The 47,897-nt window shown below is 62.6% G+C and carries 49 protein-coding genes and 2 pseudogenes (1 of these 51 only partly in view); 20 read left to right on the forward strand and 31 right to left on the reverse strand.

All coding sequences use genetic code 11. The features are described from left to right. From BH682_RS33815 to BH682_RS33830, 4 genes are all read right to left on the reverse strand, one after another. Window positions 1-691 carry the 5' end (the start) of a heavy metal translocating P-type ATPase gene (locus BH682_RS33815; RefSeq protein ID WP_047270630.1) on the reverse strand. Its footprint begins 1,613 nt before the window's first position, so the window shows 691 of its 2,304 coding nt (coding positions 1-691); its start codon is at window positions 689-691; its stop codon lies off the left edge, out of view. A 48-nt stretch (window positions 692-739) separates the two neighbouring features. Continuing rightward, entirely contained in the window at window positions 740-967 is a 228-nt protein-coding gene (locus tag BH682_RS33820; RefSeq protein ID WP_030537788.1) for a heavy-metal-associated domain-containing protein, read from the reverse strand. Window positions 968-1,481: 514 nt separating this feature from the next. Further along, the gene (locus BH682_RS33825) at window positions 1,482-3,065 is read right to left on the reverse strand and encodes a multicopper oxidase family protein (protein ID WP_075836368.1); all 1,584 of its coding nucleotides are present in this window, start codon (window positions 3,063-3,065) and stop codon (window positions 1,482-1,484) included. 78 nt (window positions 3,066-3,143) lie between these two features. After that, a complete protein-coding gene (locus BH682_RS33830) occupies window positions 3,144-3,413 on the reverse strand; it encodes an SHOCT domain-containing protein (protein ID WP_075836370.1) in 270 nt (89 codons plus the stop codon). Window positions 3,414-3,553: 140 nt separating this feature from the next. Here BH682_RS33830 and BH682_RS33835 point away from each other — a divergent pair, with 140 nt between their 5' ends. Next, entirely contained in the window at window positions 3,554-4,312 is a 759-nt protein-coding gene (locus tag BH682_RS33835; RefSeq protein WP_075836373.1) for a response regulator transcription factor, read from the forward strand. Next, a complete protein-coding gene (locus BH682_RS33840; protein WP_075836375.1) occupies window positions 4,309-5,490 on the forward strand; it encodes a HAMP domain-containing sensor histidine kinase in 1,182 nt (393 codons plus the stop codon). The genes BH682_RS33835 and BH682_RS33840 overlap by 4 nt, the downstream gene beginning before the upstream one ends. Before the next feature lie 149 nt (window positions 5,491-5,639). On the opposite strand, the gene BH682_RS33845 is transcribed toward BH682_RS33840, so the two are convergent. Then, entirely contained in the window at window positions 5,640-6,404 is a 765-nt protein-coding gene (locus BH682_RS33845) for an acyl-[acyl-carrier-protein] thioesterase (RefSeq protein WP_019747374.1), read from the reverse strand. A 587-nt stretch (window positions 6,405-6,991) separates the two neighbouring features. Between BH682_RS33845 and BH682_RS33850 the strand changes: the two genes are divergently transcribed. Next, window positions 6,992-8,254 carry a prolipoprotein diacylglyceryl transferase family protein gene (locus tag BH682_RS33850; RefSeq protein WP_232354276.1) on the forward strand — a complete coding sequence of 421 codons (1,263 nt, stop codon included), beginning with the start codon at window positions 6,992-6,994 and terminating at the stop codon, window positions 8,252-8,254. A gap of 239 nt (window positions 8,255-8,493) precedes the next feature. Here the strand turns inward: BH682_RS33850 and BH682_RS33855 are convergent, their stop codons facing one another. The 6 genes from BH682_RS33855 to BH682_RS33885 form a co-directional block, all read right to left on the reverse strand. Continuing rightward, window positions 8,494-9,441 carry a M56 family metallopeptidase gene (locus tag BH682_RS33855; RefSeq protein WP_019747376.1) on the reverse strand — a complete coding sequence of 316 codons (948 nt, stop codon included), beginning with the start codon at window positions 9,439-9,441 and terminating at the stop codon, window positions 8,494-8,496. Then, window positions 9,438-9,797 (reverse strand): BlaI/MecI/CopY family transcriptional regulator, encoded by a 360-nt coding sequence (locus BH682_RS33860; RefSeq protein WP_019747377.1) that lies wholly within the window; start codon window positions 9,795-9,797, stop codon window positions 9,438-9,440. Before BH682_RS33860 ends, BH682_RS33855 begins: the two co-directional genes overlap by 4 nt. A gap of 399 nt (window positions 9,798-10,196) precedes the next feature. After that, window positions 10,197-11,423, reverse strand: coding sequence for a L,D-transpeptidase (locus tag BH682_RS33865; RefSeq protein ID WP_037127158.1), 1,227 nt, complete (start codon window positions 11,421-11,423; stop codon window positions 10,197-10,199). A 143-nt stretch (window positions 11,424-11,566) separates the two neighbouring features. Continuing rightward, window positions 11,567-12,145 carry a DUF305 domain-containing protein gene (locus BH682_RS33870; protein WP_019747379.1) on the reverse strand — a complete coding sequence of 193 codons (579 nt, stop codon included), beginning with the start codon at window positions 12,143-12,145 and terminating at the stop codon, window positions 11,567-11,569. A gap of 612 nt (window positions 12,146-12,757) precedes the next feature. Next, window positions 12,758-14,683 (reverse strand): copper resistance CopC/CopD family protein, encoded by a 1,926-nt coding sequence (locus BH682_RS33880; RefSeq protein ID WP_030537779.1) that lies wholly within the window; start codon window positions 14,681-14,683, stop codon window positions 12,758-12,760. Between the two features lie 7 nt (window positions 14,684-14,690). Then, the gene (locus BH682_RS33885) at window positions 14,691-15,533 is read right to left on the reverse strand and encodes a F510_1955 family glycosylhydrolase (protein ID WP_030537778.1); all 843 of its coding nucleotides are present in this window, start codon (window positions 15,531-15,533) and stop codon (window positions 14,691-14,693) included. Window positions 15,534-16,054: 521 nt separating this feature from the next. Here BH682_RS33885 and BH682_RS33890 point away from each other — a divergent pair. Further along, window positions 16,055-16,381, forward strand: coding sequence for a metal-sensitive transcriptional regulator (locus tag BH682_RS33890; RefSeq protein ID WP_051720984.1), 327 nt, complete (start codon window positions 16,055-16,057; stop codon window positions 16,379-16,381). A gap of 294 nt (window positions 16,382-16,675) precedes the next feature. On the opposite strand, the gene BH682_RS37245 is transcribed toward BH682_RS33890, so the two are convergent. The 8 genes and pseudogenes from BH682_RS37245 to BH682_RS33930 form a co-directional block, all read right to left on the reverse strand. Next, window positions 16,676-17,104 (reverse strand): PASTA domain-containing protein, encoded by a 429-nt coding sequence (locus BH682_RS37245; protein ID WP_080712824.1) that lies wholly within the window; start codon window positions 17,102-17,104, stop codon window positions 16,676-16,678. A gap of 6 nt (window positions 17,105-17,110) precedes the next feature. After that, window positions 17,111-18,619: an apolipoprotein N-acyltransferase gene (lnt, locus tag BH682_RS33900; protein WP_231917504.1), complete on the reverse strand. Its 1,509-nt coding sequence runs from the start codon at window positions 18,617-18,619 to the stop codon at window positions 17,111-17,113. Window positions 18,620-18,708: 89 nt separating this feature from the next. After that, window positions 18,709-20,289 (reverse strand): cytochrome c biogenesis protein ResB, encoded by a 1,581-nt coding sequence (gene resB, locus BH682_RS33905; RefSeq protein WP_155277976.1) that lies wholly within the window; start codon window positions 20,287-20,289, stop codon window positions 18,709-18,711. 47 nt (window positions 20,290-20,336) lie between these two features. Next, window positions 20,337-21,143, reverse strand: a complete 807-nt coding sequence (locus BH682_RS33910) for a cytochrome c biogenesis CcdA family protein (RefSeq protein WP_011133458.1) — start codon at window positions 21,141-21,143, stop codon at window positions 20,337-20,339. Continuing rightward, window positions 21,140-21,784 (reverse strand): TlpA disulfide reductase family protein, encoded by a 645-nt coding sequence (locus BH682_RS33915; RefSeq protein WP_011133459.1) that lies wholly within the window; start codon window positions 21,782-21,784, stop codon window positions 21,140-21,142. Before BH682_RS33915 ends, BH682_RS33910 begins: the two co-directional genes overlap by 4 nt. Window positions 21,785-21,930: 146 nt before the next feature. Further along, a complete protein-coding gene (gene istB, locus BH682_RS33920; protein WP_003944771.1) occupies window positions 21,931-22,722 on the reverse strand; it encodes an IS21-like element IS1415 family helper ATPase IstB in 792 nt (263 codons plus the stop codon). Further along, window positions 22,722-24,261 (reverse strand): annotated as a pseudogene (gene istA, locus BH682_RS33925) (IS21-like element IS1415 family transposase). The gene istB and the pseudogene istA overlap by 1 nt, the downstream one beginning before the upstream one ends. Before the next feature lie 115 nt (window positions 24,262-24,376). After that, window positions 24,377-25,003 (reverse strand): TlpA family protein disulfide reductase, encoded by a 627-nt coding sequence (locus BH682_RS33930; RefSeq protein ID WP_030538068.1) that lies wholly within the window; start codon window positions 25,001-25,003, stop codon window positions 24,377-24,379. Between the two features lie 128 nt (window positions 25,004-25,131). On the opposite strand from BH682_RS33930, the gene BH682_RS33935 reads away from it, so the two are divergent. Beyond that, the gene (locus BH682_RS33935; RefSeq protein WP_019747393.1) at window positions 25,132-25,497 is read left to right on the forward strand and encodes a DUF4229 domain-containing protein; all 366 of its coding nucleotides are present in this window, start codon (window positions 25,132-25,134) and stop codon (window positions 25,495-25,497) included. Window positions 25,498-25,861: 364 nt separating this feature from the next. Here BH682_RS33935 and BH682_RS33940 read toward each other — a convergent pair whose 3' ends face one another. The 3 genes and pseudogenes from BH682_RS33940 to BH682_RS36970 all read right to left on the reverse strand — a co-directional run. Continuing rightward, the gene (locus tag BH682_RS33940; protein ID WP_003944633.1) at window positions 25,862-26,200 is read right to left on the reverse strand and encodes a hypothetical protein; all 339 of its coding nucleotides are present in this window, start codon (window positions 26,198-26,200) and stop codon (window positions 25,862-25,864) included. Further along, window positions 26,187-26,612, reverse strand: coding sequence for a DUF3703 domain-containing protein (locus tag BH682_RS36965; protein ID WP_087503898.1), 426 nt, complete (start codon window positions 26,610-26,612; stop codon window positions 26,187-26,189). Before BH682_RS36965 ends, BH682_RS33940 begins: the two co-directional genes overlap by 14 nt. 56 nt (window positions 26,613-26,668) lie before the next feature. Continuing rightward, window positions 26,669-27,055: pseudogene (locus BH682_RS36970) on the reverse strand (HAD-IC family P-type ATPase); the annotation flags it as partial. A 544-nt stretch (window positions 27,056-27,599) separates the two neighbouring features. Between BH682_RS36970 and BH682_RS33950 the strand changes: the two are divergent. From BH682_RS33950 to BH682_RS33975, 6 genes are all read left to right on the forward strand, one after another. Continuing rightward, entirely contained in the window at window positions 27,600-29,756 is a 2,157-nt protein-coding gene (locus tag BH682_RS33950; RefSeq protein ID WP_030538075.1) for an MMPL family transporter, read from the forward strand. Window positions 29,757-29,782: 26 nt separating this feature from the next. Then, window positions 29,783-30,034, forward strand: coding sequence for a YgaP-like transmembrane domain (locus BH682_RS33955; protein WP_003944652.1), 252 nt, complete (start codon window positions 29,783-29,785; stop codon window positions 30,032-30,034). A gap of 44 nt (window positions 30,035-30,078) precedes the next feature. Then, a complete protein-coding gene (locus tag BH682_RS33960; protein WP_011133463.1) occupies window positions 30,079-30,495 on the forward strand; it encodes a DUF302 domain-containing protein in 417 nt (138 codons plus the stop codon). Continuing rightward, window positions 30,495-31,268, forward strand: a complete 774-nt coding sequence (locus tag BH682_RS33965; protein WP_190287674.1) for a sulfite exporter TauE/SafE family protein — start codon at window positions 30,495-30,497, stop codon at window positions 31,266-31,268. The genes BH682_RS33960 and BH682_RS33965 overlap by 1 nt, the downstream gene beginning before the upstream one ends. 78 nt (window positions 31,269-31,346) lie before the next feature. Next, on the forward strand, window positions 31,347-31,616 hold the full coding sequence (locus tag BH682_RS33970; protein WP_003944639.1) for a metal-sensitive transcriptional regulator: 270 nt from the start codon (window positions 31,347-31,349) through the stop codon (window positions 31,614-31,616). Window positions 31,617-31,669: 53 nt separating this feature from the next. Then, the gene (locus tag BH682_RS33975) at window positions 31,670-33,037 is read left to right on the forward strand and encodes an MBL fold metallo-hydrolase (RefSeq protein ID WP_003944677.1); all 1,368 of its coding nucleotides are present in this window, start codon (window positions 31,670-31,672) and stop codon (window positions 33,035-33,037) included. A 362-nt stretch (window positions 33,038-33,399) separates the two neighbouring features. On the opposite strand, the gene BH682_RS33980 is transcribed toward BH682_RS33975, so the two are convergent. The 4 genes from BH682_RS33980 to BH682_RS33995 are packed head-to-tail and all read right to left on the reverse strand — an operon-like array spanning window position 33,400 to window position 36,898. Further along, window positions 33,400-34,002, reverse strand: coding sequence for a cadmium resistance transporter (locus BH682_RS33980; RefSeq protein ID WP_030538076.1), 603 nt, complete (start codon window positions 34,000-34,002; stop codon window positions 33,400-33,402). A 49-nt stretch (window positions 34,003-34,051) separates the two neighbouring features. Next, window positions 34,052-34,576, reverse strand: a complete 525-nt coding sequence (lspA, locus tag BH682_RS33985; RefSeq protein WP_011133466.1) for a signal peptidase II — start codon at window positions 34,574-34,576, stop codon at window positions 34,052-34,054. Continuing rightward, the gene (locus BH682_RS33990; protein WP_075836382.1) at window positions 34,573-36,525 is read right to left on the reverse strand and encodes a heavy metal translocating P-type ATPase; all 1,953 of its coding nucleotides are present in this window, start codon (window positions 36,523-36,525) and stop codon (window positions 34,573-34,575) included. The genes lspA and BH682_RS33990 overlap by 4 nt, the downstream gene beginning before the upstream one ends. Beyond that, the gene (locus BH682_RS33995) at window positions 36,518-36,898 is read right to left on the reverse strand and encodes an ArsR/SmtB family transcription factor (protein ID WP_011133468.1); all 381 of its coding nucleotides are present in this window, start codon (window positions 36,896-36,898) and stop codon (window positions 36,518-36,520) included. Before BH682_RS33995 ends, BH682_RS33990 begins: the two co-directional genes overlap by 8 nt. 305 nt (window positions 36,899-37,203) lie before the next feature. Here BH682_RS33995 and BH682_RS34000 point away from each other — a divergent pair, with 305 nt between their 5' ends. Then, window positions 37,204-37,662, forward strand: coding sequence for a heavy metal-responsive transcriptional regulator (locus tag BH682_RS34000; RefSeq protein WP_011133469.1), 459 nt, complete (start codon window positions 37,204-37,206; stop codon window positions 37,660-37,662). Between the two features lie 102 nt (window positions 37,663-37,764). Here the strand turns inward: BH682_RS34000 and BH682_RS34005 are convergent, their stop codons facing one another. Both BH682_RS34005 and BH682_RS34010 read right to left on the reverse strand, forming a co-directional pair. Beyond that, window positions 37,765-38,103 carry a hypothetical protein gene (locus tag BH682_RS34005; RefSeq protein WP_019747399.1) on the reverse strand — a complete coding sequence of 113 codons (339 nt, stop codon included), beginning with the start codon at window positions 38,101-38,103 and terminating at the stop codon, window positions 37,765-37,767. Next, the gene (locus BH682_RS34010; RefSeq protein ID WP_011133470.1) at window positions 38,100-38,504 is read right to left on the reverse strand and encodes a MerR family transcriptional regulator; all 405 of its coding nucleotides are present in this window, start codon (window positions 38,502-38,504) and stop codon (window positions 38,100-38,102) included. Before BH682_RS34010 ends, BH682_RS34005 begins: the two co-directional genes overlap by 4 nt. A 109-nt stretch (window positions 38,505-38,613) precedes the next feature. On the opposite strand from BH682_RS34010, the gene BH682_RS34015 reads away from it, so the two are divergent. Genes BH682_RS34015 through arsA form a run of 8 tightly spaced genes read left to right on the forward strand, consistent with a single transcriptional unit; the run spans window position 38,614 to window position 44,952 of the window. Next, a complete protein-coding gene (locus BH682_RS34015) occupies window positions 38,614-39,000 on the forward strand; it encodes an ArsR/SmtB family transcription factor (protein ID WP_020971547.1) in 387 nt (128 codons plus the stop codon). Beyond that, window positions 38,997-40,094 carry an ACR3 family arsenite efflux transporter gene (arsB, locus tag BH682_RS34020; protein ID WP_011133472.1) on the forward strand — a complete coding sequence of 366 codons (1,098 nt, stop codon included), beginning with the start codon at window positions 38,997-38,999 and terminating at the stop codon, window positions 40,092-40,094. Before BH682_RS34015 ends, arsB begins: the two co-directional genes overlap by 4 nt. A 24-nt stretch (window positions 40,095-40,118) precedes the next feature. Next, a complete protein-coding gene (locus BH682_RS34025) occupies window positions 40,119-40,775 on the forward strand; it encodes an arsenate reductase ArsC (RefSeq protein WP_370627677.1) in 657 nt (218 codons plus the stop codon). Between the two features lie 52 nt (window positions 40,776-40,827). After that, entirely contained in the window at window positions 40,828-41,244 is a 417-nt protein-coding gene (locus BH682_RS34030) for an arsenate reductase ArsC (protein ID WP_030538125.1), read from the forward strand. A gap of 41 nt (window positions 41,245-41,285) precedes the next feature. Further along, window positions 41,286-42,272 (forward strand): thioredoxin-disulfide reductase, encoded by a 987-nt coding sequence (gene trxB, locus BH682_RS34035; protein ID WP_075836384.1) that lies wholly within the window; start codon window positions 41,286-41,288, stop codon window positions 42,270-42,272. Between the two features lie 27 nt (window positions 42,273-42,299). After that, window positions 42,300-42,710, forward strand: a complete 411-nt coding sequence (locus BH682_RS34040) for an arsenate-mycothiol transferase ArsC (RefSeq protein ID WP_030538083.1) — start codon at window positions 42,300-42,302, stop codon at window positions 42,708-42,710. A 60-nt stretch (window positions 42,711-42,770) separates the two neighbouring features. Beyond that, window positions 42,771-43,178: an arsenite efflux transporter metallochaperone ArsD gene (gene arsD, locus BH682_RS34045; protein ID WP_030538084.1), complete on the forward strand. Its 408-nt coding sequence runs from the start codon at window positions 42,771-42,773 to the stop codon at window positions 43,176-43,178. Window positions 43,179-43,194: 16 nt separating this feature from the next. Continuing rightward, a complete protein-coding gene (gene arsA, locus BH682_RS34050) occupies window positions 43,195-44,952 on the forward strand; it encodes an arsenical pump-driving ATPase (protein WP_030538085.1) in 1,758 nt (585 codons plus the stop codon). Window positions 44,953-45,141: 189 nt separating this feature from the next. Here arsA and BH682_RS34055 read toward each other — a convergent pair whose 3' ends face one another. The 3 genes from BH682_RS34055 to BH682_RS34065 all read right to left on the reverse strand — a co-directional run bounded on the left by BH682_RS34055 (window position 45,142) and on the right by BH682_RS34065 (window position 47,309). Further along, on the reverse strand, window positions 45,142-45,675 hold the full coding sequence (locus tag BH682_RS34055; protein WP_019747405.1) for a potassium channel family protein: 534 nt from the start codon (window positions 45,673-45,675) through the stop codon (window positions 45,142-45,144). Window positions 45,676-46,270: 595 nt separating this feature from the next. Then, a complete protein-coding gene (locus tag BH682_RS34060) occupies window positions 46,271-46,939 on the reverse strand; it encodes a hypothetical protein (RefSeq protein WP_030538086.1) in 669 nt (222 codons plus the stop codon). 145 nt (window positions 46,940-47,084) lie between these two features. After that, window positions 47,085-47,309, reverse strand: coding sequence for a hypothetical protein (locus tag BH682_RS34065; RefSeq protein WP_143173176.1), 225 nt, complete (start codon window positions 47,307-47,309; stop codon window positions 47,085-47,087). Between the last annotated feature and the right edge of the window lie 588 nt (window positions 47,310-47,897).

The following is a 47,897-nucleotide window of genomic DNA, read 5'->3' on the forward strand; positions in this document are numbered from 1 at the left end:
GCCCCGCCAGTATGAAGACGGTGACCGCAGCAGCGACTTCCAGATAGATGTGGTCCGCTCCGCCCTCCTGCTGTGGGAACAGGCTGAACTCCATCTTCATGCCGGCCATTCCGGCATGACCGAAGAACAACGCCCACAGTGACCACAGGTAGGCCGCCGACACCCCCACCGAGATCAGAGTGTCCATTGTTGCCGCGCCGTGTCGGGCATTCGTCAGTGCAGCGCGGTGGAAGGGGAGTGCGCCCCAGACGACGACGGGAGATGCGAGCGTCAAGGCCAGCCACTGCCAGTTCGTGAACTGCAATGGCGGGATCATCGACAATGCGACCACAGGCACAGTCAATGCGAGCGAGACGAGCAGTCGGGTCCGCAGTTGCGAAGCCTCGTCCTGGATTCGGGCGTCCACCCCGTCGGTAGTGCCGACCTCTCCGGACGAGCCCTTGGGGGCAGGCAAGGTGGCGGTGTATCCCGTTGCCTCGACGGTGGAGATCAAGTCTTCAGGTGCTACCGCACCCGTGAAATCGACCTTCGCCTTTTCGGTCGCGTAGTTCACTGTCGCGGTGACGCCGTCGATCTTGTTGAGCTTCTTTTCGATTCGCGCGGCGCAGGAGGCGCAGGTCATGCCGCCGATGACCAGTTCGACACTGTGTGCGGACTCGGCAGCGACGGTCGTGTTGTCCAGGGTGCTCATCAGATGTACCTCTCCTGACCTGCCTACGCTGGCGGTGTGGGCGCCCGGTCAGATGTTCGCGAGATGATAGTTGCCGGCTTCGTCGAGCGCGGCAGTTACTTGTTCCTCGGTCAGTGGCGCTGAAGCTGTGACGGTCACGGTGGAGACTCCTCCGGCGACGAGATCGATCTCGACCTCGCTCACTCCGGGGAGGGCGCGCAGCTCGTCCGTGACGGCGCCGACGCAATGCCCGCAGGTGAGGCCGGTGACCGCGAACGTGTTGTTGGTTGCAGACATGATGTCCTCCGTAGGGGTGGGCGCGGATGTCGTGGGTGATTTCTTCGTCGAGTTGCATCCACAGCCGCGTTGCGTCTTATCGAGTAGATTCGGCTGCGAGTTAGTCTGACCGCTCATGATTCCCTTCCCGTCTGGTACCCCAGGGGGGTACCTGTTTCTACTATACTCGCGTTAGGAGAAGGTGAGTCAAGGCTGCGCCTCGACTACTTCCGTCGGACATTTGGTCGGATTCTCCCTCGTGTATTCGCCCGCGCAGAGAACGTCGAATTTCGAGCGCCCGTGGAGTGTCGCCAGGTGTACACCGGAGTCATGGGCAGTTGCGCCGTTCGCGGGATTTCGATCCCAGTCCAGCGGCAGGGCAGAGGCCGGGGATTCCGGGACGCTGACCCGATGCCGGGGCGGCCACAATCTCACCTCGCCGAACGGGGTAGGAAGAGGCATCGAATGAGATGCCGGCCCAATCAGGTCGCGCCTCCCGTGCTGGTGTGATCGTGTGTTCGGACGTCTCCACGTGTCAGACGATGTAGCCCAAGCGGGTCATCATACCCGACTCCTGGTGATATCCGTTGTGGCAGTGGAGCATCCAGTCGCCCGGGTTGTCGGCGATGAGATCGACAGCGACAGATTCCATCGGACGAACGATGACTGTGTCCTTACGAGGGCCGACACCGCCGTCACCTTTGACCACTTGGAACGTATGCCCGTGCAGATGCATGGGATGCCACATCATCGTCATGTTGGTGAACGTGAGCCGGGCTCGGTCCCCTTCTTTGACGGTCAGAGGTTCGGTTTGGTCGTAGTTCCGACCGTTGATCGTCCATTGGTAGCTCATCATGTCTCCCCCGAGGTCTGCCACGAGATCGACACCGGTGCCATCGCTTCGCGGCAGAACGACACTTTCGGCTGCAGTGAACGTCTCGACCGTGCCCACTCGACCTGCCAATTCCCGAGGGAGGAACGACGCGTCGGGCGCAGCGCCCGAGCCTGTACGCAGCAGCGTCCGAGCCTGAGCGTTCTTACCCTCGGCCGCGGCGACGAGCGGGAATACACCGTCCTTGACCGTGACGATCACGTCGTAGCGCTCACCCATGCCGAGGAGAAGCGCATCGACTTCTGTCGGTACGACCGGAAAGCCGTCCGTATGGGTCACGGACATCACGTGATCGGCAAGGGCGACTCGAAAAGCGGTATCCGCACCCGCGTTGATGATGCGAATTCGCACACGCTGACCGGGAGCGGCCGAGAATGTTGTCGGTGCGGAAGCTATCCGCCCGTTGATCAGATAGTAGGGGTAGCTGACGTCACCCGCGTCCCCGCCGAGCAGAGCGCTGGATGCTGCTGAGCTCGGGCCACCCGAGGTGGGGGGCGGCGTGGTTTCGTTCGACCCGTGGTTCATTCCACCCATGCCGGGCATGTTGCCCATTCCGGATCCGCCCATCGAACCCATGCCGTTTCCGGACTGGAGGTCGGAGAGGATCTGTTGCGGGCTCGTGCCGATTCCATCCGTCCAGTCGTCGAGAACGACGATCCATTCGGCGTCGTAGTCGGCGGGCTCGCGGGGGTCGTCGACGATGATGGGGAGGTAGAGGCCGTAGTCGGTGTCGAGACCGACATGGGGGTGAGCCCAGTACGTTCCCGAATGAGGTACGGAGAAACGGTATGTGAAGTTCTGCCCCGATTCGATGTTCGGGCTTGCCGGCATGGCGCCGTCCATGTCGTTGCGAAGCGCGATGCCGTGCCAATGCACCGATGTCTGATGATCGAGTCTGTTGTTGACGGTGATTGCGAGCTCGTCACCGACATTCGCGCGAATCAAGGGACCGGGAATACTGTCGCCGTATGCCAGGGTGCGCACCGTGATGCCGCCGAGATCGATATCGGCGCCCTGCGGATTGAGCGTGTAGTCCACGGTGCGACCGGTATGCGGGCGCGCTGCCTCAGCGGTCGTGATGGCATTCTTGTCGAACGGCGGGGGGGTCGGGTTGGACGATCCGCTGGTGGTGCATGCGGTCAACGCCAGGCCTCCCGCCCCCGCCGCCGTGGCGGCGAGAAACGTACGTCGACTGAAAGCCGATCCTGTGGACGGCGCAATAGCCATGATTGTGATTGTCCTTGTCTAGTCGTTGTGGAGAAGCGGAACTGATACGCCACCGGGCCCGGGGCGGGCGTCCCAGAGTCAACGACTCTCGTGTCGACGAGAGGATCGATCCAAAGCTTCTCTGCGGGAGCGATACTCGTCATCGTCGATCTCGCCGCGGGCGTAGCGCTCATCCAACAGGTGCTGCGCATTCGTACCACGGAGTTCGCTGCGGTCACTGCGTCTGGGACGAAACAATGCAAGTAGGGCCGCAATGACCAATCCCCAAAATGCGATCATCGCCAGCGCCATCAGAATCCAGCTGACCCAACCCATTCCATAACCCGAATTCTCGCTCCACCACATCATGTCCGTTCACTCTCCTCACCTTCGACAGTGCTCGCCGAACCCTCTGGGATTGGTGTGCTTTCTATGAAGATTCGCTGAAGAGGTGACCGCATACCGTGTATCGCGTGCGCAGCGGCGGCTGAGGAGTCCACGATGGTTGCATGGACAGTACGTCAACACGGTCAACCGACGGTTACGCAGGTTTTCGGGCACTGGTCGTCGATGACGAACGCCCACTGGCCTCGATCATCTCGAGTTACCTCGAACGAGAGTCATTCGAGGTGAGTGTGGCCTACAACGGTTTCGACGCTCTCGCCCTTGCACGTGAGGTCGATCCTGATGTGGTGGTTCTCGATCTCGGGCTCCCCGGTATCGACGGTATCGAGGTGTGCCGGGAACTTCGTACGTTTTCGGATGCATACGTGGTGATGCTGACTGCTCGCAGCGAGGAAGTGGACACCATCGTCGGGCTTTCTGTCGGTGCAGACGATTACATGAGCAAGCCGTTCAGCCCCCGAGAGTTGGTAGCGAGGATCCGCGCGATGATGCGTAGACCCCGCAGCGGAGCCGCGCACAGTACAACCGCGGGAGCGGTAACCCGAGGGGAAGAGAGTCCGCCGATGACGTTCGGGGTGCTCAGGATCGACGTTGCCGGGCGAGAGGTGTGGGTCGACGAGAAACCGGTTCTGCTGACTCGGACGGAGTTCGACGTGTTGGCGGTACTAGCTGCTCGGCCGGGCATGGCATTCAGCCGTCGGCAACTGATCGAAGCGGTATGGGGCCCTGCGTGGACAGGGAATGATCATCTGGTCGATGTTCATATCGGTCATCTGCGCCGCAAACTCGGCGATGATCCCGCCTCGCCCTCGTACGTCAATACCGTGCGCGGCATCGGGTACCGAATGGGTTCCGGAAAATGACTACCCTGGAAGAACTTTCGTCTCATCAGGGGCGTACCCGCCGAGGACTCGGCGTCGGAGTGCGTTTGCTGATGGCCCAAACGCTCGTTGTGGTGGCAGGAGCGGCCACCTCATGGGTCGTTGCAGTCACTGTCGGTCCGAGTTTGTTCCGCGAGCATCTGCGCCGCGCGGGCGTGCCTCCGATGTCTGAGGAGCAAATGCACGCCGAGCAGGCATATCGCTCGGCAACTGCGGTCTCGTTGTCCGTGGCGATCGGCGCAGCTGCGTTGTGCGCGCTGGCTGTGACCTGGTATCTCAGTCGTCGGCTGCAGCGGTCGGTGACTGCGGTGTCAACTGCCGCCACGGCAGTCTCGGCGGGAAACTACGCGGCCAGAGTCCCGCCGCCGCAGCTCGGTGACGACTTCGACGCACTTGCGACGGCCTTCAACGAAATGGCCGTTCGACTCGAGTCTGCCGAGTCGATGCGTCGACGGTTGCTGGCAGATCTCGCGCACGAGATCCGGACGCCGGTAGCTGTTCTCGAAGCATTCATGGAAGCGCTCGAAGACGGAGTGGAAGCTCTCGATGATCACACCATTGCGATGCTCAGAGATCAGACCCGACGTCTGGCACGGTTTTCCGGCGACGTCTCGGCGCTGTCCGATGCCGAGACGAATCGAGCTGCAATCGAACCGACATGGACCAGACCTGAGGTACTGGTGAGCTCAGCGGTAGCGGCGCACGAAGAACGATACGACACGAAAGCAGTCATTCTGAGCGTGGACGTCCCCGGAAATCTGCCGTCGGTGTGGCTGGACCCGGAGCGCATAGGGCAAGTGTTGAGCAATCTGCTCGACAACGCACTGCGCCACAGTCGATCACAGAGCACAGTGAAGGTGCGGGGACGGGTGAAAGGGGATCGGTTCATCCTCACACTCACCGACGAAGGCGATGGAGTCGCCGCCGAGCACCTCCCCTATCTGTTCGAGCGTTTCTATCGCGCCGACGCAGCACGCGATCGTGCTCACGGAGGGGCAGGGATCGGACTGTCCATCGCGAAAGCACTCGTCGAAGCACACGGTGGACAGATCACCGCCGCGAGTGACGGAGCCGGGCAAGGCACCACCTTCGTTATCGCGTTGCCAGTACATCGTCCGAAAGGGCGGCACATCGACTGCCGGGGAACTGTCGATGCGTGACATTCGACGCGACATTCGAGGTAATGGAAACGCTCCGGGAACACCCACTCACCCCGCCGCTACCGGCACACCTGGTCAAGAACTCGTGAGGTGAACCGATCAATGACGATTCAAGAGACCAGAGCGCAGAGGTGACCCGGCCCGGGGACTTACACTTCGATCGCTGTGACGTAGGCACTCGCGCACACCGAACCCGAGACCAGGAACCAACTACTCAGGCTCTCCCCTGAACTGTGATACCGCACGGTCACGTCGTTTCCCGCGGTGATGGGAGAGCGATATTCGAGAATCGCTCGGTAGGGGAGTGGATTTCGGGGTCCGGCCCAATCTCTGATCAGGTCTTCGACAGGCTGCCAATACGTGGCGTTGTTGACGTGGTTGAACGGATCGATATCGCTCGATCGTAAGACGAATGTCGTTTCCTCCCCATCGCCCGGACGAGCGGTGTGCCAGGGTTTCCACTTCAATCGGTGATCGTTGGCGGTCGAACCGAGTCCGGCCATGAAACTCTCTTCGATCCTGGAAGGCATCCCGTTGACCGGATTGAGATTTATCCAGAATCCTTCGGTCTCGATCAAGCCGCCGCCGTCGGATTCGATGCGGACACGCATCGTGCACCACCTGCTCGACAACCCCGAGCACCATCTGCGCATGCGCACACGAGCCGGCCAGCTGACCGGACGAATGACATCGATGACTGTGCGGCGCACGACCCACACCGGGTGGGCAGCCGCTGCGCCGCTCGCATCGAGATCGTCGAAACCGATGTCCTGCAGATAACGTGCAACGCCATCGAGTCGCACCGTCCCGGAGACGTCGATATCTCCCGTCCGTACCGGCCGAGAGGTTTCGAACACCGCGCCATTGGTCGGCAAATCCACCAGGCGGTGGTTGCGCATCGCGTCAGCTTCCATTTTGCAGATCCCTTAGATGTGATTGTTCGCTTCGATACTTTGCACACCCTTGCTGCAACGTAGTGCGATCCCTACGCCCAGTCCCGCATCAGCCGCCGGGTCTGCCGCAGTCGTACCCAGTAGTCCGTGCCCGGTCTCCGAACATGGTGAACAAGGAGCCTATCCAGTCTCGCAAACTACTACACTGTCCGCGCGATTGCCGGTTGACGTTCGATGTCCTTTCCAGGGCTCTTCGTGAGTGTGCCCAAGATCGTTGCGGCACCATGGAATTCCCATATTCCTCGGCTCGGCCTCGAAGCGCCTCGTCTCGCCGCAGTGCCCACCCGCGCGTTCGCGCTCGACCTCTACCTACTATCCAGGTTCGTAGTTCAGCTACTATCGACCTTAGTAGTTCGGTGGGCATCCGCGCCAACCGAGAGATTGGGGCGACGGTGAGCAAAAAATCAACCAAAACCCGCGCGAAACAGCGGTCTACGACGCAGAGTCGAGCCCGACGCGCCACGTCACCGAAGCGGAACCCCACTTCACGACCGCACGACGAAGTCGGCACAACACCCCGTGCTAGGCCCAGTCCGGCCGGTAGTGCCGTGGAAGAACTGGCCGCAGCGGCCGCAGCGGCGTATCTGAGTAAAGCAGCGCCGACACCAGCCCCTGCCTTGGCTCAAGCAGCGCCGACACCAGCCCCTGCCTTGGCTCAAGCAGCGCCGGCGCCGGCCATCGCCGAAAAGGCGATGCCCGCCAAGCCATCGGGCACTGAACGCGTTGTCCAGCCATTGGGTGACGACGAGTCGACCGCTGCAACGGAACTCGCTGCGCCCGGCGGTGGGTGCGCTGAAGCGTTCACGCAGATAGAACCACAGGGGCTCGCAGCAACGTACTGGGGAGAATCGCCCGAGGTTACTTCCGATCTGTCGATTCTGTTCCGAGGAGCCCGCAACAGCCCGGGCAGCGAACCGGAACGTTTCGAGAGGGTCACCCACGTCAACGGTGTTCCAGCGGGGGGGCGCTTCGCGGTGACTGCGAGAATCCGCGGAATCGCCACTGGTAGTTGGACTGTCAGTGCCGAGCGCATCGAAACTCCGGACGATACCACCGGGCAGTTCGACATCGCAGCTCCGCAGACCGCCACGGCCTGGACTACCGCAGCGCCATTGGTGCACGGGCCCGGCGTGCGACTCTGGACGTGGCCGCTGTTGGTCGGTTTGGGTGCAGTGTTCGCCATCGTCATGCAGGCACTGCTCTTGACCCGTATGAGCGAGAACGCCACTGCGGCAGTTCTCATTTCGATCCTCGGCTGCCTTCTCGGCTACGTGGGTGCGAAGCTCTGGTACTTGGCACTTCACCGCCAGAGCCTTCGAAAATTCGTCTCTGCCGGCGCATGCATACAAGGATTTTTGGTGGTGTCGCTCGCGGTATTGGTGCTCGGCGGAGCAGCCTTCGGTCTGGGCGTCGGTGTGTTACTGGACATGACAACGCCCGGGTTGTTTCTCGGGATTGCGATCGGGCGCCCGGGATGCTTTTTGACAGGATGCTGTTCGGGTCGACCTACCAGGTCGAGATGGGGAATGTGGGCTTCGGACCGGACTCTCGCGGTGCGCCGAATCCCCGTGCAACTGATCGAAGCGTTCGCAGGCTTGATCATCGGCCTCGCGACACTGATTTTCGTCCTCTACGGCACCGAAACGCCCTATGACGGAGCAGTATTCGTTGTCGCCGCGGCTATCTACACGTGGGTCCGTCAAGGGTTGTTCCCCTATCGTGCGGACCCTCATACACGGCGCGGGCGGCTTCTGACCAGCGCGGCATGCGGAATTGTCATCGTCGCGACGATTCTGCTGGGCGTGGTGTGATCGTGACCCAGAGTAGTAGCCTTTTGCGCTTTTCTGCCGATGCCACGTGCGCAGAAGGTGAGTCTCACGAAAATTGGGATGGCCACGAATCAAGTTTCGCGCGGGATCTGGCCAATTCGATTGGCGCCGCGTTCGGTGCATGAGGCCGGTTCAGTTCGAGGAGGGGGTGAACCGGCCTTGAGCACTGGCCCCCTGCGGGCCGGACTCCTTGTTCGTCCACGACCCGGTTTCGCACTGTTTCAAGCACCTGCTGCGCATGAAGCCATCGCCATCGCACCCAGTAGCGCCAGAAGAGGCGCCGCAGGTAGGACGATCGCCGTTCCGCAGGCAGCAAGGGTGCGGAGGTAGCGAATGGGCGCCGGGTGGTGGGTGCGGTGGGAGGACAGACGATCAAGTCGCAACGCCAGGCAATCCTGCGCTATTCCCAGAGCCGCCACGGGCACCTCGTGAGGTGTCATACTGCAGAGTGCGCGGTGCACGGATTCGCGCCCATGCTGACGAACGGCTCGGGAGTCGGCTTCGATTTCCACCAACGCACGGACCAATGGGGGCGAAGATCGCATGATCGGAAGCCACGGAAACGCGTAGGCGAGCGTTTGAGCTGCGCTGACGAGCAGATGGTGCCGCCCCGTGATGTGTGCTCGTTCATGTGCGAGTACTGCAGCAAGAGCCTCGGTGTCGAGTTGATCTCTCAATCCGTCGCTCGCAACTACAAGCGCGGGGCGCCCAGCGATACTGTAGGCGAAGGGCACAGAAACCGGGAGCCAGAGCAGTGACGAGGACCGTGCACCCCCCAGAATGCGCAGCAACCCGAGGTGCTGCTGGTGTAGCTCGCGGCGAGTGCGGGAGAAGCTGAACAGATGGACGGTGCCTCGCACCGCCCCGATGACCAGGGCTGACCCACCGAGTACACCCACCGCCGTCTCGAGCCTGGCCGGCGCGTCGTCGTGAAGGGCGAGCCAACAGCTGTGGGCGAATTCGATCAGCGACGAGACACCACCGTGACTGGGTAAAAGGCTCAAGATCACCGGGACACTGATACTCACTACAGTTCCGAGTGCCAGAGCGCCCCACAAGACGAGGACGACATGCGGATCAACGCCGCGACGCATCATCGATCCGAGGAACAGCGGGGAGAGTGCGGCAACGAGAAGGCCACCGACCGCCCACGCGAGGACGGCTGTCACTTCTTGCCTCGTTCACGCAATCCACGCGCCAGGATCTTCGATTCGACGTCGGATGTCCCGCGAACAAAATGCAACAGGACCCCGGTCGGGTCTCCGGTGGATTCGAGAAGTGCGCGCAACCCGTCAGCTGCCGCTTCCTCGCGGCTTCGCGTGGCTTCGTACCAGTACGCGCGCCCGTTTCGCTGACGATGCACCCAACCTTTGCGATGAAGATTGTCCATGACGGTCATCACCGTCGTGTACGCCGGTTCACGGTCGTCATCGAGGCCGTCGATGACGTCGCGCACACGGACCGGTTCGGTGGAGCGCCACAGCACATCCATCACCAGCGCCTCGAGCTCTCCCAGACCTTGCATTTTTCCTCCTCGTAGAGCTGCATTCGTCACCGCACCGTGCGAGTGCCCAACCTGCAACCTCCGTCGCTTTCGTACGGGGCCCAACCAGCGCTGTCGGTGATTCGTCGGTCACAGTGATGTGGGACCGCTCGATGAGGGTGTCGTGTCGACTCTGCACGCTGGAGGTTGCCGAGACGGCGAACCGAAGCCCTGTAGAAATACTATCTGTTCTGCTTCCCGTCGCCGCCCCGATACGGCGGCGGTGTCTGGCGACCTCCTCCCGTGACGATCTGCCGAACCCCTGTCAGCTCTGACAGTGTCAAAAGGTTTATCCAGCACTTTCGCGTCGACTACGGGAGAACGTCTCGCGCGGAGCTTCTGTTTGCGATTCAGCATCGTTTGCCGGCAGGGCGACAGGTCTTACAGCGCGCTGCCTTCCGACCATCGGTCCCACGGCACACTCCAGTCGCCGTTCTGCCACAATTCGAGAGGGGCGCCGCCGGTATTGCGTATCTCCACGACATCTCCGGGAAGCGAAAAATCATAGAACCATTGAGCATTGGCGCGACTGAGGTTCAAGCAGCCGTGTGAAACATTGGTATTGCCTTGCGCCCAGACTGTGTCTTCGAGTTCGTGAAGGTAAATTCCGTCGGTGCTTATTCGGGTGGCGTAGTTGATTTTTTCCTTGTACCCCAGCCGGGAATTGACGGGAAGTCCGTAGGTCGACGAGTCCATGATCACGGGGTTGGCCTGATCGAGGACGGTGTAAATGCCTGGTTGGGTCCAGAAGGAGATCGTTTGGCCGTTGACGAGCTCGGTTCCTCCCATGCCCATCGATGTCGGCATAGTGCGCACAGTTTTGCCGTTGCTCGTGACCGTCACTTGCTTGGTCGTATCGTCGGCGACGGCGATATGCGAGTCGCCGATGGTGAATGCAGTCGTGGCGTCTTCCTGTCCGAACAGTCCGCCACCGAGCGGGACGCCGAAGACCGCAGCCCGGACCGTGACCTCGGTGCCGGGGGGATAGTACGCACGAGGTCGCCAGTGAACATTCTGGTCATCCACCCAGTACCACGAGCCTTCGAGCGGCACCGACGTTTGCACAGTCAGGCTTTTCTCCGCCGCTGCACGATCGAGGATCGGCTCGTCGAAATGCGTGACAATAACGATCCCTACCCCGAAAGTGCCACCATCTGTGAGGAGGTTACCCCCGGCCGTCACGAAGGATGGTTTGGTCAGGTTCCGCGGCTTGACTGTGGAGAAGGTGCTGGACTGATCGAGACGTGAGCCATCGTTTTGGGTGGCTGACGCTGTCATCGTGTAGGTCTTCCCGTAGTCCAAGGACGCGCCGGGTTTCCACACCTGCCGGTCAGGGGTGAAGATGCCATCGACCACAGCCCCGCCCACTTCGGTGAGCACTACCGAGTCGAGCCTCCCGCCAACAGATTCCACCGTGACCGGATCAAGGGGGTTGACGGTATCTGTCCCCCCGGAAGGAGTCATCACCAGCGCGGAGACAGGAGAGTCGTTCTCGGCGGGCGCACCCGTGTCACTCGGTGCGGACTGCGGTGCTGTGGAGGTGCATCCTGTCAGCGTTGCGACCATAAGGACAAGGACGACTAACCCTGTATGCCGTGTTGAGGCCATAATTGTTCCTTCACGTCAGTGGGTGGGGAGCGCCGACGAAGACAGTGATTCGCAAGGGACGCAAGTAATCAGATGGAAGATCAGAGCGGACAACGAGAAGAGAGGCTTCGACGGACAGGCCTAGCCACTCGCCAGTTTCCGGATCAGTTCTGTTGCAAAAGTGCTTGCATCGCGGTGATCTCGGACTGCTGTGCGGCGATGATATCGGTAGCCAATTGCTTGGCGTCGGCGTTGTCGCCATCGGATAGTTCCGATTGGGCCGTCGCGATCGCGCCGGAGTGATGTTCGATCATCATCTTCAGCCACGCGGTGTCGAAGTCCCCATCGCGCAGCCCCTCCAATTGAGCGATCTGCTGCTGGGACATCATTCCTGAATCAACCCCGCCGTGGTCCATTCCATCCATGGAGTCCACAGGGGAGGTGGCGTCGGACGTAGGTTGACCCCATTGTTCGATGAGCGCTGCAATCTGATCCATTTCGGGCCCGCGAGCGGTTTGGATCGAAGCGGCGAGTTCGAGTATTCGAGGATTGGTGGTGCGACTGTCAACCATCTTTGCAATCTCGACGGCCTGTGCGTGATGTGGATACATCATCGCGACGAACTGCATATCCGCGCTGTTGGCGCCGTTGGGCTGCGAGGCCGCGGAGGAGTTGGACATGTTTCCGCTGTCGTTGCTCGACATTTGGCTCATGTCATGGCCGCCGCAGCCGGCGATCAGCATCAGACCGGCGGCAGACCCCGCTGAGACTGCGATACGTGTGGAAACAGCACGTGTAAGCATCATATTTTTCTCCTGGAATGTGTTGTTGTGCAAAAAATTCTTCTGGGGAGGGGCCGTCGACTCGGATGGTCAGTAGTTCCGCTATGAGCGTCTGTCGTATCCGCAGCGCCGACAGTTGGTTGTGTAGGGGCAAGGTGTCGTGCACGATGCACGTCTGCGGCAACAGGGGAACGTGCAACCCTCCACTCACGCGTGCCGGTATGATCCTTGTCTTCGCGCTCGATGACGACTGTCGCGGTGATCAGCGTGGTGTCGTGCGCGCCGGGCAGGACCAGCGAGGTGACGGTGGAACCTGCAATCAGAAGGTTGCGGTGATCAAGACAAGCGACAGCAGGGGATGAGTGGTTGAACAGACTGCAGGCCAGAGCCACCGCTACCGGTTCGTCACCCTGCGTATGCCGTAGGAATTTCGAAGGCCTGGGCGCGGCCAGTGCGCGGGTGCGACAGAACTGGCAGGGGTGAATGAACGAGTAAGGGGAGATCATCGCAGCTTCCGTTCCTATTGCACGGTGACAGTTCACTGGACGTGAATATCTCGTCAGTTCTCCCCCATCAGTTCACTTCGGGGTAGACGAAGGTGCGGGTGATGAGATGTTTTGCATCGCTTAGTGTTTCGGAAACTATTCGTCCAGTTTGGTCGAGGTCGAGCAGTACGTTCATACCCGCAGCCGGATAGCCCAATGCCAGACGGAGTTGCCGTCCGGCGCTGGGTAAGCGCACCGCGATGGGCGCAGTCCCGTCCGCATACGGCTCCTGGGCGAGGAAGAACTCGCTGGACAGACTTAGTTGCTGAGGTTCGGGTCCGACGTTTGCGGCATCACTGGTCACCGATTCGTAAAAGGTCAGATTCTTCTGAGTGCGGGTGATATCTACGGCTCGAGCGAGATCGGTGTCCCCGGACTGAACAGGCCATGGAATTAACATGCTGACCGTCCCGCCCAGCCACCCTGTCGCCGCGGCCTCGAGCGTGAGCATGCTTTCACCCAGTGGCCAATCGGCTTGCGCCACGAAGCATCCGGATCCGCACCCGCGCAAGGGAAGGGAAGTGTTCTGCCCGCTCGCCCGCAGTGCGCCGATCAAGGTGTATTCCTGGTCCGGTTCCTGAGCGTAGTAGTCGACGCGGCGCGGAGTCGACAGTCGAACCACCAGCTGCCCTTCGCTGGCGGCGACGCTCACCCCAATCTGTCCAGCCAATGTTCCCAGCGGCAGAACCGGACCGATGGCTGCAGGTGGTCCCGGCTGGGCGGGTGAATTGGCAGGCGCCGTCGAGACTAATGCAGCACTGATGGCGAGCACGGAGATCAGGAGGATGCTCTCGATACGAATCTGATTGCGCAGTTTGCCCACTTGTTCAGTTCTGCGCATCGTCCGCCGTGCAGATATCGCCACACCCGAGGCGGCGATGACGAAGAGTAGTTTGACCGTCAGAAGTTGCCCGTACGGGGTGGAAAACATTGCGGCAACGGGGATCAGCAACAATGCCGAGATCGTACCGGTGGTCACGACGACGATGAAGGTCCACAGCGCAAGTCGTGTGTAACCGGCCACGACCCACCGAACCGGGGCATGCTGACCCCGCCACGCGAATGCAGTGCGAACCGTGTGGAGCAAAGCGCCGACCCAGATTGCCGCTGCCGCGAGATGAACGGCGGTGAGAAACGCGCCCCATCCGGGAGCGACGACGTTTGCGTGCGAGCGCAGCCCTTCGGCGGCAATGACCAGCAGAAGGGCTGCGCTCGCAAGTCTGGGGCTCCCCGCGGCTTTCAGCGCCAAGGCCAACATGAGCCCACACGTCTCTACGAGCAAGATGATGCCCGCACGTTCTTGCCATAGCGCAGCAACGCTGGACGAAGCGGCGAGCGAAACCATAAGGCCTGCAACACCTACCAAAGCAATACAAGCGCCGGCCGGAAACCAGGTGCGCAACTTCTTCAACGAAGGGTTCTCGGCGTGCGGTACAGACGACAATCTCTCCGCGACAAGTGTCCCGAGCGCGAGGGCGAACCCGACGAACAGCAGCCACCGGAGCACGGTTTCCGTCCACGAGGTCGAGGCGCTGTCGTCGCCACCGCCACCGCCGCTGTCGGTCAAAGCGAGGCCGACGGCAAACCGAAAGTCTTCCTCGACGAGGTCACCATCTGCGCCGATCACTTGCCACCGGACGGTGTAGGTGCCCGGCGACGGAGCATCCGAGAGCCGGGAAGTGATTGCACGGCCACCTTTGGACGACTCTGCTGCCTCCATCGGGCTCTCACGGCCTGCGCCGTCCAGGACTTTGATCGCATCGGTCCCGGCGGTGACTTGTTCGTTGAAGATCAGGGTGATGGCTTGCGGAGGCTCGGAAACGGCAGTCTCCGAGCCAGGTTCGGTAAAGAGCAGCGTGGGGTGAGCGTTGGCGATGCCGGCGCCCAGAACCACAAGGACTCCCGCAACGAGCACAAGTGTGATGCTCTGGAACATTCGAACGAACAACGACATGTTCAGGTCAGTTCAAGGCATACAGAGACTGAGAAGTCGCCGCGTACGCGCTGTCGTAACTCGCCGCAGTCAACGCTTCGACTGCTCCGACATTAGCGCGCTTCTCCCAGCCTTTTCCCTCCCTGCTCCGCCAGGCGAATCCATCTTGATCGACCCCCCACAGTGCATCCGAGGAGCCCGCGATCAGCACCATGGACGGCGCTCCAGCGAACTTTGTGAAGGTGCGCCCGTCGTCGCTGCTGTACTGCAGCCCTGACGAGGTGACAGCCCATGTCCCACTCTCGGTGAGAGCGAGGGACGCCACACCCAGGGCACCGCCGGATTCCCACGACTTTCCCTGATCCTTCGACACCGTGACACCTCTGGCCCCGTCGAAGCCGACGAGTGTCGTGCCATCTGTAACCAGAGAATGAAAGTCGACCTGTCCCGCGAGCGAGCTATCCGTCCAGGTTCGGCCGCCGTCGTTGCTGGTGCGTAGGCCAAGTGGGTTGGCTGCGGTACTGGACGGTCCCGGGTGCCCTGAGGAAAAGAGCGTGTCACTGCCCGCCACGCCCGCCAACCCCATCAAATCGTCGTCGGAATCACCCACTCGCACTGTGTCGCCCGAATCTCCGATCGCGAACAGTCCGCGATGCGTACCCGCCAAGATGGTGCCATCGGCGTTGATATGCAACCCGTGCAGATGGTCAAGTTCGGGTGTGAGCTCCACCCCTGGTATGGGCGGGACGATGGACTGGCCGGCCTTGTCGTCGTTTCCCTGCGTCGAACAAGCCGCAAGAGAAACGGCGATGAGAGCGGCGCCGACGAGCCCCACGATTGGGGACGTTCGCGCACGACGACTATTGGGCATCTGGGTGTCTCGTCCTGTATTCGAAGGGATGGCAACATTTCCGGGCGACTGGTACCTTATCTACTAAGATGCATAGTAGATGAGGGTGTTGGCTGGCTGCGAATTCACCCCCTGCAATGGTCTAGTGCAAGGGAAATGCTCGCCGTCGAAGCCCCTGATCTGATACGGCAGGGAGGTGCAATTGGTCTGGTCCCACGCACGGGTCGACGGGATGACGGCGCATCGCGTCATTGGTGGCGCAACCGGCGGTGGGCAGGAAGTTTGAACACAGGGCGGGTGCAGCGGTACTGCCTAGCCCTGGTGGCAGGAATGATTGAGAGTTCTTCTCGTGTGGTCACTTACCCGGAGATCTTGCAGTTGGCGAAGCGCCCATACAGACGGGATGCTGCTCAACGTGCCTTCGTGTGTGCCACTGCTGCACTACACCGTAGCCAGGGCAGGTCCAATCGATTGTCGCCCACCATGGAGACGACGTGATTTCGCGTCTGGCCCACTACGGGCGACGAGACCAGGGGAATCTCGTGGGCACAACTAATCCGGTTGGTCCAGGCCGTCGTGACTATGCGACCCACGGATACATCAGCGCAAAGGACTTGTACCTCAAACGCCTCAAGCGTATTGAGGGTCAGTCGCGAGGGCTGCAGCGAATGGTTGAAGAAGAAAGGTGCTGCATTGACATCCTTACCCAAATATCGGCGATGAAAAAAGCGCTGCATGCAGTAGCTATGGAATTGCTCGAAGACCATCTCAGTCATTGTGTCGTCGATGCCGCCGCAAGAGGGGGCGCCGAATCCGACGCCAAGATCAGGGAGGCCGCCGAGGCGATCAGACGGCTCGTGAATTCGTGAGGACCCTCCCATCTGATGTCCGAAACGATCTACTAGTCGGTGGGGCGGAATTTCGATGCCGTTTTATCGAAAGTCATTTACTTAGAATGTAGTTACGATCGAATCATGTTTTTTGAATGCGGGAGCGGGCGGCACATAGGGAAGCACTCCGCATGTTCCGTATTCCGGAGCGATTTCTGCTCGCCACAACCGGGATCCGAGGTCCTCGACGGGAATCGAGTTCATGATGAGCGCGTGCGGTGGCAGTCCCCACCGGGTGGGGATCGCCGAAGCATCATGGTGGCGCACCCGGGCTTATCGTGGGCCTGGGGTATCTGACGGTGATGGGCTCGTCGTGGTGGTGCTCGGTGTCGAGGATCCGTCACTTATGTACAGGGTGATGGTGGAGCCCGGAAGTGCCGCTCCCGACGGAGCTGTCGCGGTTGCTGTCCCTCTCGCGCTCGGACTTGACGTGAGGGAGACCGTCACTTTGAACCCGGCGTTCTGCAACAGAGATGTTGCGGCGGACTCGGTCATCCCGACCACGTCGGGTACCTGATCCCCGGCCGAACCGCGAACATATTTCTGGTCCAGCGGGGGTAGCGTGATGGGTCCGAAGTTGCTCGCGATCGGTCCCATCGCGTTGTACCACGTTCGGGCAGGTTCATTGCCGCCGTACAAATCGTCATTGGTGAACTCGTTTCGCTTGTGCACTGGCACCGACACTGAATTACTATCATGCATAGTAATTCATGTTCTCGTTCTTTCACCCCGCCGAACCCGGTACATGCCTCTGAAGAGTGCCGAAGCGGCGAGAGAAAGCACGATCGCAGACAACGCGAGTTCCGGAATCGAACCCACACGTGTTGCCAACGTGAGATCGGAGCGAACGGCGATCTCGTCGGTCAATGCTTGTGCTGTGAAGATCTCGCTCTGTTGACGCACCACACCCGCTGGCGTGATGATTGCGCTGACACCGCTGGTTGCTGCGATCAGCACACTGCGGCCGTGTTCGACCGCCCGCACCCGCGACATGGCCAGCTGCTGAAAGGTCATCTCGGTCCGGCCGAAGGTCGCGTTGTTGGTGGGAACCGCGATGACGGTGGCTCCTGCCTTGACGGACTCGGTCACCAGATCGTCGAAGGCCACCTCGTAACACGTGGCAACAGCTACCTGAATTCCGTTGAGGTCGACGACGCCGTTCCCGTTCCCGGCAACGAAATTGCCCGCAGAATCGGCATATGACGACACCGCACTAACGATCGATCGGAGCGGCAGGTACTCCCCGAAGGGCACAAGCTGCCGCTTGATGTGTTGCTGCCCAGGGCCGTCCGTCGGATCCCAGACCATGGCACTGTTGATCGATGTTCCTGGCTCGCCCTGCAGGACCGTACCGACCAGGATCGGGGCGCCGATAGAACGGGCTGCTCGGTCCAGTCGATCCGCCGCATCCCGATTCGTCAAAGGATCTATATCCGAAGCGTTTTCGGGCCAGATGACAAGTCGTGGCCGGGCTGCTCGGCCCGCTGTGACCTCAGCTGCGAGTTGTTCGGTGCGGGCAACATGATTGTCGAGCACCGCTCGGCGTTGGGCGTTGAAATCGAGGCCGAGTCGCGGCACGTTGCCCTGAACGACGGTCGCAGTGACGACCTCGTCAGGGGCGGCACCGGGAGAACCGGTCACCAATGCACTCACAAAGATGAGGACGATGCAAGCGCCACCTTTCGCCAATGCTTGCCATCGAACATTCAAGGGCCCAGCCAGTGACCAGGCGATGAGTGTTCCGATCAGTGCAGTCACGAAGGAAAGACCTGGCGCCCCCGCGATCGAAGCCAACGGCAGCAGCGGGCCGTCTGCCTGCCCGAAGGCCAAACGCCCCCACGGGAAACCGCCGAACGGAACTCGGCTACGAAGTGCTTCTGCGGTGACCCATGCACCCGCAATCCACACCGGGGAAAGCGGAGCGTGGCCGACGGCCACCGCCAGTACGCCGAACACTCCGAACGCGAGCGCTTCAATCGCCGCCAACGCCAACCAAGGCGTTGCACCCACGTACGCTCCGACCCATGGCAGCAAGGGAACGAAGAATCCCAGTCCCGCGGCATAGCCGAATCCGAAACCCGCACGGAGACTGCGCCCCTGGAGAACGACGGTCAGCAGGGCGATGGCTACAGGGGCGAGAAACCACAGCGTGCGCGGCGGAAAGCTGAGAAACAGCAGCCACCCAGCGCCCACCGAAAGAGCGAGACGCAAAGCGATCCCACCGTGGTGCCGTTTGGGGCGACCACTCTTCAGGCATGCATCTAATTCACTGTCGGCAGTGATCGCACGGTCGACCGAAAGGACCCTCACAGGCCCGCTCTCGTAGAAGGAGAACTGCGCTGGTCAGTCAACAATTTCTCACAGAGATCGTCGAATTCGCCGCCCCAGCCGGCATGATCGGTCCGCGCGAGTCCACCGAGTTCGAGATCAGCCTGCTCCGGTCCCGTCCCCGGGCGTAGGCGGATCCACACTCGCCGCCTCCTGATCACGAGCGAGATCAGAAGTCCGAGCATCATCGTGATCGCAAAGACGAGAACCCACTGTTGCGCAGGGTCGTACGACACCTGCAGATTGGCGAATTCCTTGGCGCCGTCGAACCGAACCTGTGTTCCATCGGTGAGAGTCCGCGTCTCTCCAGGGCGGAGGTTCACACGATCTTGTTTGACCAGCCTTCCTTGGTTGATCATTTCCTTGTTCAACGAGAAGATCGATTGCGGGATGCCGGTGTCCAGACCCGTATCGCCCTTGTAGATGTCGATCGCGACCGCAGGGTCACGCGCATCGGGAAACGACGAAGTCAGAAGCGTCCCGCTGAAGGAAGCGGTCGGCGCGAAGAGTCCCTCGATGGCGATCTGATTCTTCCGGCGCTCGTCCGGATTCGGAAACGATCCACCTGGCGGATCGAACCGCAACGCCCCACTGCTCAGGAACGTGACCGCATCGTCCGGTTGAAACTGCATCGTCTCGGTACGGGACTGTCCGTCGGGAAAAGTGACGGTGAACTGCGGCGCGTACCCATGGCCGGTCAGATAAACACGGGCACCGTCGGTACGCAGCGGTTCGTTGACCCGAAGACGATAGTCTTTCCAGGTATTGGTCGCGATATCCTGCCCGCTCTGATACGAAATGTTGGAGGTGAACATTTCGGCCTGACCGGTATCGAGATAATCTGCGGAAAAGTCGTTGACCTTGATGCAAAAGGGCGCGAGACCCGTGCCGTCAGTAGCACTTCCCGCGCGGAACGAGTCGTACACGGCAGGTGACGTATTACAGAAACCGGGGCCGCCGTCGGCAATGACGATCACCGAACCCTCGTACCCCACCAACTTGCCGATCGCGACGGTGACGAGCAACCCGATCAGCGAGAAGTGGAACACCAGATTCCCGGCCTCACGCAGATACCCCTTCTCCGCGGAAACCGCTACCTCGGAATCCTTTTCGGACCTGACCGCTACCCGCCAGCCCTTGAGCGACTGCCGCACTCTGGTGAGGGCCTCGTCATGCGAGATGTCAACTACGCCGCGAAAATGGTGAGGCAACCTGGACAGATTTCGAGGCGCTCGCACAGGTTGGCTCCGAAGCGCGCCGAGATGCGCCTGCAAGCGTGGAACCAGACAGCCGATGAGAGAGAGAAACAGCAGGACATAGATCGCAGTGAACCAGAAGCTGGAAAAGACGTCGAACAACTCCAGCTTGTCGAATAGCGGGCCGAGGGTTGGCTGCGCCGCGATGTACTGGGAAACTTTCTGTACGTTGAGATTTCGCTGAGGCAACATAGCACCGGGAAGTGCTGCGAGCGCCAAGAGGAACAGGAGCACGAGCGCGGTACTCATCGACGTCAACCTGCGCCAATTCTGGCGCAGTAGCCGAACGCTTTCTCGGATCATCAGTCTCGGGAGGCGACGGATGCGACCTCCCGCGGTGGCGCTATCTGTCATATCGGCAACACGACCGAACTGACGAATTCGTTGCGCAACCAGCCGACGAACATGCCCCACACGCCGGTGACCAGTGCGAGCCCGACAGCGACGAGCATTATTCCGCCGACGATCTGAATCGTCCGTGAATGGCGTTTGAGCCACCCGACGCCGCGGAGCGCCTTCGCCGACCCGAACGCCAGCACGATAAACGGAAGTCCCAATCCCAGACAGTAGGCGACAATCAGTATCACGCCCCGCGCTGCTGTCGTGCCTTCAGTTCCGGCCGCAACCGAAATAACCCCAGCGAGGGTGGGGCCGAGACACGGTGTCCAACCCAACGCGAACACGCCCCCCAACAAGGGAGCGCCGGCAAGGGATGAGATACGCCGCGGGGCGAACCGTGCGTCTTTCTGCAAGGCAGGAATCAAGCCGATGAACGTCAACCCCATCACGATGGTGATCACACCACCCACCCGTTGGAGCAGGTCTTCGTTGATACGAAGGGTGCCGATCACCCCGAACACCGACGCGGTGGCGAGAACGAACACCACGGTGAATCCGGCAACGAACATCGTTGCCGCGCCGGTAACCCGCCATCTGCCTGCAGGTTCCGAGGTCTCGTCGCCACGGGTCACCGCTGGAGAATCAGCTCCGGAAATGCCGGCCAGATACGACAGATATCCGGGAACGAGCGGCACCACACACGGCGATGCGAACGACACCAGACCGGCCAGAATGCACGCTGCTACGGCGAGCAGTAACGGGCCGCTCGCGGCGGCTGTCTGGAAGCTGGACCCGACACCTTGGGCGAGTTCGTTCACCGCTCGGCCGCCACACGCTCGATGACCGGTTGCAGATCCTCGGTGAGAAGTGCGCGAAGAAACACAGCGGCGACGCGCTGTCTGCGATCCAACACCAAGGTGGAGGGAATCACGCTTGTCGGATAGTTTCCGCCGAGCGCTGTCAAAGTTCTCATCGACGGGTCGTAGATCGAGGGGTAGCTCACGCTGTTGTCGACGACGAAGTCCTGGGCCTTGTCTCGTTGAGGATCCCGAACATTGATCCCGAGAAACTGAACACCGAGACTTTCGGTTGCTTCGTACGCGCGCTCGAGATCGTCGGCCTCGGACCGGCACGGGGCGCACCATTGCCCCCACAGATTGATCACGACGACCTGACCGGCGTAATCAGTGAGTGAAATATCGCTACCGTCGGCCATGAGGTCAGGTCCGGCCAATACACCGATCATGTTTCGCGATTCGGGCGGGTCGTACAAGATATCGGTTTGTCCTCCCGGTGACACGAAATCGAAATTCGCACCCGAAGCGACTGCATCGGTGCCGGTTGCACATCCACTCGCGGCGACGACGATCGCAGTGAGAATAGCGACCAGTGGGAGGATGCGGGTCGGTTTTCCGAGTACGCGTTGTCTCGATTTGCGAGGGAGTGCGGGGGCATTCATTTCATCAACTCACTTACAGCGGAGCGTATTTGTGTCAATGGCCACGAAGTTCTCCCCGTAGGCGGCCAGTAGTTCTCCCCGCTGGTGGCCACGGGTTCTCCCCGGTGGCGGCCAGTTGTTTTTCCCCACCCGCTTTCTGATTTGGGTTAGCTGAAGGGCTTCACCCCCTTGCCGGTGGTGGCTTCGGTGAGGCGGAAGGAGTCGCCGTCGGTGACGACGACGTGCGCATGGTGCAGGAGCCGGTCAACGGTGGCGGTGGCCAATGTTTTGGGCATGATCTCGTCGAAGCCGGAGGGGTGCAGGTTGCTCGAGACGGCAATCGCTCGGCGTTCGTAGGCAGCGTCGACGAGGCGATAGAATCCTTCGGCGGCGTCTTCAGAGACCGGGAGCAGACCGATGTCGTCGACGATGATCAGGTCGGAGCGGATGATCCTCGTCAGGGCTCGGGCGATGGAGTCGTCGGCACGGTGCCGGCGGACCAGGGCACCGAGGTCTTCGATGGTGAACCAAGACACCGCCAGCCCAGCTTCGACTGCGGCCTGCCCGAGTGCCTCGGTGAAGTGAGACTTGCCAGTTCCCGAAGGCCCACAGACGCAGAAACATTCACGCCGCCCGACCCACTCCAGGGTGCGGAGCGCGTCCTGGGTGGCGCGGGGAATCGACGATTTCGTTTCGTCCCAGTCGCCGAAGGTCTTGCCGGTAGGGAAACCCGCGCGTTTGCGGCGAGTGTGCAGGTTCGCCCGGTCCCGGCCGGCGGCTTCCTCAGCGAGGAGAACCCGCACGACTTCGGCGGGGTCCCAGCGTTGGGCTTTCGCGGTCGGGATGATATCGCTCAAGGACCTGCGGATATGGGGCAGTTTCAGGCGTTTAGTCAGGTCGATCGCCTCGGCCAACGGGTCGCCGTTAGCGCTGGTAACAGTGCGCAAAGGGGTGCTCATCAGGCGTCATCGCTTTCATCGTCAGTAGTGGCTGGGCTGGCCGGCGCTGGTGTCTGGCCGAAGGTGGACCAGGCGGCGGTGCCCGGTTGCAGAGTGTGGTTCCGCTGCGACGGACCGGATCAGCGTGTTCGTGGGTGACTTGGTAGTCGAGGATCGAGATCAGGTCCCGATCGGCGAACCGGCCGGTCATCGCCGCCGTCCCCAACGCTCTGTCGACTGCGTCCGGGGAGTGCAGCTTCGAAAGGTCCACGGCCTCGGCCATCTTCGCCTGATGCGGCGCGCTCCCGCGGCGGCAGCCTCGACCAGCCAGCTGTTGGCACCCTGGCCCAACTGTAGGAAGGCGAGCTGGGCGGCGGTACGAGGCTTGGGCACCCGGTCGGCGGCGTCGCGGTCTGGGCGGGGTGGGTAGTGGTCGTTGTCGAGGACCGGTGAACCGGGTTGGCCGCGGCGGTGCCGCGCGACTTCGACTGCACCGCCATCATTGTCGACGGCGGTCACGATCAGCTCCTCACCATGGAAGCGGGCCCAGACCCGAGTGTCGATCAACGTGTGCGGCACCGAATACCGCACCCCTTCCACCGAGATCGTCGACTCCCAGTTCACCCGCCGGGTAGTGCCGAACACCGCGGTGAACGGAGATTTCGGCAGCGGATGCAGCCGCTGCAACTCTTCGGCCAGCCGCTCGACCGGCCGCCGCCGAGTAGAGCTGTGGACGCGGGTGTTGACGTCGGTGCAGAACTGCCGGCAAGCCGACTCGAGCTCACCGAAAGAGTGATACTGCTCGCGCAGGTTCACCTCCTTCGGCAACAGGTCGGCTTTGGCGATCCGCACCGTCGCCTCACTTCCTCCCTTCGACTCCGGATCAGCAGGTAAACACGTCCGCAGCGTCGTGCCGTAATGCCGTGCCACCTCCACGATCTCCGGATTGCGGACCGCGATCCCGGCCACGTGATCGATCGTCGCGGTCTTCTCGTTGTCGGTGAGGACATAGACCGGAACCCCGCCCAAGCGGCGGAATGTCGCATCCAAACACGCCGCCACCGTCGGCAATGTCTTGTCCCAGATCGGGATCACCACCCGAAATCGCGACCACGCCAACCATGCGCAGAACAACGTCGTCTTCCGGCCGGAAATCGTTGGCCCGTCACCGAAGTCGTACTGTAACCACAGCCCAGGTTCGGTTACCCACGGCCGATACACTCGCCGCCGACCAGCCCGAAACTGGGCCTTCGCCTCCGCGACCGTCCGGCGCGTGGTCCGCTCACCGCCGGTGAACCCCAGCGCGACGATCCGTTCGTGGATGACATCCGCGCGGACCTTGCCCTGCGAGCGGACCACCAACTCCTCGATCTTCGGCAGAAAGTCGTCGATCGCCCGCGCTCGATGCCGCCGGCGGTCCGGCGGCTGCCCCGCAGCGCGCATCTGCACATACCGGGCCACCGTGTGGTGATCACACCCAGCCAGCTCCGCCGCCGCCCGATAACTACCCGTGAGGTCGTACGCCTCCAAAATTTCCATGATCTCCCTGCTCGATTTCATCCACCCAGCGTTGCCGGGACCGAATCTGACTCACAGCAGGTGGGGAACTATCTGGCCGTACGCGGGGAGAAACCATGGCCACAAAATGCGCCATAAATGGCCGCCAGTGGGGAGCTTACGATGGCCGTCGACATATTTGGTCAGTGTTTTCGAAAACCATGGGGGTTGTAATCTGTTCGACGGACCCGTCTTGTTGGACGAGAAAGCTCAGCGGCAGAACTGGCGGCGCCGATAGCGCAATTCCGATGTCGTCGACCGCAGCGAACGAGGGATAGTGCACGCCTGCAGCGGTGAGAAGCGCTAGTGCTGTGGACATGTCGTCCTGGACGTTGATCCCGACTACTCGGATGGAGCCCGGAGTACCTGCATAGTCATTCAGGACCGGGATTTCCGATCGGCACGGCCCGCACCACGAGGCCCAGAGGTTGATCAGGGTCGGCTCCCCGGACAGCGCTGCACCGAGGTCGACCACAGTATTCTCGCCAAGACACGTCGCTTTGATTCCCAGGAGTTCTCCTCCAGCGGGCGGTACTGCCGGGGCCACAGGACAGGGAACCGCTGCTGCCGCGGACTTCGAGGAAAACCCCGAGTCGACGCGATCTTCATCTGCCTGGGCGGCCGGAGGCACTTGAGGCCGGGTCGAGGAATGGGTCTCGGTTGACGTTGATCGAGGCCAGATCGCCACGACGAGAAGACCGATCACAACCAGGAAGAGCAGGAACCACCGAGACTGTGCCTGCATGCACTTCCTCCAAGCGTGGTGCGGTGAACCGGGACAACACTGAACTACTATTGTGCATAGTAGACATATGGTTCGTTCTGTCGCCCCCGCCAACCAGAGGCGGGATCCGAACCCGAGAATCGAGCATCGTGAAACGCCAGTCCGCTCCGAAGGGCCGTATCAATCCACCAGTCAGCCCAGAAATTGCGGCACTGGGTGCCCATCAAGCACCGCAGACGCGCGTGGCGCGGATCAACCGTGTAGCACGGTCAAAGCTCGTGCGTCTGGTGATGTACTACACCGCGGTTCGACTCGCCCTGATCGCCGGCCTCGCAGTGATCATCATGGGAATCAACGCCATACTCGAACTCGAAATCCCCGGTGTGTTAGCACTGTTCGGGGCGGTGCTGCTCGGATTCGCCATCTCTGCGATCGCGTTCCGGTCATTGCGCCGCCGGATCAATGAAGAAGTGATGGTCGTAGATGAAAAACGGCGTGCAATGCGCACCCGGTGAAGGGTTCCCTCCGGTTAGGTGCGCGTGAAAGCTCCAGTAACGAAAATGCCCAGCATCGGTGCCACAACCTGTCTTTTTTGGACGTATGACCGCTCAAAGCTGCCTTCCTGGGTGATGCCGAGGGCGCGCGATCATGCATTGATTGGCATTGGGATGAAGATGTCAGGTGACGGGATCAGGTGCGGAGTCGGCGGTATCCGTGGTGGTCTCGAGTTTCGGAATCGGTACAAGCTGCGGGATCAGGCGGACGAGACTCGAGCAGGCGCAGTACGGAGGACCGTTGAGTCAGCTCGCCCTTGTGAGGAACCCCGGGGCTGCTGCTGGAGACGACCCTGTTGGGACCACCGGTGGGTGGCCGATACTTTCACTCATCGCCCTCTACATCAGCTGTGGGCGCAGCCATACCGAACGCACCCCTCAGTGCAGCAACGGTAGGAGCGCCACCGACCTCGCCCGTGGAATCTCGATAGAGCCTGCATGACACGTTGGGGACCTGGTCCGGTTCGGCAAACGGATCGCGGCCGTCGACGAGCAACGTCGGCGATCCGGTCATGCCCGCAAGCCTTGCGGATCGAGGATCGTCGACGATTACGTGGCGCAGTTCCCAATCGATGGACTCCTCCGCGAGAACGTGCTCGATCCGTTGTTCGAGGAGCTGCACGTTCGGGCAGTCCGGGACTTGCAAAATTTCAAGGTGCATCATGGTGTTCCTCCGTCGGCGTGTGGTTTCGAGTATGCGGCAGTGCAGGACAGCTCGCGGTAAACGAAACCCAGGACTGGTAGGTCTGCATTTTCTCGGCAAGATCGTCAGGTATCGGCATCGGTGTCATAAGACCGGCACGAGTTCGTTCGGTGTTGCCCTCCGGATAGCGGCCCAGTGCGGATCCCGGGGCGGCGACGACGATGATGCGAAGAACCTGCCCGACGGCTTCGCGGCAGTCACGCTGATGTAAGGCCAGGGGAGCATGGCGAGGTGGTTTGTGTGGCCATGGACAGGGCTGGGAGAGGACATGTGTGCGTTCGAGGTGATGCCAACGCTGGGTGTCATCGCTGGTGCGGCCGGCTGCGGTCCTCTTTGCGGGCCGAAACGCGACGGCGCTGTGTCGGTCGTGCAAGCGATGCGCTTCGTGTAGACACTGCGCAATTGTGCGAGCATTCGGTTCATCGGATGCAGAGCCGGCGGCAGGTGCTGCAGGTCTTCGCCCATCAGAGCAACATCGGCGGTCTCGATGGCCACGTCGGAACCCATCGCGCCCATGGCAATGCCCAAGTCGGCGGTGGCCAGGGCGGGGGCGTCGTTGACACCGTCCCCGACCATTGCCGTCGGGCGGTTCGCACGCAAGGTTTCCACGATCCGTGCCTTGTCCTCCGGGCGCAGGTCGGCGTGCACGTCGTCGATCCCGACGTCGGCGGCCAGCGCCTGGGCGGTGCGTTCGTTGTCGCCGGTGAGCATCGCGACGGTGTACCCGCCGCGTCGTAGCCCGGCGATCACCTCATGTGCTTCCGGTCGGAGCTCGTCTCGTACGGCGACTGCCCCGATGACGGTTCCGGCGCGCTCGATCCACGCCACGAGTTCCCGAGACCTCTCACCGATGGCGTGGCCGCCGCACCCGGACTGAGTCGTCTCGACGGATGCGCCGACGTGTGCGTCGGCTACCCAGAAAGCGGTACCTCGCCTGGGCACTCGACGACCCGGACGGCCCACCCCCTCGGGTGGGCGCCCGAGAGGAGCGAACGGCCTACCCGAGCGTATACCCCCAGGGGTACTTGCATACCCCCCTGGGTATATGCAACAGTGGGTAGACGCTCGTCAGAAAGGACTGTCTATGTGTTACCCCGTCCCGTGCCCGATATGCGACAAGATCGCGTGGGCAGGTTGCGATCGACATGTCGACGACGTCACGAAGGATGTTTCACGGCCTCGGCAGTGCACCTGCTCTGCTGAGACCGTTGGTCCTATCGATCGGCGCCAGCGCCTCGCGATCGCTGTTTCGCCGCCAATCCCGGTCGCGAGTGCAAGGGCCTAACCTTCCAATTGGGTCAGGTTTACCGAGGTCTAGCTCGCTCATTTGAATACCCCAGCCCGTATTTTAGGAGAAGTTATGTCTGTGCCCGACACCGTGACGGCCACCGGTCGTGACGATCGTGATCGCGTATCTACACCCGGCATACTCGGACGCCTGGGAAGCGCGATGGTCGCACGCCGCCGATGGGTGTTCGGTGTCTGGCTGATCGCGCTTGTCGCGCTCGGATCTGCAGCGCCGTCGGTTTTTTCGTCACTGGCGGGTGCTGGGTGGCAAGCCAACGGATCCGAATCGGTCCAGGTCCGTGAACTCGCGCAACAGCATTTCGGCGGGAACTCCTCGGCCGCGGTTCAGGTGGTGGTCCATTCGGACACCGCGTCGATCGACGATCCCACCGTGCAGCAGAGACTCATCGACGTCACAGCTGTGTTCGACGGTGACACCCGGTTCGGTGCCGTCATCGCCCCACAGCCTGGTATGACCATCAGCCCCGACGGCCACACCGGCATCCTCATCGCCGGCGCCAACGCAAACGCGGACGACATGGTCAAAGCCGTCGACGATGTCAAAGACGAGCTGACCGCACTCTCCGGCGACGGTATCGAGGTCTATCCCACCGGATCCTCCGCGTTGTGGTCCGACTTCAACAAAGCCAACCACGATGCGATGATTCAGGCTGAACTATTCTCTTGGCCAGTCACTTTGGCGATCATGGTGCTCGCATTCGGCTCCCTCGTCGCTGCCGGGCTGCCGCTGTTGCTCACAGTGGCCGGACTCGTCGCCTCCGCCGGCGGTTTGGTGCTGCTCAACGAGGTCACACCGATCTCGGTATGGGCGATGAATTTCGCGATGATGTTCGCCCTCGCTCTCGGCATCGACTACGCCTTGTTCATCGTCGCCCGCTTCCGCGACGCCCTCCGTACGGCCGATCCACGAGCAGCCGTTGCCGAAACCATGGACACCGCAGGCAAAGCGGTGCTCCTGTCCGGACTTACCGTCCTGGTCAGCCTCTCGGCAGTGCTGCTCGTTCCCGCACCGGCCGTGCGCACCATGGCCGTAGGCATCATGCTGGCCGTCACGTTCGTTCTGATCGCCACCATGACACTTCTTCCGGCCACGCTGGGCGCACTCGGCCCCAAGGTCAACGCAGCATCCCTGCCTTACGCGAAACGCCAACAGCACCGATCCCCGAAGTTCGCTGCGTGGGGCGAATTGCTTCACAAGTACCCATGGCCGTTCGCGCTGGTCTCCGTCGGCATCCTCGTCGCCCTGGCCTTACCTGTCCTGGGACTGAAGGTGGCAATGCCGTCCATCGCTGTCGTTCCCGACGATGCGCCCGTTCGGCAAGGTTACGAGTTGGTTCAGGCCCAGTTCGGTGACGGGGCACCCGGCGCGCTGCAGATAGTTGTCCCGTCTTCCGATGCGGCTGCTACCGCCGCGGCAGCGAGCAGCGTCGACGGGATCTCGATGGTCACCCCGCCCACACCATCAACAGACGATTCGAACTACACACTGCTGCAAGCGTTTCCTGCCGTGGACCCTTCCGCAGAGGCCATGGGCACGATCCTCGGTGACCTACGCGCACAACTACCGGAGTCCGCGCTCGTCGGCGGCGCGCCAGCGGAGAACCTCGACCTGCAGCAAGCCCTGAACGACTACCTACCGTTGGTTATCGGGATCATCCTCGCCCTCGGCTTCATCCTGCTGCTCGTCGCTCTGCAGGCACCACTGATCGCGATCCTCGGCACCGCCGTCAGTTTGCTGTCGACCGCCGCAGCGTTCGGGGTTGCGAAGCTGATCTTCCAAGACGGACACGGATCGTCGCTGCTCGGCTTCACCCCTCAAGGTTTCCTCGACGGCTGGGGGCCGGTGTTCTTCTTCGCGATGATCTTTGCCATCGCCATGGACTACACCGTGTTCCTGCTCGCCACCGCGAAAGAACACTACGAGAAGACCGGGGACCCGAAGGCTGCTCAGGTCGACGGCCTCGCGCACTCCGGACGCGTCATCTTCGCCGCTGCGGCGGTCATGGTCGCCGTGTTCTTCACCTTCGCGCTCTCCGATCCGCTCCCACCCAAGGAAATGGGCATCATCCTCGGCGTCGCGGTGTTGCTCGACGCCTTCCTGATCAGGCTGATCCTGCTCCCGGTCCTGCTCCGGCTGAGCGGTCACGCTGCATGGTGGGCACCGGGCTGGCTGCGCAGAATGTTGCCGTCGATCCGCTTCTCGCACTGACCATTACAACACCTCACGGAGGAATCATGACCGATCCGAACATCACGCATTCGAGCACGTCTGCCGGGTGGCCGATCGAACGTATCGTCCCCGCACTGGCCGCCGGCGTCACCGCGACGGGCCTGACCCTCGGCGAACTCCACGCACCACGGTGGAGGCTGCTCAGCGCCTTCGCCGCCGCGAACCTCGCCCTCTACGCCGCGGTCGGCTGGTGCCCGGCAAGTGCGCTTCTCACCAGAGCGGGCGTACCAAGTCTTCGCCACCCCCGAAGCGGATAGGCACACAATTGCCGCAGTTCGACGAACGGAAGGAATTCTCCACCATGACCATCGCACTCTCGACCACCTTGACCGACACCGACTTCGAGACGGCGGTCACCGCCACCAAAGCAGCACTGTCCGAGCAAGGCTTCGGTGTGCTGACCGAAATTGACATGCAGGCCACCCTGAAAGCCAAACTTGGCACAGACATGGAGAAGTATCTGATCCTAGGCGCGTGCAATCCCACGCTTGCACACCGCGCCGTAGGAATCGTGCGTGAGATCGGCCTGCTACTGCCCTGCAACGTCGTCGTCCGTGCCGACACCACCGCCGGATCGGTCATCGTCGAGGCGATGAACCCGGACCTCATGGTCCAAGTGACGGGCGAACCAGCACTGTCAGATGTCGCGGCCGAGGCCACCACCAAACTCCAAGCCGCCCTGGACACGCTCGGCAGTCGGGATGCAGTGCGCAGTTGATGACGTTGACCCTGGCGCTGGCGCTCGGCCTCACCGTCGGAATCCTGCTCGGTCTCCTCGGAGGCGGTGGATCGATCCTCGCTGTCCCGATCCTCGTGTACGCTCTCGGGTTCCCCCTGCCGGAGGCGATACCGACTTCGCTGTTGGTGATCGGTGTCGCCTCCGCGGTCGGGGTCATCTCCAAGGTGCGGGCGCGGCTCATCGAATGGCGACTCGCGGCAATCTTCGCCGCCACCGGAGTCCTCGGCACCCTGGCCGGCACTGCCCTTGGCAAGCATCTACCTGAAACTGCCGTGATGATCGGCTTTGGGATCGTCATGATCCTCGCGGGGGCACGCATGCTGCGCAGCCCCGACAATCCCGGAACCGCCTGCAGGACGAGCAATTCCGGGATCAACTGGCGCCGATGCGCACCTCGGTCCATACCGACCGGATTCGGCGTCGGTGTCCTTACCGGACTGTTCGGCGTCGGCGGGGGCTTCTTGATCATCCCCGCATTGGTTCTGCTGCTGGGAATCGAGATGAGTGTCGCCGTCGGAACCTCTTTGGTGGTCATCGTCGCCAACTCCGCCGCCGGACTCATCGCTCAGGCCGACGGCCTAGGTGGAAACTGGCCCTTGACGGCAGCGTTCGCAGGTTCAGCCATTGCGGGTTCGTTGGTGGCCGGACGATTCGGTACACGCATCGCCACGGACTCACTTCGGCAGTGGTTCGCCTACCTGGTGTTTGTCGTGGCAGGTTACGTCCTCATCGACACTCTCGTTCTCGGATGATCTACCGTGCACCCCGTTGGATGCCCCCGGGGGTAATCTGGCAATTTCTGGCATCATCATGCATCTGAAGGAGACCCCATGATCGGCGACGAAGACAGCATCGCATTGGTCCTCAACCGCCTCCGCCGCGCACACGGCCAACTCTCGGGAGTGATCGGCATGATCGAGAACGGACGCGATTGCAAAGACGTTGTCACCCAGCTCGCCGCTGTTTCCAGGGCCCTCGACAAAGCTGGCTTCAAGATCGTCGCTACCGGTCTCCGAGAGTGCATGACAGGCGAAGCGGCAGACAACAAAGAACCCATGACCGAAGCAGAACTGGAAAAGCTCTTCCTGGCGCTGGCCTGAACGCCCGCTTCACATCAGGAACGAGGCCGACCGACAACATGTAGGAGCTCCCCATGAGCACGACCGACCCGGACATCGCCATCATTGAAACTTCCAGCCTCGGCGACCGCAGCTATCTGATCAGCCACGACGGTATCGCCGTGGTGATCGATCCACAACGCGACATCGACCGCGTCCGGGCGCTGGCAGCAGAAAAGAACGCTGTCATCACCCACGTGCTGGAAACTCACATCCACAACGACTACGTCACTGGCGGCCTGGAACTTGCGCGCGCCACGGGTGCCGAATACGTCGTCCCGGACGGCGATCCGGTCGAATACGAGCGCCGAGCAGTCGTCGACGGCGATGTCGTCGACGCGGGATCGACGACGTTCGAGGTCATGCACACCCCAGGGCATACTCATCACCACGTCAGTTACGTTCTGCACCGGCGCGGCGAGCCGATCGCAATCTTCACCGGCGGCTCCATGCTCTACGGGTCCACCGGGCGCACTGACCTGCTCGGCTCCGAGCACACTGATGAACTGACCCACGCGCAGTACCATTCGGTCCGCCGTATCGCGGCCGAACTGGCCGCTGAGGTGGAGGTCTACCCCACACATGGGTTCGGTAGCTTCTGTGCCGCAACTCCGACCAGCGGGGACTCATCCACCATCGGTGAACAGCAGCAGTCCAACCCCGCACTGACTCAGGACGAACACACCTATGTCGACGAGCTGATCGCGGGCCTGTCTGCATATCCCGCGTACTACGCCCATATGGGCGTCATCAACACCAAAGGGCCGGCCCCGATCGACCTGTCCATGCCCGAGCCCGTCGATCCAGACGAACTACGTCGCCGCATCGACGCCGGGCAATGGGTCGTTGACCTACGAGCACGCACCGCTTTCGCCGCCGGCCACGTCGATGGCTCTCTCGGGTTCGAACTGTCGACCAGCTTCGTCACCTATCTCGGATGGCTTTATCAGTGGGGCGTGCCGTTGACGCTGATCGGTGAAACAACCGACCAGATCGCCGAGGCGACCCGCGAGCTGGCTCGGATCGGCATCGACAGTCCCTCCGGATCCGCCGTCGGTGAGATTCACTCGCTCGTCGGCGACGGAAAGGTCCGCTCCTACGATGTATCCGACTTCGCCGGACTCGCGGCGGCCACCGGCGAACGTGAGATAAGCGTCCTCGATGCGCGTCAACAGTCCGAGTACGCGGACAGCCACCTTCCTGGTGCCGTGAACATCCCCCTCCACGAGCTACCACACCGACTCGAGGAAGTTTCCGCGGCCGAAGTGTGGGTGCACTGCGCATCCGGTTACCGCGCATCGATCGCCGCTTCACTTCTCGACCGCGAACACCGCACAGTGGTCCTCATCGACGATGACTACGAGCATGCCGTGCAGCTCGGCCTCCACACATCGCCCGCCTGACGAATGCGCCGCCGCTGCGCAAGCCGCACGATGCGAGTGGTTCACGGGGCTGATCTCCCCGATTTCAGCAAACGGCCATCGGATAATTCCGACAGAGGGCAGGAAGCCCAACCCCTGCCCGTGCCGACGTCCGAGAAGGCGGCCACCGCTGGTCCAACGATCATTCGGGCGCCGTCCGAGTTTGTCGTTCTGCCAATTCGCACTGGATCTTCCGCTCGCCTTTGCTTCGGTGGCCGGACCGTTGTGACGCGCCATGCACGGTTCCGGCCGGGATGCGGTGCGCGGAGTCGCAGACATCCGCGTGCCCCGGCGACCGCGAGGAGCCGGGACGGATCAAGGTGCCACCGTGCCAGCAGTGTCGGTCATGCCGCGGCGGCGATCAGGCGGCCGATCACACCGGATTCGAGCAGGATGATGACGCCCAGCCCGATGAAGACTGTGGGCACGAGCCAGTGCTCGACGCGCTCGAGGATGTCGATGACCTTCTTGTGGGTGCCGAGCATTCTGCCGGCGGCGCACCAGAGTCCGACACAGATCAGGAACACGGCGATGGTAACGATGGTCTGGGGCGCACCGAGAGTGCGGAAGACCGGGGTGTAGACGGCGATGTTGTCGGCGCCGTTGGCGATGGTGATGGCGGCGACGCTGATCGTCCCGGCCGCGACCACTACGGGTTCACCGTCTCCGTCGCTGCGTAAGCCCTGGATCAGTCCCCAGATTCCTAGCGACAGGGGAAGTAATCCGAGTAGTCCAACCCAGTCCTCGGGCACGATCACCAACCCGAGGGCGGCGACCACACTGATCGCGACGAGGGTGATCAGGCCGAGGTACTGGCCGGCAACGATCTGCCATGCCCGCGGCCGTCCTTGACTGGCGGAGGCGACGAACAGGACGGTCAGTACGACGATGTCGTCGATGTTGGTGCCGGCGAACATCGCTACCGCCGCGGCGATGGTGCCGATCATCCTCGCATCCGGCGGCTGCCGCGGCGCGGCCTGATCTCGGGTATTGCTGTCATTTCGAACTCTCCTGTGCGGGCGGGGGATCGGCCGGGTCGTGGGTGGACTCAAAGATCAGTGATGCGACGAGCAGCACGACGCCGCAGGTGATGTAGGTGTCGGCGAGGTTGAAGGTGGGCCACCAGCCGGTGTGGAAATAGTCGGTGACCTTTCCGTCGACGGCACGATCGATCACGTTGGCGGCAGCTCCGGCGAGGATCGCCGACCAACCCACCGTCCCCACCAGTGAAGCGGTGGGGACGGTGCGCCAGGCGTAAATTCCGACGCCGAGAGTGATGGCGGCGGTGACCGCGAGGATGATCCAGGCCGGAAGCTGTTGGCCGATGCTGAACGCGACACCGCTGTTGTACGCCAACTTCAGTTGCAGCAATCCCATATCGACGGTGCGTGCACCGGAAAGGGTACGGCGCGCAACGGGTTCGGCCGACAGTGCGATCGCGATGAGAGCGAGACCGACGACCACGAGAATCACCCGCCGCGTGCTACCTGTGCGGATTGATCGAGCCGCTAATTCGCTCACGTGCGGGCCTCGACCTTCCCCGCCGGTGCGGGTACCGATCCGGTGGGGAAGGCTTGCGCGCGGCCGGCCCGGACACCGTTGGCGATGACCACGATCTCAGCGACCTCGTGCACCAGGACCACGGCGGCCAGGCCGAGAACCCCGAACAAGGCCAACGGCATCAGGACGGTGATGATCGCCAGCGACAGTCCGACGTTCTGCAACATGATGGTCCGGGAGCGGCGCGCGTGCGCCAACGCCTGCGGCAGGTGCCGCAGGTCCTCACCCATCAGAGCAACATCGGCGGTCTCGATGGCCACGTCGGAACCCATCGCGCCCATGGCAATGCCCAAGTCGGCGGTGGCCAGGGCGGGGGCGTCGTTGACACCGTCCCCGACCATTGCCGTCGGGCGGTTCGCACGCAAGGTTTCCACGATCCGTGCCTTGTCCTCCGGGCGCAGGTCGGCGTGCACGTCGTCGATCCCGACGTCGGCGGCCAGCGCCTGGGCGGTGCGTTCGTTGTCGCCGGTGAGCATCGCGACGGTGTACCCGCCGCGTCGTAGCCCGGCAACCACCTCACGTGCTTCCGGTCGGAGCTCGTCACGGACGGCGACCGCCCCGATGACCGTTCCGGCGCGCTCGATCAGCACCGCAGTGGCGCCGGCATGCTGCATCCGCTCGATATCCCCTGCCAGCGGACCCGGGTCGATCCAGCCCGGTCGACCGAGGCGCACAGGTATGCCGTCGATGGCCCCGGTCAGGCCCGCCCCTGTGACCGCGTCCACGTCGTCGGCGGGTGCGTAGTCGTCGACGGCGGCGAGAATCGCGCGAGCGAGAGGGTGCTCGCTGCGCGCCTCCAACGCTGCGGCCACCGCGAGAACGTCCTCGCGGCTGGCGCCGTCCGCCGTGGCCACATCGATCACGGCAGGCTGGTTGCGGGTGAGGGTGCCGGTCTTGTCCAACGCAACGGTGCGGATCCGGCCGAGGGCCTCGAGTGCACCGCCGCCCTTGACCAGGACACCGAGCTTGGACGCCGCACCGATCGCGGCGACAACGGTGACAGGGATCGCGATGGCCAGCGCACACGGGGAGGCGGCGACCAGCACCACCAGGGCGCGTTCGATCCACACCAGCGGATCGCCGAGCACACTGCCGACCGCGGCGATAACTGCGGCGACGATCATCACACCTGGAACCAGCGGTTTGGCGATCTTGTCGGCGAGGCGTTGCGCCTCGCCCTTGCGGGACTGCTCGGCCTCGACGATCCGCACGATTTTGGCCAGCGAATTGTCCTGCGCATCTGCGGTGACCTCGACTTCGAGGACGCCGGTGCCGTTGATCGATCCTGCGAACACCTCGTTGCCGGGACCGGCTTCGACGGGCACCGATTCACCGGTAATCGCGGAGGTGTCCAGAGCGGTGCGTCCGGTGCGGATGACCCCGTCGGTGGCGATCCGTTCCCCAGGCTTGACGACCATGAGCTCGCCGAGCTGGAGTTCGGAGGGCGGAACGGTTTCCTCGCGGCCGCCGCGGAGAACTGTCGCGGTGGCCGGCACCAGAGACAGCAAGGCCCGCAGGCCCCGGCGAGTGCGGGTGACCGCATACTCTTCGAGTCCCTCGCTGATCGCGAACAAGAACGCGAGCATGGCCGCTTCGCCCACCTCACCGAGCAGTACCGCGCCGACAGCCGCGATCGTCATCAGGGTGCCGACCCCGATCTTGCCCTTGACCAGGCGTGCGAGAGTGGACGGGACGAACGTGTAACCGGCAATGAGCAGGGCGCCCACCTCGAGACCGAGCCCGAGAGCATCCGGCCCACCGGTCAGGCCCACTATCAGCGCCGCGATCAGCAGCACGCCCGCAGCTGCAGCCGCCCGGATCTCGGTAACCTGCCACCACTTTTCGGGCCCGTGTTCTTCCTCGCCTTCGACGCGGGGTTCGTCGTGACCGCAACCGCATGCGTCACTCACGGCTATCTCCGATGGCGGTGCCGTAATTCGGGCACAAGGCAACCGCGTTCCCCGTCGCGGCAAGCAGCGTCTCCGCCGAGGCGAGTAGGTCCATCAATTCCGGCCGGGCCAGCGAGTAGAACACCTGCCGACCTTCCGGTCTGCCGTCGACCAAACCGCAATCACGTAGGCATGCAACATGTGCGGACACCGTCGACTGGGCGAGGCCGAGTTCACCGATCAAATCCGCAACCCGCGCCTCTCCTTCGGCGAGACGGCGCACGATCGACAACCGGGTGCCGTCCGAGAGACTGTGGAACAGTGCCACTGCCGCATCCAGGCTCGACCCGCTGCCGGTTGCGGCGAGGCATCCAGGCTCGTTATTCATCGTCATACGACGATGATAGCAATATTGGACGATTCCAGGAAGGGTGGACGCACTGGACTTGAAGTAGATGCGGTACGTCAGCCGAACGGTGGCCGGCCGACGTACCTCACCAGGAATGGCGAAGTGACATCTGTAGTTTGCGAGTTGCTCGCCACGGCATCACATGGGGGGACAGCAAGGACCCATCGCTCGACACAGCCAGTCGCACAACATCTCCAGTGGATTCATTTCATTCACCTCCTTCTGAGTGTTCATCGCCAGCGCGGCGACGAACGGTCCGAGTCACCTGCGGTTCCCGAACGTCATCCATAATGGACATTCCAGTGCGATGGAAGGTCAAGGATCTCGTGAAAATTGGTGAACTGGCCGCTCGAAGTGGCGTTGCCCCGAAAACGCTGCGTTTCTACGAGGACAGTGGGGTGATTCCCGTCCCGGTCCGAAAGTCCAACGGCTACCGGGACTACGGTCCGGAATCTCTTGCGCGTTTGCGGTTCGTCCGCAGCGCCCAGTCTGCAGGTTTCACCTTGCGAGAGATCCGCGAGATCCTCACCACCCATGACCGCGGGGCGGCTCCTTGTGAACAGGTCGTGGAGATGCTCTCGGAGCATCTTTCCCAGGTTCGTGGCAAGATCCGCGAACTTGCCACGCTCGAAACAAACCTTGTTGCTTTGCTGAGTCGAGCGGAAGGGGAGATTCCGTCGGAAGCCGACGATGTCGGTGTGTGCTGGATCCTGGAATCCGAGTCTCAGGAAGGTGTTGCCGAATCGTGAAATTGATTGCGGCCATGCATCCCTTCCTATTTCAGCAGGTTCGGCGCTCTGCAACGTGATGAGGTGCGCGAAGCGGTTGTAGTGGTGTTGTCGGTGTATTGATCAGTCAGGTACGGAAGTAGCGGCAGTGGGTGAATCCCGTTCGAATGCATTCCTCAGGGCAGTCACAGTGGGAGCGCCACCGACCGCGCCCACGGCGTCGCGGTAGAGCCTGCAGGACACGCTTGGCACCTGATCCGGTTCGGCAAAGGGGTCGTGGCCGTCAACGAGCAACGTCGGAGATCCCGCCATGCCCGCAAGTTCCGCTGATCGAGGATCTTCGATGATCACGTGGCGCAGTTCCCATTCGATCGGCACGCCTGAAAGAGCGTGCTCGATTCGTTGTTCGAGGAGCGGCACGTTAGGGTAGTCCGGGACCTGCAGAATTTCGAGATGCATCATGGTCGTCCTTTGTCGGTGTGCAGTGTCTGGAGCATGGGGCAGTGCCGGTCCGCTCGCGGTCGCGCGCAGGTGGACGCGAACTCGGTCAGCGAGGCCCGCATGCGTTGCAGATCTCGGATCTTTTCGCCGAACTCGGTGATCTTCGTCTGCGCCAGTCGCCGAGCGGTGTCGCAATCGTCCGGTCCGCCGCCGGCGAGATGGAGAAGTTCGTTGATTTCGTCGAGGCTGAAGCCGTGTTCTTGGGCGCGTTTGACGAACCGGACAATTTCGACAGTTTCGTCCGGATATGAGCGGTATCCCGAGGTGGATCGCGGCGGGTGCTGCAGGAGTCCGCGCCGTTCGTAGTACCGCAACGTCTGTACGTTCACCCCGGCGAGGGTGGCCAGTTCACTGCTACGCATGTCGCCATTGTGAACCCGGTACCCGGCTACGGAGTCAAGTCGTCTCTCGTCGGCGGAAATTCATCTGAGGTTGGTTGCGCGTTATTTCGATATCTGTCAATATCGAAGCATGTCGAATCAAGATGGGGCGGAGGCCGGCGCTTGCTGCTCGCCGCTCGTCCGTGAACCGTTGACCGAGGATTGGGCCGGCGACCTGGCGCGGATGTTCAAAGCCCTCGGCGATCCCGTCCGCTTGCGCCTGCTGAGCTTGGTGGCAAGTCACGAGGGTGGTGAAGCCTGCGTCTGCGACATCTCGGATACGTTCGACCTGTCTCAGCCGACTATCTCGCATCACCTCAAGGTGCTGCGACAGGCCGGGCTGCTCGACTGTGAACGCCGCGGGACCTGGGTGTACTACTGGGTTATTCCGGCTGCGCTGCAACAGCTTTCCGCCGTGCTCCTGGTCGAAGGTACGAGCGTGAGTGTCGCGGACGCATGCGCAGAGGTCACCGCATGAGCAACACCGCTGCCACCACCGAACACCCCGAAGTCGTCGGAAAACTCTCCACCCTCGACCGCTATCTTGCGGTCTGGATCGGCGTGGCCATGGTCGTCGGCCTGTTGGTTGGACGCTGGATCCCCGGTGTGAACACTGCCCTGGAGAAGGTGCAGATCGACGGCATCTCCCTGCCGATCGCCCTCGGCCTGCTGATCATGATGTACCCGGTGTTGGCGAAGGTCCGCTACGACCGCCTCGACACAGTCACCGGGGACAAGAAACTCCTCGCCGGCTCCCTGTTCCTGAACTGGGTTCTCGGCCCGGCGCTGATGTTCGCCCTCGCCTGGCTGTTTCTGCCCGACCTGCCGGAATACCGAACCGGTTTGATCATCGTCGGTATCGCTCGCTGCATCGCGATGGTGATCATCTGGAACGACCTGGCGTGCGGAGACCGCGAAGCCGCCGCGGTGCTGGTCGCCATCAACTCGGTGTTCCAGGTGATCATGTTCGCCGTGCTCGGTTGGTTCTACCTCTCGGTCCTGCCCGGGTGGCTCGGCCTCGAACAGACCACCATCGACACCTCGCCCTGGCAGATTGCGAAATCGGTCCTGATCTTTCTCGGTATCCCGCTGCTGGCAGGTTTTCTGTCCCGCTTCTTCGGTGAACGCGCCAAAGGCCGCGACTGGTATGACACCAAGTTCATCCCCAAGATCAGCCCCTGGGCGCTCTACGGTCTGCTGTTCACCATCGTCGTGCTCTTCTCGATGCAGGGCGAACAGATCACCTCCCAGCCCTGGGATGTCGTCCGGATCGCGTTGCCGCTGCTGGCGTACTTCGCGCTCATGTGGGGAGGCGGCTACATCCTCGGCGCCGCAATCGGATTGGGCTATGAACGCACGACGACCCTGGCGTTCACCGCCGCGGGCAACAACTTCGAACTCGCGATCGCCGTAGCCATCGCCACCTACGGCGCCACCTCGGGGCAAGCTCTTGCCGGTGTTGTCGGCCCGCTGATCGAGGTACCGGTGCTCGTCGGGCTGGTCTATGTCTCCCTTGCTCTACGCAAACGCTTTGCCGTCAAAGAGGTTTCACCCGCACCCACCGCTACGTAAGTCACCTACAACTCTTCGGGAGTCATGATGAACGAGCACCGCGCCCAGCCCGATCTCCTCTCACCGCAGGCCGTTCTCTCGCGCACCGCGCAAGACCTGGCAGCGAAGTACGTCGGGGTCTTTTCCGCGCAAACCGTCGAACGCTACGTCTTCGAGTCCTACACGGCGCTGCGCCGCACCGCGAAGATCCACACCCATCTCACCTCGCTCGCGGCGCGGTTCGCCGCCGACCGCCTCACCGCTTTGGCCCAGTCCAGCGGAGCACTCGCCAAGGACGTGCCCGAAGTTCTGTTCGTGTGCGTCCACAACGCCGGCCGGTCGCAGATGGCGGCGGCACTACTCGATCACCACGCCCGCGGCCGGGTTCATGTGCGCTCGGCAGGATCCGCGCCGGTCCACGAGATCAACCCCGCCGTCATCACGGCGATGGCCGAGATCGGGATCGATCTTGCCGACGAGTTCCCGAAACCACTCACCGATGACGTGGTCGCCGCAGCGGACTGCGTCGTCTCGATGGGCTGCGGCGACGCGTGCGTCGTCTACCCAGGGAAGCGGTACCTCGACTGGGCTCTCGACGACCCGTACGGCCAACCCCTCGAGGTGGTGCGGGCAATCCGCAACGACCTCGATGCACGGGTGATCGCACTGCTCACCGAACTGACCACACCCGTCGCCGTCTGAGCGACCTCTTCCTCAGCTCTAACTTCCATCTTCGAAGGGAACCTTCTTTCTCATGTCCGACAAGCCCAGCGTCCTGTTCGTGTGTGTCCACAACGCCGGCCGATCGCAGATGGCCGCCGGTTTCCTGAGCCACCTCGCCGGTGACGCCATCGAGGTCCGTTCCGCCGGATCTGCCCCCGCGGACACCATCAACTCCGCCGCGGTCGAAGCGATGGCCGAGCTCGGAATCGACATCTCCGCCCAGACCCCGAAGATCCTCACCACCGACGCCGTGCAGGATTCGGATGTCGTGATCACGATGGGCTGCGGCGACACCTGCCCGATTTTCCCCGGCAAGAGCTACCGCGACTGGGTCCTCGAGGATCCCGCCGGCCAAGGCATCGATGCGGTTCGCCCGATCCGTGACGAGATCAAGACTCGCGTACAGGCTCTGATCAGCGAACTCACCGCCCCGTCGGTATCGCGCTAACCGCCTACGCTTCCCGTATTCGATCCCGTGAAAGAGACACTATGACCATCCCGTCCACGGTCCACGACGTCATCATTGTCGGTTCCGGACCGGCCGGCTACACCGCTGGTGTCTACACCGCGCGCGCTGAGCTCGCGCCCCTGCTCTTCGAGGGAACCCAGTTCGGTGGCGCCCTCATGACCACCACCGAGGTCGAGAACTTCCCCGGATTCCGCGAAGGAATCATGGGCCCCGATCTGATGGAACAGATGCGCGAGCAGGCACTGCGCTTCGACACCGACATCCGCACCGAGGACGTCGAGGAGATCGATCTCAGCGGCCCGATCAAGACGGTCGTCGCGAACGGCGAAACCTACGCCGCGCACGCGATCATCCTCGCCATGGGCGCGGCAGCCCGCTACCTGGGCATTCCCGGTGAAGAACGCCTCCTCGGCCGCGGCGTCAGCGCCTGCGCCACCTGCGACGGCTTCTTCTTCCGTGACCAGGACATCGTCGTGGTCGGCGGCGGCGACTCCGCGATGGAAGAAGCAACCTTCCTCACCCGCTTCGCTCGCTCGGTCACCCTGGTGCACCGCCGCGAGGAGTTCCGCGCCTCACGGATCATGCTCGAGCGCGCCAAGGCCAACGAGAAGATCCGCTTCCTGACCAACGCAGAGCCCGTCGAGGTGCTCGGTGAGAACAGCGTCACCGGCCTCGTCGTGCGCGACACCGTCACCGGTGAAACTTCCACACTCGAGATCACCGGCATGTTCGTCGCCATCGGCCACGACCCGCGCAGTGAACTCGTCAAGGGCCAGGTCGATCTCGACGACGCCGGATACGTGCGCGTCGCTCCCGGTTCCACCGCGACCTCCGTCGACGGCGTCTTCGCTGCCGGTGACCTGGTCGATCACACGTACCGTCAGGCGATCACCGCTGCCGGCACCGGATGCTCCGCAGCAATCGACGCCGAACGCTGGCTGGCCGACCGCGGCGACATCACCGCCAACACGCTCGACGCAGCCGGCCACACCGTCGACGCCGTCTGACTCCCACACCCAGTGAAAGGAACTTCGATGAGCAAGCCTTCAGTGCTGTTCGTGTGCGTCAAGAACGGCGGCAAATCCCAGATGGCCGCCGGCCTCATGCGCAAAGCCGCCGGCGACCAGGTGGACGTGTACTCGGCCGGCACCAAACCCGGCGACGCGGTCAACGCCCTGTCCGCCGAAACGCTCCTCGAAGTCGGGGTGGACATCTCCGGGCAGACCCCGACGTTGATCGATCCGCAACTGGTGCGCGATGTCGACCTCGTCGTCACCCTGGGCAACGAAGCGAAGGTCGATCCCGTAGCCGGCACCGACTTCGAGAACTGGGACACCGACGAGCCGTCCGAACGCGGCATCGACGGAATCGAACGAATGCGCCTGGTCCGCGACGACATCGCCGCCCGCGTCGACGCCCTTGCTGCCCGTCTAGCGGTCCGCTGATATCGGAACCGCTAGCCGCGCAATCGAAAGACCCGAGAAGTAAGAAAAGAGGACATCACCATGAGCACCATCGAAGTATTCGAACCCGCCCTGTGCTGCAACACCGGCGTCTGCGGCGACGACGTCGACCAAGCGCTGATCACCTTCACCGCCGACCTCGACTGGGTCGCAAGCAACGGCGGCACCATCACCCGCCACAACCTCGCCAACGACCCACTGGCCTTCGCCGGAAACGACACCGTCGCAGCATTCCTCAAAATCTCAGGTTCCGAAGGACTCCCGCTGGCGCTCGTCGACGGAGTCACCGCCCTGACCGGTACATATCCCACCCGCAACCAGCTCGCGAAATGGGCAGGCATCACCGAACCTGGAACGGCTGAGGCGCCGGCCGGGATCGCCATGCTCGGACTCTCCGACACTTCGGCATGCTGCTCCACCGACGACGCCGACTCCACCACCTGCTGCTGAAAGCGTCGACACCGCAATGAGGTTCCTGAACAACGCGCCCCGATTCCTGTTCTTCACCGGCAAAGGTGGTGTCGGTAAAACCTCCATCGCCTGCGCGAGCGCGATGACCCTCGCTCGCGCCGGCAAGAAAGTGCTGCTCGTGAGCACCGATCCAGCCTCCAACGTCGGGCAGGTCTTCGGTGTGAGCATCGGCAACACCATCACCCCGATCTCCGCCGCTCCCGGATTGTCTGCGCTCGAGATCGACCCGGAACAAGCCGCCGCCACCTATCGCGAGCGGATCATCGGTCCCGTCCGCGGGCTACTCCCCGAGAAGGACATCGCGGCGATCTCCGAACAACTTTCCGGGTCCTGCACCACAGAAATAGCCTCGTTCAACGAGTTCACCGGACTGCTCTCCGGGCGCGACGACATCACCGCGGGCTTCGACCATGTCCTCTTCGACACCGCCCCGACCGGGCACACCATCCGGCTGCTCCAACTCCCCGGATCGTGGACCGAGTTCCTCGATGACGGCAAGGGCGACGCATCGTGTCTCGGTCCGTTGTCCGGGCTCGAGAAGCAGCGCGCCATCTACGCTGACGCCGTTGCCGCGCTCGCCGATCCGCAGCGGACCCGCCTCGTACTGGTCTCGCGCGCCCAGCGTTCGACGCTCGCCGAAATCACCCGCACCCACCGCGAACTCGCCGACATCGGACTGACCCATCAGCATGTCGTGATCAACGGTGTCCTCCCGGACCCGGGCGACGACACCGATCCGCTCGCGACCGCGATCTACCGGCGTGAACAAGCCGCGATAGCCGCCCTGCCCGATGGATTGGCGCAATTGCCGACCGATCAGGTCCCGCTCAAAGCGACCAATATCGTCGGCATCGACGCACTCGAAAGCCTCTTCACCCCCGACCTTGGCCCGGTGTCCGCCGCCTCAGCGGACCCGTCCCTGCAGCTACCCAGTTCTCCGCTCGCATCCCTGATCGACGAACTCGACACCGACGATCACGGCCTGATCATGTGCATGGGCAAAGGCGGAGTCGGCAAGACCACCATCGCCGCCGTCATCGCTGTCGCCCTCGCCGAACGCGGCCACCAGGTGCACCTGACAACCACGGACCCGGCTGCACACCTGACAGAAACCTTGAACGGGGAACTCGACAACCTCCAGGTCTCCCGAATCGACCCCGCCGAAGCCACCGAGCAGTACCGCACCAGAGTCCTGACCACCAAAGGCAAGAACCTCGACGAACGCGGACGCGCGAACCTCGCCGAAGACCTCCGATCACCCTGCACCGAGGAAGTGGCAGTCTTCCAAGCGTTTTCGCGGGTCATCCACGAATCGAGTCGCAAATTCGTCGTCGTCGACACCGCCCCGACCGGGCATACCTTGTTGCTCCTCGATGCCACCGGCTCGTATCACCGGGAAATCGCCCGCCAGATGGGGGAGAACACGAACTTCACCACCCCACTCATGCGACTCCAGGACCCAAACGCAACGAAGGTACTGCTCGTGACCCTCGCTGAAACCACACCCGTCCTCGAGGCCGCCGGTCTGCAAGCCGACCTACAACGAGCCGGAATCGAGCCTTGGGCGTGGGTGGTCAACAACTCTCTCGCCGCTGCCGAACCAACCTCGCCGCTCCTGCAGCAGCGCGCAGCCGGAGAGATCACCGAAATCGGCACCATCACAAGCCAATACAGCCAACGAACCGCCATCGTCCCGATGCTCGCCGAAGAACCCATCGGCGAAGCCGCCCTGGCAGCACTGAGTAAGGCATAGCGATCGCGTCACATCATCTCGCCCTGCAGACGGGGTTGCTGTGAACCAGTGGACTCAACTCATGCTGACACGCAGGGCTTCCGGCGATCGAGTTCGTCACGGAGGCACCCAGGCGATGGGAATGTCATCGGACGGGTCTACTGGAACTAGCGCACAACGTCGAACTGTTGCTGACGTCGGCTCCGTTAGTCACTTCCGTCCACGGGCCCAGACGACGGCCGCCGCCACCACGCGGATGCCGACGCCGATGAGAATCAGATTCCCGATGATCTGGACACTGACGACAGCGCGCGACGGATCGGTCGTCGCTGTGATATCCCCGAAGCCTACGGTCGAAAACACCGTCAACGAGAAGTACAGGGCATCCATCCGACTGAGCGGTTCAGAGAAGTATGTGGGGGAGCTCTGGGACATCAGGCTGTATCCCACGGCGTAGCCGAGCAGATAGACGGGAAGAATCAGTGCCAGCGTTTCTATGGCCTGCACGGTGGGCACGTCCGACCTCAGAATCTGCCGGATCTGCCACACGGCAACCGCCAGCACGACGAGCAGTCCCCCCACGAGGAGCATGACCGTGGAAATGCCGTCGACGGAGGTCCACGGGAGCACAAAGTAGCCCACGCCGCAGAGCGCAACCGTCGCGACCGGGCGCACGAGCCCGCGGCGCAGCAGGCGCCGACGATCGCGCGGGTCGAGGTTGCGAAACTCGCTGGCCTGTCCCATGAAATTCCTCCGGGCAACTGCGCGGGTGGGACCGGTAACGAGCGTCATCCTCGGCCATGATGGGTTCCTGCCCGCGGTTCCCCTGCCATTCCAGCCAAGCACGCCCGGGCCGGTGATAACCAGGGTCGACACCACACCAGATCGGTAAACATTGGACCGGTCACGGGCTGTCGGTGGCGTCCTCCGGATCGCCTCCGACGCCACCGATCCCCGCCCCTGCGCGGGCTCGAGCTTCAGCACTGGGCAGCAGGCCGGTTCGGTCAGTCGGGAGGGGTGCGCAACATGGTGTGCTTCCGGGTATTTCGCGGCGATCCGGCGAACTGTCGTGACGGTGAATCGCAACGGTCCGGGTACCGGTCACTGATTTCGGCCGGACGTGTCCCGGTGTGCCGCCCCGTTTTTCTGAACGGTGATGGGTGTTTCGTTCACTGGTCGGGCACACAGACGACAACCTGAGCAGCAAGGCGGTGCTCATGACGCGGACGCCGCGCTCGTCGGCCCGCTGTTCCAGTACGGCAACGAGGCGTCGGCGCCGGGAACGGCTGGGGCGTGCTGCGCAACGCTAGTCGGTGATCGCGCGGAGGGTCTGCGGCGGTTACGGGTGCTGGTGTTCGGTGGTTGTAGCGGCGGGGGCCAGCACCCAGAGGAGCATGCGACCGGTCAGGGGTGTGGTGGCGATGAGCATCAGGTATACCTCCGCGACGGAGCCGTCGTGACGCGTGAGGTCGAAGGTGTCGAGCCAGGACGAAAGGAGCAAGAACACGGCGTCGACGATGGCCCAGGATGCGATGTTGGCAACGATCCATCCGGCCCAGCGGCGGGTATGGGCTCGCAGGACCAACGCCTGGGACAGCCCGAGCAACGGTCCCAGTGCCAGGGTTTGGCTGGCGGCAAGTAGGTAGGCGCCGGTGACGCTGGTGCCCGAGTCTTGCGCGGTGGTGATGGCAGGGATGATCACCAGCAGCCAGCCCAGGAGCGCCGGGCCGACATTTGCGACGATCCATTTCCGCCGGGGGACCGGCACGCGTTGGCGGACGATCTGCCATTGCAGCGCCCCGAGCACCCAACCGAACAGCACGGCCCCAGTCGTTGCCACGAGCAGCGCGGCGACCGGGCTCCGGTTTGCCCAGGACAGCTGCAGTATGTCGGCGCCGATCCACGACAGGACCGCCACCGTGGTCAGCACGACTACGAAGGCGATGGTGTTGTACAGAATCCACTGCCAGTACAGGCGTGCGGACCAGCCGTTGGATGGCGTGGTCATCGGCTGGCACGGTGATCGTGGACGACGGCCGGCCGTGTCGTGTTCTGCGGTCGCTTTCCGGGCCTTGTTCGAGGTAGGTATCGACATCGCTGGTCAGGAGTTCCGGATCTTTGGATCAGGGGATGTCTAAGCGCGTGCATCGGCATCACGATGGGCCGCGGCGACGGTCCGAGTCACCGCGAATCCCGATAAGGGCGAAGACGTCGGCGGCGCCGGCGATCCAGAAGGATTGTGGCAGGGGATCTGCCGCGGTCACTGTTCCCGGCGCCGCGTCTGGCGAGGGCACCTGCGCCTGGGCGGGCGCGGTCGAGACGATCGCACAGGCGAGCGCGATCGCCATCACTGCGTGGCGGAGTCGTCGTCGGATCATTGCACCGCTCCCGGGGTCGTGCGTGTGTGCGCCGACTCCCATTCTGCGCGAGGCGAAGGTGCCGGCATACCGGTTCGATCATTTTCGGGTGTGTGGGGCGCCGGCGGGTTTGGGTGCCGGCGGGGGCCGGCGGGGTGTTCGGGTCGGGTGGTGTGGGGGAGTGGTGCCGGGTCGTGCGGGGGTGTTGCGAGGGCTCGTTTTGGGTGTTTTTGAATGTTGTTGTGTGTCAGTAGGTTTCGGTATTCAGTTGGTGTTGTGCTAGTTTCGTGTGTTGTGTGCACGGTGGTGTTTTCGTGAACGTCGAATGTTGTTGTGGTGGTGAGGGTTTCGGTGTTTCATGTTTTCGGGGTGTTTTGCGGTTTGGTGGGTGGGGGTGTATGATTGGGAGCACGATGATGACGAGGCAGTGGACGCGAGACGGGGCGCTTTTCGTGACCCTTCCCCTCCTCCCCAGCCTCGTTCGGGTGTCGGGTACCGATTCAGGCGTTGCGATGAATTCGTTTGGTAAGAAACAAGATTCGGAATTCAGAGGAGCGAAGCGACTCGATCGACGGCAACGGCAATCGACCCACTGCGAGCCGCGCAGCG

The organism is Rhodococcus sp. YL-1, assembly GCF_001942025.1.
Classification (GTDB): domain Bacteria; phylum Actinomycetota; class Actinomycetes; order Mycobacteriales; family Mycobacteriaceae; genus Rhodococcus_F; species Rhodococcus_F qingshengii.

Excerpts from the sequence above, each read along its gene's own strand:
- BH682_RS33955 (WP_003944652.1), top strand. The coding sequence starts at position 29,783 with ATGACCGATCCGAACATCACGCATTCGAGCACGTCTGCCGGGTGGCCG.
- BH682_RS33835 (WP_075836373.1), top strand. The coding sequence starts at position 3,554 with ATGGACAGTACGTCAACACGGTCAACCGACGGTTACGCAGGTTTTCGG.
- BH682_RS34055 (WP_019747405.1), bottom strand. The coding sequence starts at position 45,675 with ATGGGACAGGCCAGCGAGTTTCGCAACCTCGACCCGCGCGATCGTCGG.
- arsD (WP_030538084.1), top strand. The coding sequence starts at position 42,771 with ATGAGCACCATCGAAGTATTCGAACCCGCCCTGTGCTGCAACACCGGC.
- BH682_RS33880 (WP_030537779.1), bottom strand. The coding sequence starts at position 14,683 with ATGTCGTTGTTCGTTCGAATGTTCCAGAGCATCACACTTGTGCTCGTT.
- BH682_RS33970 (WP_003944639.1), top strand. The coding sequence starts at position 31,347 with ATGATCGGCGACGAAGACAGCATCGCATTGGTCCTCAACCGCCTCCGC.
- BH682_RS33840 (WP_075836375.1), top strand. The coding sequence starts at position 4,309 with ATGACTACCCTGGAAGAACTTTCGTCTCATCAGGGGCGTACCCGCCGA.
- BH682_RS34025 (WP_370627677.1), top strand. The coding sequence starts at position 40,119 with ATGATGAACGAGCACCGCGCCCAGCCCGATCTCCTCTCACCGCAGGCC.
- BH682_RS33870 (WP_019747379.1), bottom strand. The coding sequence starts at position 12,145 with ATGCTGATCGCCGGCTGCGGCGGCCATGACATGAGCCAAATGTCGAGC.
- BH682_RS33940 (WP_003944633.1), bottom strand. The coding sequence starts at position 26,200 with ATGATGCACCTTGAAATTTTGCAAGTCCCGGACTGCCCGAACGTGCAG.
- BH682_RS33915 (WP_011133459.1), bottom strand. The coding sequence starts at position 21,784 with ATGAATGCCCCCGCACTCCCTCGCAAATCGAGACAACGCGTACTCGGA.
- BH682_RS33860 (WP_019747377.1), bottom strand. The coding sequence starts at position 9,797 with ATGCAAGGTCTGGGAGAGCTCGAGGCGCTGGTGATGGATGTGCTGTGG.
- BH682_RS33960 (WP_011133463.1), top strand. The coding sequence starts at position 30,079 with ATGACCATCGCACTCTCGACCACCTTGACCGACACCGACTTCGAGACG.
- BH682_RS34060 (WP_030538086.1), bottom strand. The coding sequence starts at position 46,939 with ATGACCACGCCATCCAACGGCTGGTCCGCACGCCTGTACTGGCAGTGG.
- BH682_RS34030 (WP_030538125.1), top strand. The coding sequence starts at position 40,828 with ATGTCCGACAAGCCCAGCGTCCTGTTCGTGTGTGTCCACAACGCCGGC.
- BH682_RS33965 (WP_190287674.1), top strand. The coding sequence starts at position 30,495 with ATGACGTTGACCCTGGCGCTGGCGCTCGGCCTCACCGTCGGAATCCTG.
- BH682_RS33845 (WP_019747374.1), bottom strand. The coding sequence starts at position 6,404 with ATGGAAGCTGACGCGATGCGCAACCACCGCCTGGTGGATTTGCCGACC.
- BH682_RS33820 (WP_030537788.1), bottom strand. The coding sequence starts at position 967 with ATGTCTGCAACCAACAACACGTTCGCGGTCACCGGCCTCACCTGCGGG.
- BH682_RS34000 (WP_011133469.1), top strand. The coding sequence starts at position 37,204 with ATGGACATTCCAGTGCGATGGAAGGTCAAGGATCTCGTGAAAATTGGT.
- resB (WP_155277976.1), bottom strand. The coding sequence starts at position 20,289 with ATGATCCGAGAAAGCGTTCGGCTACTGCGCCAGAATTGGCGCAGGTTG.
- arsB (WP_011133472.1), top strand. The coding sequence starts at position 38,997 with ATGAGCAACACCGCTGCCACCACCGAACACCCCGAAGTCGTCGGAAAA.
- BH682_RS34010 (WP_011133470.1), bottom strand. The coding sequence starts at position 38,504 with ATGCGTAGCAGTGAACTGGCCACCCTCGCCGGGGTGAACGTACAGACG.
- BH682_RS34065 (WP_143173176.1), bottom strand. The coding sequence starts at position 47,309 with ATGATCCGACGACGACTCCGCCACGCAGTGATGGCGATCGCGCTCGCC.
- BH682_RS34015 (WP_020971547.1), top strand. The coding sequence starts at position 38,614 with ATGTCGAATCAAGATGGGGCGGAGGCCGGCGCTTGCTGCTCGCCGCTC.
- trxB (WP_075836384.1), top strand. The coding sequence starts at position 41,286 with ATGACCATCCCGTCCACGGTCCACGACGTCATCATTGTCGGTTCCGGA.
- BH682_RS33995 (WP_011133468.1), bottom strand. The coding sequence starts at position 36,898 with ATGACGATGAATAACGAGCCTGGATGCCTCGCCGCAACCGGCAGCGGG.
- BH682_RS33865 (WP_037127158.1), bottom strand. The coding sequence starts at position 11,423 with ATGGCCTCAACACGGCATACAGGGTTAGTCGTCCTTGTCCTTATGGTC.
- BH682_RS33825 (WP_075836368.1), bottom strand. The coding sequence starts at position 3,065 with ATGGCTATTGCGCCGTCCACAGGATCGGCTTTCAGTCGACGTACGTTT.
- BH682_RS37245 (WP_080712824.1), bottom strand. The coding sequence starts at position 17,104 with ATGCATGATAGTAATTCAGTGTCGGTGCCAGTGCACAAGCGAAACGAG.
- BH682_RS33830 (WP_075836370.1), bottom strand. The coding sequence starts at position 3,413 with ATGATGTGGTGGAGCGAGAATTCGGGTTATGGAATGGGTTGGGTCAGC.
- BH682_RS34040 (WP_030538083.1), top strand. The coding sequence starts at position 42,300 with ATGAGCAAGCCTTCAGTGCTGTTCGTGTGCGTCAAGAACGGCGGCAAA.
- arsA (WP_030538085.1), top strand. The coding sequence starts at position 43,195 with ATGAGGTTCCTGAACAACGCGCCCCGATTCCTGTTCTTCACCGGCAAA.
- istB (WP_003944771.1), bottom strand. The coding sequence starts at position 22,722 with ATGAGCACCCCTTTGCGCACTGTTACCAGCGCTAACGGCGACCCGTTG.
- BH682_RS33975 (WP_003944677.1), top strand. The coding sequence starts at position 31,670 with ATGAGCACGACCGACCCGGACATCGCCATCATTGAAACTTCCAGCCTC.
- BH682_RS33885 (WP_030537778.1), bottom strand. The coding sequence starts at position 15,533 with ATGCCCAATAGTCGTCGTGCGCGAACGTCCCCAATCGTGGGGCTCGTC.
- BH682_RS33980 (WP_030538076.1), bottom strand. The coding sequence starts at position 34,002 with ATGATCGGCACCATCGCCGCGGCGGTAGCGATGTTCGCCGGCACCAAC.
- BH682_RS34005 (WP_019747399.1), bottom strand. The coding sequence starts at position 38,103 with ATGATGCATCTCGAAATTCTGCAGGTCCCGGACTACCCTAACGTGCCG.
- BH682_RS33930 (WP_030538068.1), bottom strand. The coding sequence starts at position 25,003 with ATGCAGGCACAGTCTCGGTGGTTCCTGCTCTTCCTGGTTGTGATCGGT.
- BH682_RS33950 (WP_030538075.1), top strand. The coding sequence starts at position 27,600 with ATGTCTGTGCCCGACACCGTGACGGCCACCGGTCGTGACGATCGTGAT.